The sequence below is a fragment of the bacterium genome (genome assembly GCA_008933615.1).
In the GTDB taxonomy this organism is placed as follows: domain Bacteria; phylum CLD3; class CLD3; order SB21; family SB21; genus SB21.
The window spans coordinates 1-57671 of the sequence record WBUR01000006.1 but is presented as its reverse complement, the minus strand read 5'-3'; the positions used below and the strand labels follow the sequence as shown (position 1 = coordinate 57671).

Here is a 57671-nt window from a genome sequence, read left to right as displayed (position 1 = left end):
GAGCGTATCTTGAACGATCATGAATCAACGGCAATACTATGCACATGAGCTCGTTATGTTCTTCTCTCGGCAAAAAACCCGCCATGGCAACCAGAGCATAGGCGTCTTCAGCGTCGATCTGCCAGGGCGTATCGCGTTTGATATCGTAGAGTTCTTTCATCCAATTCCGGCTTTCATTATAAACCGTAATAGAATGTCTCAAATCATCATCGCTGACTTTTCTTCCGGCAACATTTTCAATGTCCTGCTTCAAGCGGTCGTATTCATTGCGCAAGTATTCGATCGAATGATTTGAATTCGGATTCTGCGGCAAATAGAGGATCTGGCTTTTGTACGGAAAATTCCGGCCCCAGATGGCAGCGAGATTTCGCGCCGCATCGCAGATCGGATGAGAGACGAACATATCGAGATCGAGGTTATGGGACATAGAGAGCTCAAGTGAAGTCTTGATGACGGAACATAGGTAAGACCCGAAATGCGATTCAGCGCCTATGCCTTCCAGTTGCGCGCCGGTAACTTTAACCGGAAGAAGCCCCGCGGCATGCGCGATCTCTTCAGGAAAATAAACCTGAAAATGTCCTACAACTTTTCCGCCGGCCTCTCTCCATTGTTTTACTGTCGGATACGTCGGATCTTCGCTGAATTCACGGCACAAATACAATATTTCATCAAGGGTCTGTCCATGGCATTTTTCGATAAACGTCATAATTTTCCTCCATTCAATAGAACACGGATTACACTAATAGAACAGATTCATACTGATTACATCTTTTCTCATCATATATACTGTCCGCCGTCGATCTTAATTATTTCGCCGGTTATGTGCTTTGCAAGATCGGAACACAAAAAAACGACGGTATTGGCAACATCCTCAGGTTGGCCCGGCTCTCCGAGTAGAATCTCCGATTTTGATTTCGCCAAAGCCTCGGGCGTCATGGACATCACCAGCGGCGTGGCGATTAGGCCCGGAGCAACAGCGTTCACATTAACGCGATAACGAGCCAGTTCGGTGGCAACGGCTTTCGTGAGTCCGATAATACCCGCCTTCGATGCGGCATAATTTGCCAGTCCAAATTTGCCGCGCATGCCGTTGATGGATGCGACATTGACAATCTTTCCCGATTGCTGTTCGCGAAAGTGCGGCGCTACATGGTGAATACAATTAAACGCGCCTTTTAGATTTACATCGATCACATCATCCCACATGGATTCGGTCATTTTCCAAACCGGCGCATCTTTTGAAATGCCTGCATTGTTAACGAGGCAATCAATGTGCCCTTCGGTTTCCAAAATGTTTTGGAAACATTTCTCAACGTCGTTCGAGTTGGCTACATTGACTTCAAGAAATCGAGCGCCTTTCAAAGATTCCGCCGGAATCTTAATATCCAGGCCGACAACGGACGCGCCTGCCCGAATAAAAACTTCTGCGGTCGAACGCCCGATGCCGCTCGCCGCGCCGGTGATAACAACGACCTTGTCCTTAAGATCTATCTTGATCATGTATTTTTCCAAACGGGTTTACGTTTTTCCATGAATGCCGCGATGCCTTCGTTGGCGTCATGCGTAGCCATGAGATCGTTAACGTACATGGATTCCAAAATCTGAATATCGCGAAGGAACGATTGATAAAACTGAAACCGCGCTGCCTTGACCGCCATTCGTAAAGCGATTCCGCTCTTTGTAAGAATATGTTGTTCCAGCAAAATGTCCACGTCTCTTGCCGGATCGGCGCTCACGGTATTAACCAATCCAATATCACGGGCGCGTGTCGCAGAAATAAAATGTCCTGCGAGCAACAGGTCATCGGCAGCCGATTGCGCAACCAAATACGGCAGAAGCAAAGATGCCACCGGCGCAAAGACTCCCAGGCCGATCTCAGGTTGGCCAAAATGTGCATTTTCTGCGGCGATGACCCAATTACAGAATGCGGCCAGTTCCATCCCGCCGCCCAGACATTGACCGCGCACAAGCGCGATGGTCGGAATTCCGGCCTCGCATAAGCGTCTGAACATAGAATGAAACGTACTCAACATTTCCGCAGCCTGCTCTTTTTGATGTTCAGGCACACTCGCACCAAATGAGAAATGATCGCCGCTACCGGAAAAAACGAGCGCTTTGGTGCGGATATCTTCGGCGGCAATGTCGATCGCGTGAATGATCTCCCGCATCATCTCTTTGTCAACGATGTTACCTTTGCCGTTGGTTAGATAAATGAAAGTAACTTGTTCGTCGAAGCGAGATTCCACTTTGATCTTCATATAAGCGCTCATGGTGTTTTTTAAATTTTAATGTTTGTGTTAAGTATCTCCCGCAGATCGCACTGATTTTCGCAGATTGCTGTTCTGCGCTTATCAGCGAGAAAGCTTTTTATTTTCCCTTTGGCAGAACTTCTTCAATGAGTTTTTCACTCCACTTTTCTCCCTGGGCGAGTAATTGACGCAGTTTGATGAAATCCACTTCGCGATTTTCTTTCGTACCCTCGTTGAATGCCCTGAATCCGGCGCGGCCTTCATTCATCATATTGAGGCCCAACCAGGCGCGGTTGCTTTCGCGGTTCTTATCCCAGTGCGCGAGCTTGTGTTTTCGCATAGATTCCAACGTTTTAGTCAAACAGCCCGGAACGGTCATCATCAATGATTCTACAAGCTGATCGATCCGCTTGTCCAATAACGAGAGATCGGTTTCGCAAGTAGCCATAAGTTTTTTTGCGAGCTCTTTTTCTTCGCCGGCCTTGAAATTTCCGTGCACGATCTTGCCCATTTCGTCGAGCCAACGGTCGGTGACAACCAACGGATTAGGAATAAATTTTCCATCTTTTTTCAGAGCGGGCAGCACGTCGGTTATCAATCCCAAACGGTATGCTTTGTGCGCAGACCAGAGTTCGCATAAAGTACAACTGAGCATCGCATTTTCAATTCCGACAAATAAAGGTAAAAAGTCGGTGGAACCGCCGTCCGGAACGGAACCGTGTTTTGGCCCGGCCTGGCCGAATACGGCGAGGTCGCTCGCTACGGTGAAGTCGCACGCCATTCCTATTTCCTGTCCGCCTGCGATACGCATGCCGTTGACGCGGCTGATCACCGGTTTATCGCAGTGCATAATCGTGGTGACCATGTCGTTGAACAAGCGCATGTATTGGCGATACTCGTCGGGCTGGCCAGCGTAGTACTCGGCGTATTCTTTCGTGTTTCCACCGGTGCAGAATGCCCGATTGCCTTCACCGGTAAAAACTACGGCAACCACGTCGCGGGAATTGGACGCTTTACGGAATGCCAATATCACTTCTTTGACCATCAATGTGGTGTATGAATTAAGCTGCGAAGGGTTGTTGAGAGTGACCCATGCAACGTATAAACCTTCAACCGATTGACCGGACGATCTCTTGATGGGCTTGAGTTCATACCGGATCTCTTTAAAAGTATAGTCGGGTACGAGATCATGATTTTTAAACATAAGTAACTCCTCTGATTTACGATTTTGGATTGTTCGTTTGATCCTTGTTCTAAAATGTTTCGATTGTGTCAGCTAAAATACCGACTAGAAATCAGGTATGAGCACTGGACGCTGATCAATTTCTTTTCGGTGTGAGCGGTCAAAGACAGCATTAATTTCACTCATCGGAAAGGTTTTAACAAATGGGATCAACTGGATCTGTCCGCTGCGAATCCAATCCAACGCCTCCGGATAGTAAGATACGTCGCATCCCCAGTTGCCGATGGCCTGTGCGTCGAACGCCATGAGATTGCTCAGGCGGACAGTCACGTTGTCTAATGTAAATCCGACCACGCATAATCTGGAGCCGAAGGTGAGCAGGCTGAATGCCAATTCCTGTCCCTTGGCCGTGCCGGACGTTTCAAATATCTTCCACTCAAAGGGATTATACGCTTTTTCTTTCACCCAAGACTGTATGGATTTACGAACGGCCTTGGCGTCGGATGTTTTAGGGTTGATAGTGAGCGATGCACCGAAATTAGAATATGTTTCAAGTTTTTTGTCATCAACATCGAGCACGACCACATGTGCACCCAAGGATGCGGCGATTTGAATACCATAACCTCCGACTCCGCCGGCCCCGATGAAAATCGCGACATTGCCGGAAACGAGCCCGGCGTTCTTGATTGCCTGTAAAGGTGTTGTGACTGCATCGGCGATCACAGAAAGTTGCGCCAACGTCGCTCCGGATTTTCCGAACAGCGCTTTTTGATCTGCAACATCCACGACGCACAGGTATTTTGACGGTACGACCACGTGACTTGCAAATCCGCCGTCAATGTGATTTCCCGGCATTTTCTGATTGCGGCAGATACGAACTTGTCCCTTTTTGCAAAGATCGCAAGTTCCGCACGGCATGACGGCAGGAATGAGAACGGCTTTGCCGAGCCATGAACTTGCAGCGGATCCGGCTTCTTCCACTACACCGCTGATCTCGTGTCCGAGCGTCAAAGGCAGAGGCTTCATCGTATTCACACCGTCAAAAAAGAATCCCAGATCGGTATGGCACACGCCGCATCCGGCTACGCGAACCAGTACTTCATCTACCTGCAAAGCAGGCGCGTCACTATCAAATTGCCGCATGGGTTTCCCAACGGCTTCCATTTTCCACGATTGTATTTTTGTCATAAGATTATATAAGAATTTAAGACCTTATTGTCTTGAATATCTTGAATAAATTATCGAACGCTCGTTCGAAAATCAAGAGAAAAAGAATTTTTCTTTTGAAAGGATCGTGGATGTGTAATTGAGGGTTTACAGAAGGCTACAATTTTAGGTCCGCAACGCGAGCGGTCGTTTAATTATGTTTGGCTACTTGTCGATTCATACTCCTTCAGTGTTCTTCCATCATCCAGTTTCCATTCCGTTAGACCATTTGCATTTCTACCAAGAACCATGACTGCAGCAGTAGATGGACTGGTAAATATGTAGTCCTCTTGAATTTCGTACGCATCGCCATTTTTTACAATCACACCCTTTTCGATCAATCTCTCCCGCATTGAGACAAATGACTTAGTCATCGATTCAACAATTGAATTTGCAACTTTAGATCCCTTGAAGACAACAAAACCCTCAGAAGTCGGTTGGCCTTTAGCGTCCGCCCCTCTTGCAGCCTTGATTTTAAAGACAGACTTGCCTATTGATCTTTGTGCTACTTTTTGTTCAAAGACTTTGTGTCCAAGAGTATTTACCATCAGTTTCATATTTTCGATAAACTCTTCCATTTCGGCTCTATCGGATTCTGAAATCGTAGATTGAGTTGGTGTAACGCTATTTTCGATTTTGTATCTCTTGGCATTGCTAGCAATCTCAAAGAGACGATTTTCAATATATTTTACGTGAGCCTTGTTTAAATTATCATCTTTGCTGATGAACACAACCGCCTCGGTCCAAAAGTCTTGTTGGTTTATTTGTTGATTGAGTCTCTTAAGAATAGACTCAGCTTCACCGATATAAACCATTTCATCGTCATTATCATCTTTACCGAATAACAAGTATACGCCTGTATTGTTCAAATCTTCCCTGTCAGAAGAATCTCTTACTCTTATTCTTGGAATCTTGTATGCTTTACCAGTCCAGTTGGAAAGCTCACACGCCCATCTGCCATTAGGTTCACCGTCCATTAAGAAAAGTTTAATTGATTTTGGATGATTCATCTGGAATTCCTCCGACCGTTTTTTTTACAACTTTTGTATGAGATTAGTTGCCCAAGTTCAATCTATAAAATAGAAATGCACTCCTCAAACATGAATCGTAAAGTTCAAAAACTACTACAATATAAAATCCGTCGACAAAAAATTCGAATGCTGGTTTTTAAGAATATCCGTGACGATCTCTTTATTAAGATCATTTTCTTTTAAAGCAACGAGCGTGCGAATCGAAAAAACTCTCAGCGCATCGCTCACGGATAAAGTTCCTTCCGCCGAATCTTTTCTTCCTGTGAACGGAAAAACGTCGGGGCCGCGTTGGCATTGGGAGTTGATATTAAGTCGGCAAACCTGATGAACGAGCGTGTCGAGCAGCGCGGCGATCTTATTTGAATCCTTTCCGAAGATGCTCGCCTGTTGGCCGTAGTTGGAGTGAATCACATAATCCAAAGGTTTTTGAATTTCCTTGAAAGTGACAATCGGCACGATCGGGCCAAATTGTTCCTCATGGTAAATTCGCGTCTGCTCATTCACTTCTGAGAGTACCGCCGGAAAAAAGAACGATCGGTTTTTCAGCCCGCCCGAAGGATTACAAACCTTAGCTCCTTTCGTCACGGCGTCATGGACCAACTCTGCCAAATGCTCCGATTTATTCGGTTCCGGCAGAGGTGTGATGAAAACATTTTCTTCCCACGGCATTCCGATATTGAGCCTTTCCACTTCGGATACAAATTTATCAATGAACGCATCCTTGATCTTTTCATGTACAAAAATAATTTTCAACGCCGTGCATCGCTGTCCGTTAAACGATAAGGAACCGGCGATACATTCTTGAACAGTAATGTTCAGATCGGCATCTTCCAATATGATAGCGGGATTTTTTGCCTCCAGCCCAAGGACGGACCTTAATTTATGCGGCTGCGGGTGCTGTTTCTTGAGAATGTCTGCGACTTTGCAGGAACCGATGAAGGCCAGTACATTTATTTTTCCGGAAGCCATGAGCGGCGCGATCACTTTTTGACCTTCACCATATACCGTATTCACCACACCTTTCGGAAACGCTTCTTGGAAAGCCTTGAGCAGAGGCGCATGCAGCAAGACGCCAAGTTTGGGCGGCTTGAAGATAATCGTATTACCCATGATCAAGGCGGGGATCAAAGTGGTGAATGTTTCATTCAAAGGATAATTGAACGGCCCCATACATAAGACAACGCCCAATGGCGCCCTTCGGATCTGAGCAATAATACCTTGTTTGATGACAAAGCGCGACGCGTCTCTGTCCATGTCCTTCAATGCTTCGATCGTATCGCTTATATAGTCCACCGTCCTGTCAAATTCTTTCTCTGAGTCCTTTAAGTTCTTCCCGATCTCCCACATGAGCAGTTTGACGATCGTATCACGCTGCTCTTTCATGAGACGAATGAATTTCTTGAAGCATGCAATTCTTTTTGCAATAGTCATCAATGGCCACTCGCCCTGCCCGTTATCATAAGCTTCCGTCGCGGCCTTCAGGGCTTTTAGCGCCGATGCTTCGTCTAACAGAGGATACGAGCCGATCAAATTATCAAGTAAACCCTTGTCTTCCACAAAAACCGGAGAATGAACTTTTTCAAAAGGGCCTTTCCATTTCAGTAATTCGCCATTGATCAGATACTCGGTCTGATCCATGGGCAGCGGCGGAGTTACATTTGCCGGAACGCCGATTTTATTTGGAAATATTTTTTCAATTTTCTGTTTCATGATCATTTTTCCTTATGGTTTAAGGTTGTGAGCATGTCGGTTGAAATGAGACCATTTGCGCTCCAAGTTATGCGCGGTAGACCGTTAGGTGGGTAAGAAACTAACATTTAATGATCCCATTATTTTTTAGAATATCTCGAACTAACGGAGCAATTGAAGGAGTTGCATCGCCTTCGAGTATCAGAAATGAAACTTGCATCTCTCCAATACACAATGCCGGCATTTTCGGTTGAGTATGAATCTGTTTCGTCGATTTCGGTGAATGGAAGTCTATGTACAACCAAATCCCATCATCATCGGGATTTGGAACGCCGGAAGTCCACCCGCTCTGATGAACCGCTCTATGTGTCTTGTAGCCATAGCTGATGGATAGATTGTTAGCATCAACATATACGGAAGATTCAAAATCTCTCAACTGTGGATATTGATCTTTCAGCAGCTCAATTTCCCATGCGATCTTCTTAATTATATCAACATAGTCAGCGGCAGAAGTTACTATAGAATCCTGGAAAATGGCTGTGTCCATTTTTTCAGCGGCTTTCAATTGTGTGGCCTGACTAACTACAGGATACAGCATACTGAACGCCACAAAAAAAATATTAATTCGAGTCATGCGATTTCCCATAATTGTGAAGTGTCCACGATTCTAATAATAATTAAACAAACTAAAATCTCTTGTCCATACTAACGTGACCGTTCATCCGCCGTGTCCCGCTTCTTCCTCTATAATTTAAATACATCATAAATTCTGGCAATATTAAAACCATTTTCCAAAATGTGCTTTGTCTGAGCGCTTTCGGGATTTAAAGCCGGATTGGTGTGGTTTAAATGGATAAAATATATTTTACTTTTTTCCTTTGATGACAGATTCGCAAATAACGCCATACTTTCAATTATAAATGGATGCGGTATTTCCGAAATAGGACGATTATTTAACTCATCTCCATCGTAAAATGTGGCATCAATAAATGCGTAGTCTACTTCAGAGATTTCTGCTATTATATTTCTATCCCATTTTTCCCATTTGTCGATATCGGGTATAAACAAAACTTTCTTGTTTGGTCCACTAATGGTATATCCGACAGTTTCTGAATATTCGTCTCGATGAGGAACTTTGAATGGAATTACTTTTAAATCAGAAGACAAAATTATCGGGTTTTTGTCGGATAGTTCCTGAATTGAAATATTTTGATTTGAGACCAATTGGTTCCATGGGCCATTCTTTTCCAAAAATCTTTTCATAACCGGCATTGCGAATACGTTTGCCTTTTGCGCATTCATCGCTTCCTTTCCCAAATACATCAATCCGGTGTAATGTCCAATATGCGCATGCGTTAAAAAAATACCGTTAGGAGTTTCTATGGAATCTGCAGAACAAAACGCTTTTAATTTTTTCATCTGTTCCGGCATGTCCGGAGTTGCCTCGAACAGGTACTTTGCGTTATTTTTCGGGTCAACTAAACCGAGCGACACCACTTTTCTGTTTTTATCCGGGTTTTCAAATAAGTCTCTGCAGCAATCTTTTTTGCAGGCAATATGAGGAGAACCGCCATCTTGCAATGTGCCCAAAACAATTAGTGATGTTTCGGTTATAGTCTTTGGTTTCGCGGCCGGTTCAGATTGCGATGACCTATCATTGGAAGGGGCACAAGAGCTAAAGGCCATTAGAAGCAAGATATAATAGAATGTTTTCATTATTCAGTCCTTCAGGTTATTGGGACCGACGAGAATCGCAGGAGGAATCCGTCATAATGTGATCCTGAGATGAGGAGCAATGAATCAATTTCAATTTATGAACAAATGTCCTGCGACAGTGTTAACTACTTCCCTACCTTCTCCCATACCGTTGCGATACCTTGCCCGACGCCGATGCACATGGCGGCAAGGCCAAACCGGATGTCCCTTTTTCGCATTTCGTGTGCCAGCGTTCCCACGATCCGCGCGCCCGAGCAGCCTAGTGGATGACCGAGTGCGATCGCGCCTCCATTCACATTTACTCGTGTCTCATCAAATTCCAGTTCACGAATGCACGCTAAAGCCTGAACTGCAAAAGCTTCATTGATTTCAATCAGGCCAAGGTCTTTCAATGATAAATTTGACAGCGCAAGCGCTTTTCGTGTCGCTTCGACCGGCCCCAGTCCCATGATATCCGGATGTAAACCGGACACGGCCGCGCTTCGAAGGCGAAACCAGGATGTGTAACCCAGCTCATGCGCTTTGTTTTCACTCATCAACAGCGTCATCGATGCGCCGTCACTCATGGGACAACTGTTGCCTGCGGTCACCGTTCCGTCTTTTCTAAATGCAGGCCGGAGTTTGCTTAAGCTTTCCAAAGAAGAATCGGCGCGCGGCCCCTCATCGCGGTCGACCATAGTTACACCGCCTTTAGTTTGGATCGGAACCGGTATGACGTAGTCCGAAAAAACGCCGTTTTTCCATGCGGCGATCGCACGTCGATGACTCTGAACAGCATAGCGGTCTTGTTCCTCACGCGGAATCTTGTACTTTGCATAAATCTCCTCCGCCGTCTCGCCCATATTGAGCGGGCGAACACGCGCCTCGATCTTTGGATTAGGGAATCGCCATCCGAGGGATGTGTCGTAGGTGGGTAATGAGCCAAACGGAAACGCCTTATCGGGCTTCGGCATGACATACGGCCCGCGCGACATGCTCTCTACTCCGCCGGCAAGAAAAACATCTCCCCAGCCGCTTTGAATAGTTGTTACCGCCGTAATGATCGCCTGCATGCTTGAACCGCAGAGCCGGTTCACCGTTTGTCCCGGGATCTCAAAAGGCAAGCCTGCGATGATCGCCGCCATGCGTGCAACGTTACGCGAATCTTCGCCCGCCTGGTTAGCGCAGCCGATAATAATATCGGCAATGGTATTGACATCCACTTTTGGGTTACGTTCCATGATGCTTTTTAATAGTTCCGCAACCATGTCGTCCGGGCGAACGGTTGAAAGAGCCCCGCCGTATTTAGCCATCGGGGTTCGTATCGCATCTACAAGAACTGCAGTTTGATCCATATGACTACTGTGCCTCTCAACAAATGAAGTTAAAATATCAACTCAAGAATTTCAAATTCAACCGAAAACAGATTTCAGTAATCCGATATTTTCCGAATGACCCGTTCCAAACGCTTCAACATGACCTAGCACATAACATCCGCTTAAAGCAACATCGCCGATAATGTCGAGTATTTTATGGCGCACCATTTCATCTGCAAACCGCAGCTTTTCTTTTGAGAGAATTGTAACTTTGCCCTCAGAATGAGTAAAAGAATCTGCATTTATATCAAATTTTTTTGTAAATTCATCTATCTTTGAAAAGTCATCGACTACGGCGAAACCTTCAGCGTCCCTGATTCCGCATATCAAACCATTGTCGAATAAATACTCCAGTTCGCTGAGCAGAGAGAACGTTCTTGCCGGAGCGATTTGCGCATGATACGTTTTCTTTGAGAATTGATACGTTAAATTTTGTTCGAATGTCTCAGCGTAATTCAAATGATACGTGAACTTAAGTTCGTCGCCGGGCGTCATCCGGATCACAGAATGGTTCTTAGGGCCAGTAAAAACGATCTCCTTTTCAATGACATGGCATTTTGCATCTTCTGATTGTTCCAGCACGCCGGACGATTCAAGCAGATCATAATAGATTTTACTGCTTCCATCCAGAATTGGAATTTCTTCATTGTCCACTTCAATTCTCAAATTTGTGATTCCCAATCCAAAAATCGCAGACAAAAGATGTTCGACCGTCCGAACTTTGATTTCTCCAATGCCTAGGGTGGTCGCTCGTTCCGTATTGCAGACGTTGTTCCAAAGCGCCGGGATCGGCAGTGAGTTTTTGAGGTCGGTGCGGATGAAATAGATTCCGCTGTTCGGTTCCGCCGAAAGGAACTTCACTGATGCAGCTTTCCCTGCGTGTATTCCTTTGCCCGAGATAAAAGCTTCTCTTTGGATTGTGTTCTGTTTCACAGACAAAAAATACGTCTAAAATTACCGGAATTCAAAGAAATTAAATTTGCAGAACGTAGAAAAATATATTAGATTGCAACCCCTTAGAATAATCCAGAAACAGGAGAGGTTATGAGTTTTGTGTCAATGAACGGCGGCTGCATCGAAGTGATTGTCGGAAGCATGTTCAGCGGGAAGTCGGAGGAACTTATTCGCCGCATGCGCCGCGCTGAAATTGCCCGCCAACGCGTTCAGGTTTTTAAACCGCTGATAGATAAACGTTACAGCGAGGACCACATCGTGTCGCACAGTGATTTGCGCATGAAGTCCGAGACCGTTGAAAAAGCGGATGAAATTTTAGAAAAAGTCGATCCACGTACAGAGGTGATCGGAATAGATGAAGCGCAGTTCTTTGACTCAACGATTGTTGCCGTGTGCAACCGGCTGGCCGACATGGGAAAACGTGTGATCGTGGCTGGCCTCGATAAAGATTATCTTGGAAAACCGTTTGAACCGATGCCGGAATTGCTCGCGATAGCGGAATACATCACCAAGTCGATGGCAATCTGTGTCATCTGCGGCGCGCCGGCGAATTATACCCAGCGGCTTGTTCAAAACGAAGAACGCGTTTTGGTCGGCGCATCCGGCGTATACGAAGCGCGATGCCGTCGTCATTTTGATCCTACGCTCACGGTTCCCGGACTCAGCAAACGATGAAAAACACTCTAACCGCAAAGGGCGCAAAGACGCTAAGAGTTGGATTCTTTAGAAAATTTGTTTTTTTAAGGTACCACAGATATTGCGAATTAACGATAGGCTATTCTGCGTAAATCAGCGTAATCTGCGAGGTTATATGTTAAGTAAATTGAAACCAACATACCAGAGTACAAAAAAACCGTGTGAAGGTTAAGTTCTAAAAACCCTTTACAAACTCTGCAGTTAAATATCCTAATTTATTCAAATCACAGATTGTTCCATTCATGTTCATAGATTATGCAGAAATTCACATCCGCGCGGGCAAAGGCGGCGACGGATGTATTTCGTTTCGCAGGGAAAAATATATTCCCAAAGGCGGCCCGGACGGCGGCGACGGCGGACGCGGAGGAAATGTGGTCATTCAGGCAGATGAAAATCTGCATACCTTGCAGGATATAGTTCACCACAGAATTTTTCGTGCCGACAACGGGGGAAAAGGGCAGGGTTCAAACCAAACCGGTAAAGACGCAGACGACATTATTATTCTTGTGCCCGTGGGAACCATAGTCAGAGATTTGAAAACGGGAAAAGTTCTCTGTGATCTCGTCGAAAAAGGGCAAAGATTCGTTGCTGAAAAGGGAGGTAAGGGCGGTAGAGGAAATTGGAGGTTCCGAACGCCGACCAACCGCACGCCGCGTCACGCGGAGCCGGGTCAAGCGGGCGGCGAAAATCGTATTGGGCTTGAACTGAAAGTTCTCGCAGATGTCGGACTGGTCGGCTTTCCCAACGCCGGCAAGTCTACACTTCTTGCATCCATCAGCGCGGCAAAGCCGAAAATAGCCAATTATCCGTTTACGACGCTGACGCCGAATCTGGGGATTGTGAAAGTTGCTGACTTTAAAAGCCTTGTCATGGCGGATATTCCCGGATTGATCGAAGGCGCGCACGAAGGCAAAGGGCTCGGAATCCAATTTCTGAAACACATCGAACGAACGAAAGTTCTGGCGTTCCTGATCGACGTGCAAAGTGAAGATTATGAAAAGGAATATGCAACGCTTAAACAGGAACTAAAGTCGTTTAACAAAGAACTGCTCAAGCGTAAACGCATAGTGATCCTGACCAAACTTGATACCACCGACAAGCCGCCGAAGAAAACAAAGATGAAGGACGGCACGCAGATATTCATGATCTCATCAGTTGCACACACCGGTTTGGAAAAGTTGGTAAAGACGTTGTGGAAACTGATTAGCGCCTGATGAACCGCGCCGCATTCTTACCTATAAAATATTTGATAAATCATCATTTAACTATTGACATCGGATACTTTTTTTTGTATCATTGCAACCCGTTTTGGAACCGTTGCAGGAGCGTGTATTTGGTGTTGATAACTTGTTAGGAACAGAATATATAAGAAACTTAAAATAGTACTTGCAAAGCGATAAGTTTTTATATATATTGGACTCCCTTGTGAAAAAAGGGTCTTTTAAAAAGGCAATTTCAAGACGTAAGTCTGATTATAGATGCGAATAACACAGGTTATCGCAAAATGTTTTTTGAAAATGAGAGTATACATCGTTAATTCAATTTGAGTAATTGAGTCAATCAGCTCTTCTATAGTATATTTATAAAATAATATATTGACAACGAAGAGTTTGATCCTGGCTCAGGACTAACGCTGGCGGCGTGCCTAACACATGCAAGTCGAACGAGAAAGCGGTAGCAATATCGTGAGTAAAGTGGCGAACGGGTGAGTAACACGTAACCAATCTGCCTTGAAATGGAGGAAAACTGAGGGAAACTTTAGCTAACCCCCCATAATGTGATTTTGACGCATGTCGAGATCATTAAAAATTTATTGTTTCAAGAAGAGGTTGCGTCTGATTAGCTAGTTGGCGGGGTAACAGCCCACCAAGGCTACGATCAGTAGCTGGTCTGAGAGGATGATCAGCCACACTGGGACTGAGATACGGCCCAGACTCCTACGGGAGGCAGCAGTGAGGAATATTGCGCAATGGGCGAAAGCCTGACGCAGCAACGCCGCGTGTAGGATGAAATCCTTCGGGATGTAAACTACTGTTAGAGGGGAAGAAATCCCGGTTACGCCGGGAGTGACGGTACCCTCAGAGAAAGCCACGGCTAACTCTGTGCCAGCAGCCGCGGTAATACAGGGGTGGCAAGCGTTGTCCGGAATTACTGGGTGTAAAGGGTGCGTAGGCGGATCGGTAAGTCAGTGGTCAAATCCTATAGCTTAACTATAGACTATCCATTGATACTGTCGATCTTGAGTGCGAGAGAGATGAGTGGAATTCCAAGTGTAGCGGTGAAATGCGTAGAGATTTGGAAGAACACCAGTAGCGAAGGCGGCTCATTAGCTCGTAACTGACGCTGAGGCACGAAAGCATGGGTAGCAAACAGGATTAGATACCCTGGTAGTCCATGCCCTAAACGATGAGGACTAGGTATCGGTAATTTATTATCGGTGCCGCAGCTAACGCATTAAGTCCTCCACCTGGGGAATACGATCGCAAGATTGAAACTCAAAGGAATTGACGGGGGCCCGCACAAGCAGTGGAGCATGTGGTTTAATTCGACGCAACGCGAAGAACCTTACCTGGGCTCGAAATGCTAGTGACATTCCATGAAAGTGGACTTCCCGCAAGGGACGCTAGTATAGGTGCTGCATGGCTGTCGTCAGCTCGTGTCGTGAGATGTTGGGTTAAGTCCCGCAACGAGCGCAACCCTTGTCTTTAGTTGCGACCATTTAGTTGAGCACTCTAAAGAGACTGCCGACGATAAGTCGGAGGAAGGTGGGGATGACGTCAAGTCATCATGGCCCTTACGTCCAGGGCTACACACGTGCTACAATGGCAGGTACAGAGGGCAGAACCGCAAGGTGAAGGAAATCCCTAAAAACCTGCCTCAGTTCGGATTGAAGGCTGCAACTCGCCTTCATGAAGCTGGAATTGCTAGTAATCGCTGATCAGCACGCAGCGGTGAATACGTTCCCGGGCCTTGTACACACCGCCCGTCAAGCCATGGAAGTTGGTAGCACCCAAAGTAGTCTAGCAAGTAGACTCCAAAGGTGAGACCAGTAACTGGGGCTAAGTCGTAACAAGGTAGCCGTACCGGAAGGTGCGGCTGGATCACCTCCTTTCTGGAGAATAGGTGTTGGGTTAACTTCGGTTAGCACCAATACATATTCCATATATAACTCGATTTGATTCTCATTTTGTTTTAACATGTATACTCTCTTTTTTATTTTTTTTTGTTCTTTTACAATTTTGGTTGAGGGCTTGTAGCTCAGGTGGTTAGAGCGCACGCCTGATAAGCGTGAGGTCGATGGTTCAACTCCATCCAAGCCCACTGCTTAAAGGTTTGCCGGAACACACGGGGCTATAGCTCAATTTGGGAGAGCGCCTGCCTTGCACGCAGGAGGTTAACGGTTCGAGCCCGTTTAGCTCCACAATTAGATTACGATTAGGGCTTTTGCCCGAAATAATAAATTTTCATTGATATACCAGTTATATCAACCAAAGTTCTTTGACAATTGAGATGTTATTGATTTAATAAATTGAAGACTACAATCTTTGATTTCGAGAATCGCTATTTTTTATAATTTATATTATGCTAATAGTGTGATGTTTTATTAAAATAAAATTCAAGCTATTAAGGGCATACGGAGAATGCATTGGCACAAGAAGGCGATGAAGGACGCGGCAAGCTGCGATAAGCTTCGGGAAGGCGCTAACGGCCGTTAATCCGAAGATTTCCGAATGGGGCAACCCGTTACCGGTAATACGGTATCATCTCTTGCTGAATTCATAGGCAAGAAGAAGCAAACCCGGGGAACTGAAATATCTAAGTACCTGGAGGAATATAAATCAAAAGAGATTTCCCAAGTAGTGACGAGCGAACGGGAAATAGCCCAAACCAGGCCGACTTGTCGGCTTGGGGTTGTAGGACCCTTGTAGTGATCTGTAAGTAGGTAAGTGAAGTTGTCTGGAAAGCAACGCCATAGTGGGTGATAGCCCCGTAACGTAAACCGAAAGCAGCATGTGGGTATCCTGAGTAGTGCGGGACACGTGAAATCCTGTGCGAAACTGGGAGGACCATCTTCCAAGGCTAAATACTCTCTTGTGACCGATAGAGGATAGTACCGCGAGGGAAATGTGAAAAGAACCCTTATTAAGGGAGTGAAATAGAACCTGAAACCGTATGCCTACAAGCTGTCGGAGTCCCGATTTATCGGGATGACGGCGTGCCTTTTGCATAATGAGCCAGCGAGTTACTCGTACGTTGCGTAAGGTTAAGAGGTCAACAAGCCTCGTAGCCGTAGCGAAAGCAAGTCTGAATAGGGCGTCCCGAAAGGGGTGTAACGTGCGGTAGACGCGAAACCTTAGTGATCTAGCCATGGCCAGGTTGAAGTAAGGGTAAAACCTTATGGAGGACCGAACCGGTGTAAGTTGAAAGTTGCTCGGATGAGCTGTGGCTAGGGGTGAAAGGCTAATCAAACTGGGAGATAGCTCGTTCTCCTCGAAATATCTTTAGGGATAGTCTCGGATAATAAAAAGTCGCGGGGGTAGAGCACTGATAGGGCTAGGGCTGTCACAACGGTACCAAACCCTCTCAAACTCCGAATACCGTTGACTTGTTCTCCGGGAAGCAGCTGGCGAGGGATAAGCTTCGTTGGCAAAAGGGAAAGAACCCAGATCATCAGCTAAAGTCCCAAAGTAGAGGCTAAGTGATAAAGGATGTGGAACCGCAGTGACAACTAGGATGTTTGCTTAGAAGCAGCCATCATCTAAAGATCGCGTAATAGCGCACTAGTCAAGCAGTTCCGCGCCGATAATACACGGGACTAAGCCTCTCACTGAAGCTGTGGATTTACAGATTTATCTGTAAGTGGTAGAGGAGCATTCCATTAACCGTCGAAGGTTGGGCGCGAGCCCGGCTGGAGGACATGGAAGAGATTATGCTGGCATAAGTAGCGATAAAAGGAGTGAAAAACTCCTTCACCGAAAGCCCAAGGTTTCCTGAGTAAAGTTAATCTGCTTGGGGTTAGTCGGAGCCTAAGGCGAGGCCAAGCGGCGTAGCTGATGGTAATCAGGTTAATATTCCTGAACTGCTTTGTATTCGTTATCAGTCAAGGGGTGACGCAGAAGTGAAAGACGAGCCTGGATTGGTTTCCAGGTTTAAGTGTGTAGCTAGATCGTGTAGGCAAATCCGCACGGTCGTTTTAACGTGAAACACGAATAAGAAACGAGCCTTCGGGCAAGCCAATTCGTCCTAATCATGCTGCCAAGAAAAACCTCTACACGAGAATGCAAGGTATCCGTACCGTAAACCGACACAGGTGGGCGAGGAGAATATCCAAAGGTGCTCGAGATAGCGCTTGTTAAGGAACTAGGCAAATTGACCCCGTAACTTCGGGATAAGGGGTGCCCCGCAAGGGGCCGCAGTGAAATGGGATTACCGACTGTTTACCAAAAACACAGGGCTCTGCAAAGTCGTAAAGACGACGTATAGGGTCTGACACCTGCCCGGTGCTGGAAGGTTAAGGAGAGAGGTTAGCGCAAGCGAAGCTTTGAACCGAAGCCCCAGTAAACGGCGGCCGTAACTATAACGGTCCTAAGGTAGCGAAATTCCTTGTCGGGTAAGTTCCGACCTGCACGAATGGTGTAACGAGTGATCCTGCGTCTCAACAAGCGCCTCGGCGAAATTGTAGTGCCGGTGAAGATGCCGGCTCCCCGCAGCGGGACGGAAAGACCCTATGAACCTTTACTATAACCTAGCATTGTGTTTTGACATTACATGCGTAGCATAGGTGGGAGACTTTGAAGCCTGGGTTCTGGCCTGGGCTGAGTCGCAATGTGAAATACCACCCTTGTGATATTGAAATTCTAACTCAAGTTTCTGAATCGAGGCTGAGGACAGTACTAGGCGGGTAGTTTGACTGGGGCGGTCGCCTCCTAAAATGTAACGGAGGCTCCCAAAGGTTTCCTCAGCACGCTTGGTAACCGTGCGCAGAGTGCAAAGGCACAAGGAAGCTTAACTGTAAGGCATACAAGCCGAGCAGAGACGAAAGTCGGGCTTAGTGATCCGGTGGTTCTGCATGGAAGGGCCATCGCTCAAAGGATAAAAGGTACGCTAGGGATAACAGGCTGATCGGGTCCAAGAGTCCACATCGACGACCCGGTTTGGCACCTCGATGTCGGTTCATCGCATCCTGGGGCTGGAGAAGGTCCCAAGGGTTTGGCTGTTCGCCAATTAAAGCGGTACGTGAACTGGGTTCAGAACGTCGTGAGACAGTTCGGCCCCTATCTGCTGTGGGCGTAGGATACTTGAAGGGTTCTATTCTTAGTACGAGAGGACCGGAATGGACGAACCTCTAGTGCATCTGCTGTTTTACCAAAGGCATGGCAGAGTAGCTACGTTCGGATGGGATAAGTGCTGAAAGCATCTAAGTACGAAACCCACCCTGAGATTAGGTATCCCTGTCGCAAGACACTTAAGACTCCACGGAGACTACGTGGTTGATAGGTCACAGATGTAAGCGCAGCAATGCGTTCAGTCGAGTGATACTAATAAGTCGTGCGGCTTGATTTAATTTTATTTTCATAAAACATCATAGTTGATTCTCATAAATCAGTACTCTCAATTGTCAAGATTTTATTACAAATTTCCGGTGACTTTAGCGGTAGGGTAACACCTCTTCCCATTCCGAACAGAGCAGTTAAGCCTGCCAGCGCTAATGATACTATGTGGGTAACTGCATGGAAAAGTAGGACGTCGCCGGGATTTATTTTTGGCCCCAATAAGTTCTTATTGGGGTCTTTTTTTTTAAGTTCTGAAGAAGTTCAGGGGGCTGTTTAAGCCCAACAATATAATCTAATTTATCTCTTTACTTATATTCTAATCAGAAGGAAACGTATCATGAATTCAAACAAACTCTATGTCGGTAATCTTTCGTATAATACGGATGACCAGGCATTAAGCGATTTATTCTCACAGGCCGGTACGGTCACATCCGCGAAAGTCATTATGGACAAGATGTCCGGACGTTCCAAGGGATTCGGTTTTGTCGAAATGGGCACCGAAGAAGAGGCAACAAAAGCCATCGAAATGTTCAACAACTATTCGCTCATGGAGAGAAATCTGAAGGTCAATGTGGCTAAACCAATGGAAAAAAAGTCCTTCGGTGATCGTGGCGGTTCAAGCCGTTACTAAGAATATTGTTTCAGGGTAGCTTCTTGAAAAAGTAAGTCACCCGATGACTTTGTTTTAAAAACCCCAATTTCGAAAGAAGTTGGGGTTTTTTACGTCTCGTATCAAAAAAAATGATAGGTAGTAATTTATTGCTAAATAGCACTTGATTGTAAAACAATAAATACTTATCGTGTTGCACATATCATAAAACAGATCTGTTTTTATTTATCACATCTATTTCTTTCAACTCGTTCATTATAAAATAAGTCAAATGCTTCGCCGCAAGCCATGACATTTTTATTGATCATGAAAATATGAGAATAGTTTGAAGTTTGGTTCAATTGCTGAATATTCCTAATTCACATAGACAAACAGTATTTTGGGAAATACTGTTAAACAAACCCTAACGTTAGAGGAGAGGTTATCATGAAACCTATTTTACTCATCGCCCTGTTCTTGCTGGTGCCGGCGATACTGTTAGCACAACACCCGGTCTCAGGAACAGTGAGAGATTCTGTTGGCGAGCCGCTCGTAGGCGTGAATATTGTTCAAAAAGGAACTTATCGCGGGGCGACGACGAACATTCGCGGAGAATTTAAGATTGCAGCTACATCGCCGACGGCTACTCTGGTATTTTCTTACATAGGTTACTCAAAACTCGAGGTACCAGTAAATGGCCAGTCTGAAATAGACGTCGTGATGAAGGAAAATGTGATTGAGCTAAATGCGATCCAAATCGTCGGTACGCGCAGTTTCAACCGAACCGTGACAGAAACACCTGTAGCGGTAGACGTAATTCAGGTGAAAGATGTGACTGAGCATTCCGGGCAAGTGAGTGTTAATCAGTTGCTGCAATACACCGCGCCTTCTTTCAATTCAAATAAACAATCCGGGGCAGATGGTGCAGATCATATTGATCCGGCCACCTTAAGAGGATTAGGGCCGGATCAGACTTTGGTTCTCATCAACGGTAAACGTCGTCATCAGTCTTCTCTCATTAACATATTTGGTTCGCGTGGACGCGGAAACACAGGGACAGACCTTGATGCGATTCCGGCCGCGGCCATCGAACGCATAGAGATTCTGCGGGACGGCGCCAGCGCACAATATGGATCGGATGCGATTGCCGGTGTCATCAATATTGTTCTCAAATCATCAGTTGAAGAATTTACCGGATCGGTTACAACCGGGTTCAGCAATGCGGACCCGAGTTCTCATCTATTTGTCGGTCCAAAATACGACATAAAGCCTGATAACACTTTTGACGGGGGAACCGTTAACACAAGCGCGAATTACGGTGTAAGACTTGGGCAAGACGGTTATGCCAACTTCACGCTGGACTATGTTTCAAAGGCCAAGACCAATCGTCCAACCGATCCGGACGCCTTTGATGTATACAGAGAAAAGTTTGGAGACGCTTCTGCCAACAACTTCGCGGTCTATGTGAATTCTGCCGTTCCGATTTCTACCAACTCAAGTTTTTATGCGTTTGCCGGATATAATCATCGGTACACGGATGCGTATGCATGGACCAGAGGCGCTGACGAAGATAGAAATATTCCTGAAATTTATCCGAATGGATTTAATCCTCGCATTACTTCGATCATAACTGACTATTCGTTATCGGCCGGCTACCGAACAAAGTTCAGCGGTTGGGATGTTGATCTGAACAATACGATCGGATCTAACCGGTTCGATTATACGATTAAACACACACTAAACGCATCGCTTTTGGCTGCCTCGCCGACAAAATTTGACGCCGGAGGATTCCAACTTATTCAAAATACGAGCGAAGTCAATTTCAGCAAATTCTATCCGAGTATAGCGCAAGGCGCGAATATCGCATTTGGTGCAGCCTTTCGAGTTGACCAGTATCAGATTTTTGCCGGCGAAGAAGGTTCCTGGAAAAACTATGGCGGAAAATATTTCGACGGAACGGACAGTACGCTTCGTCCCGCAGGATCACAAGGGTTTCCCGGGTTCCAACCGTCTAATGTACTTAATTGGTCCAGGACCAACATCGGTGCGTATGCGGATGCGGAATTTGATATCACTCAGGAACTCATGATCGGGACCGCCGCGCGATTTGAGCACTATAACGATTTTGGAAACACGTTTAATGGCAAAATTGCCACTCGCTACAAAGTAACGCCGGACGTATCCGTGCGAGGATCTGTCAGCAGCGGTTTCCGAGCACCTTCGCTTGCACAAAAATATTTCAATTCTTCTTTTACTGATTTTGTCGGCGGTGAACCGGTTGAAAAACTTATTGCCAGAAATGATGCAGAAATTACTAAGGCGCTGGGTATCCCAAAGCTCAAACAGGAAAAAGCGATTGACATGAGCCTTGGTTTCACGGCAAAATATGAGGATTTTACCGCAACAGTAGATGCGTACCGAGTTGTAATCAAAGACCGAATTGTGTTGACGGGTGCTTTTGATAATTCGGACACGACGATCAGTGCGTATTTCCCGGCAGGAATCGCTCAAGCATCATTCTTTACCAATGCCATCGACACAAAAACGAATGGTCTGGACATTGTGTTAGGTTGGACAAAATATCTGGACAACAGTCGCCTGAATGTCACGTACGCCGCTAACTTTACGGACATGTCGCTGGGTAAAAAAATAAAGACTTCCGACAAGTTGGCAGGAAAGGAAGACATTTATTTTGGCCGACGTGAACAGTTGTTTCTACTGGCTTCCGCGCCGGACAGTAAGATGAACTTAACGTTTGATTACAAAATGAATGCATTTACAACAAACCTACAATTCATTCGGTTTGGTGAAGTAAAACTAGAAAACTGGGACGGCAATATTGACAAATACCGGGCAAAAGTTGTTACAAACATAGCCTTTGGCTATGATGTTTCAAAAAATATTATGATCACCGTCGGCGCAAACAATATTGCCAATATTTACCCGGACCAACATGACGCGGGTCTTACTGAAACCGGGGGAAATTGGGATGCCGTTCAGATGGGATTCAGCGGCGCTTACTATTTCACGCGGCTAGGGTTCAAGTTTTAGTAAATCCTTGTCGTCACCGATAGCAAGCTTATCGTTATTTTAATTTTTAAAAAAAGAGCCGCATTCTACCGAACGCGGCTCTTCTTATTTTAGCCAAAAGAGACGTGGCGCTTTCATTGACACTATTACGAAAAATTTGTTCCATTAATCAAAAAATTATGTAATATTAGTTGCAGTCAACGATATATTTTTCAGAACGAAACCAACGTACTAATGAAAAGTCAAACTTTACTCCTTTGCGCACTAGTCACTTTTTCTGCCATAGGTTGCTCGTCGACTATGACGACCCGTTCCTTACCGGATAACGCATCGATTCCGCAGGTCAAGATCTTAATTCAAAAAACGTCGAACGTTTCTTTATATGCCAATGCAGCATTTGCGGTGAAAGACAATATCTCGGGGCAAGACGTCGGGTATGTGTCGGCGGAACAACGGATTGAACTCAAGAGGAACAAGGATAAAATAGAAGTCTTTGATGCGTCGGGGAAATCGATTGGCGTTTCCGCTTCGTTTTCAATGGACACCAAGTCCGCGAACATCCGCTTTAGCGTTGGTGGAAATTCCTACCGCGGATATCTTCTTTTGTTACCGGAAGAAGACAAGATCAATGTGATCAATGTCCTTGATTTGGAATCCTACCTCATGGGGGTAGTGCGAAATGAAATTGGAAATCTCATGCCTGATCAATTAGAAGCCGCCAAAGCTCAGGCCGTTGCGGCGCGGACTTATGCGGTTCGATATAAAGGCAAGTACAAACAATACGATTACGTAAGCGATGTGAATGATCAGGTGTATGAAGGCGCGTCAAGCGAAAGTGATATCACAACACGCGCTGTGATCGAAACGGTCGGTGAAATTGCGGTCATGGGCGGGAAACCGGTCAATGCATTTTATTTCTCCACTTGCGGCGGGGTTACGGCGAATGTGCAGGAGGTCTGGAAAAGTTCGACGCCAACAACCTATCTCGCGAGTATAAACAACGAGGTTGCAGGTAAAAATCTGTGTGAAGAATCGCCGCACTACCGATGGGAATTGAATTGGACAGGTGACGAAATTGAAAAATTGATCAAAGAAAACCTGAAAGTGGTGATACCGCAGGAAGAAGTTTCACAAATTGATAATCAACGGTTGTATAATCTGGCCGTGATCTCTCGCGATTCATCGCAGCGGGTAAAGGAATTTAAAATAGGATTTACCAAGGACAGTTTTATCGTGAGCGGAGAACAAGCCCGTCGAATTTTACGAGGTGAAAAATACATTCTGTACAGTTCCCTGTTCCGTCTCGATATCATACGAAACCCGGACGGAACGATCCAGTCGGTGAAATGTAAAGGCGCCGGTTTTGGCCATGGGGTCGGTATGTGTCAGTACAGCGCGAGAACGATGGCGAAGCAAGGATATACTTACAAACAGATACTGCAGTTTTTTTATAGAGGAACTGAAATGAAGAAAGAATACTAGAATGAAATTAGAAATTTTGAATTCTAAATTCACAATTCAAAATTTCTAATTTATAATCTCGTAATGGTTGTTTCTACGTTTCGCATTATAGCCCGCATCCGAAATCATTTTTTCGATGTCTTTGACAGTTACGTTGAACGTCGTACCGTTTTGACTCACTACATTTTCCTCAATCATCAAACTTCCAAAATCATTAGCGCCGTAATTGAGTCCAACCTGAGCGACGTCTTTACCTTGCGTAACCCAGGAAACCTGGAAATTGTCGATATTATCCAGCATGATTCGCGAGATGGCAAGCGTCTGAAGATACTCGACCGTTGTGGTGACGCGAATATTCGGATTTTGACCGAGCGGGACGTTATCCGGTTGAAAATTCCACGGTATGAACGCCGTAAAACCTCTTCCGTAATTCTTAAGGCTCTCATCTTGTAAGTCGCGGATCTTCAGTATGTGTTCAATTCGCTCTTCGAGCGTCTCCACATGCCCGTACATCATCGTGGCAGTCGTCGTCAATCCCACTTTATGCGCGATCCGATGCAGATCAAGCCAGCGTTCTGAATCACATTTCCCGCGGGAAACTTCAGTACGAACCCGATCTACCAGTATTTCGGCTCCTGCGCCGGGAATAGAATCCAATCCGGCAGTTTTAAGACGGCGGAGCGCTTCCTCTACGGATAAATCAGACACTTTGGCTATGTAATCTATTTCAGGTGCGCTTAAACAGTGAAGCCAAATTTGCGGAAACTTAGATTTTAGATGACGGAAAAGATTTTCGTAATACGCTACTTTTAATTTTGGATTTAATCCGCCCTGCATCAGAATCTGAATACCTTCGAGCGCGATCAGTTCTTCGATTTTCTTGTCAATCTCTTCATAAGATAACACATAACCCTCATTTGAGCCCACCGGCCTGTAAAACGCACAAAAACTGCATTTGTCGACACATACATTCGTATAATTAATATTGCGGTCAATAATATACGTAACGGTATTGTCAGGTTTTTTCTTTTCACGTATATGATTTGCCATATAACTCAGAATGGGAAGTTCCTTGCATTGATATAGCGCTAAGCCGTCATCAAAAGTTAAACGAGCGCCTTTTTCAATTTTATCGAATATCGTATCGATCATGGCTCTGCTTTCTCCTATGAACTTTCACGTTTTCTTGAAACCTCGAGCAACATATATAAAAAACAAGTTCAATTCAAGAAATTTCGGGTTGTTTTTGTTTGATTGTCAGGCGCACGTTGATTAGATTTGCTGACATTTTACCGTATCTACATTATGAACTCATCTTATTATATAGCGTACTACAACGGAAAATATGTTCCGGAATCCGATATAACGCTATCTCCCAATGATAGGGGATTTCTCTATGGCGACGGCATCTTTGAAACTATGCGGACGGTTGGGCGGAGAGTTATTTCATATAAGGCTCATTATGAACGACTGCTTGACGGGTGTCAACGTTCAGAAATTAAGCTTTCAACTTCTTTATCTGATATACGAAATATTATAGATGACCTGCTCATCAAGAATAAATTATCAGACGCCTATGTGCGCGTTACCGTCACGCGCGGAAGCGGCGATCAATTTGGCTTTGGGTATTCAAAAGACATTAAGCCGACTTTACTGACCGTTGTTCGCCCGAGTAAAATAATTCCGGATTCATTTTACGAGAAAGGAGTCAAGATTGATTTTCAATTCAGTTCATTGTTTAATTCGCATGAAAAAACAGGCAAAACAAAATCCCTGAGCGCGCAGTCATATGTATTAGCGAAACAAAAGGCGCTCGACAAACAATGTTATGACATGATGCTTATGGATGCATTTGAAACCGTTTATGAGGGAACCGCAAGCAATATTTTTATTATCAAGAACGGGATGCTCTTAACGCCGCCATTGGAAGCAGGGATATTGGCCGGAACGACCCGCGCGCGCGTCATAGAAATAATTTCACAAAAATTGAATCTACCGGTTGCTCAAACGACTTTCTCCAAAAGCGATGCCCTCCAGGCCAATGAGATTTTTCTGACCAACACCAATATTCAAGTACTGCCGGTAACTCAAGCTGAGAAGACCACCATAAGCGACGGTAAGATGGGCGGGTTGACTGAGAACATTCTGCATACTTTCCGTCAATCATTAATTGAAATTTTAGAGTAATTATGACGAGCTGGTATCTACGTGAATTCCATTGTAAAAATTCTTTATTGGATTTATTCGCGAAGCTGTATTTGCATGAATACAGTTTTTTTCTGTACAGTTCGATTTTTCAAAATGAAAACTCCCGGTTTTCTTACATGTCATGCGATCCCAGCATCGTTTTCACGGCGAAGCATAACAAGATCATCATAAACAAAAAAGAAAAAATAGAGAAATATGAAGGCAATCCATTTCAGCATTTTGTAAGTCTAATGACTGCTCAAAAAATAGACTATAAGTTCAATACTCATATTGCCGGAATGCCCTTCTTTAAGGGAGGCGCAATAGGCTACTGGGGATACGATATGAAAAACCATATCGAACAATTGTCCTCTACCGCTGAGGACAACCCCAATCTGCCGGATTCATGCTGGATGTTTTACGACGGGCACATAGTCATTGATCATTTGAAAAATAAATATTACTTCGTTGGAACGGACGAAGGTATTCAAAGACTTGAAAAAGTCGTTAATAACAACGATAACATTCAACCAAAAAAAGAAGCGGTTGAATACAACATTACTCACACGGTCACCAAAGCCGATTATATGAAACAAATCGGTGTTGTGAAAGAGCACATTGCTGACGGCGATGTGTATGAGTTGAATCTGGCTCAACGTTTTAATGTCATCTTTCGAAAAAAAGAAGAATGGACCGAATTTCGGATTTTTAAAAACCTTATTGACGTCAGCCCTTCGCCATTTTCCGCATTTCTTAAATGCGGGAATGTTTCGGTAATAAGTTCCTCACCGGAACGTTTTCTGCGTATTCATGATCGTGAAGCCGAAAGTAAACCAATCAAAGGCACCCGTCCGAGACACAGCGACTTTTTCAAAGATGAGGCAATGTATTTCGAATTATTACATAGCGAGAAAGATCGGGCAGAAAATGTGATGATCGTTGATCTTGTGAGAAACGATCTTGGCCGTGTGTCGGAAACAGGAAGCGTACAGGTAACCCGCCTTTTCGATATTGAAAAATACTCAACCGTATTTCAGATGGTTTCGACTATTAACAGCAAACTCAAAGAGAACTGTACCAATATAGACGTTGTGAAAGCTTGTTTTCCGCCGGGTTCAATGACCGGCGCGCCGAAAATTCGCGCTATGGAAATCATCGACGAATTGGAATTATTCAACCGCGGCGTTTATTCCGGCGCTTTGGGCTATATCGGATATGATGGAACTATGGATCTCTCCGTAGTGATCAGGACTCTAATCCTGCAAGGCGAAAAGGGATATTTCCAAACCGGCGGAGCCATCGTGTGGGATTCAGAAGCTGATGAAGAATATCAGGAATGTATAGATAAGGCTCAGGGAATTATTAAGGCATTGGAAAGGCTAAATAGAGATTAAGCCGTGTTTATTCTTTTTGTGATTTCTCGTAATCTTGGATGAAATTTTTGATTCCGTCATAAATACCTTCAGCCAATTTCTTTTGTCCGTCTTCCGATTTCAAAAATTTTTCCTCATTTAAATTAGAAATGAAAGCCGTTTCTACCAGCACGGACGGCATCGAAGCGCCCATCAGCACATAAAACGGAGCCTGCGAAACGCCGCGATTTGTAAGACTGAGCTGCTTGTCCAACCCCTTCTGAATGTAATCGGCCAATTCCTCGCTTTCCTTTACAAAAACGCTTTGCATAATATTGCTTAAAATAAATTTTTCATCCGTAAAATCACCATACTTGTGGTTATCTTTTTCTAGTTCTATAACCTCATTTTCCTTTCGGGCCACAGCAAGGGCCTCATCGGTTCGGCTGGGCGACAGAAAAAACGTTTCAAATCCATTTGCTTTCCGTTTAACGTTAGAGTTACAATGTACGCTCACAAAAAGTTTAGCGTTACGGGAATTGGCAAATTTGGTTCTGCCATGAAGCGTGATGTAGGTATCGGTATCTCTCGTGTATTCTACTTTGAGACCAAGCCGTTGTTCTATCAATTTACCCAGCTTTAATACGATCGCAAGCGTCATATCTTTTTCCCGGGTCTTGTTCTTTCCTGACGCGCCGTTATCCCAGCCGCCATGGCCGGCGTCCAAAACTATTTTATCAATTTTCCACTGGTCTTTTTGAATATTCAGTTTCGGAATTTTGAGGGGATCAACGTCGAGATGCGCTGCATTGCTGACGCGGATACTGACAAAAACATCGCCGCTTTTATCGTCAATAAAAATTTCCTGTCCAGGTATATCGTAATTAAGTTGAAATGAGAGTTGCACCGAATTCTTGTGCTGAAAGATTAAAGCGCTCTTAATCAATTTAAATTGCTCCGACAACTTAATATCCCTCGAAACGTCATCTGAAGACAGTCCGTCGGAAATAGTTACATAGAGCCAGTTTTTGTTCCTCCAAACTTCGACATCGTTTTTTTGAAAATTTTTCTCTGTTTTTAATTTAATCAGGAGTCCGTTAGTTTTTTTGTCAAAAGTGATCGCCGTGAGGTTAATCTTTCCCTTTTCCGTATCTTCAAGAACTTCGCTTTTTGAAATTCCCGCGTCCGTTAATGGCATTATGGATTTATGGTCGTCAACCAAAACGGGCGTGGTCAAATACGCATTAAGAATTGGAACAAAAAACTGCACTGGAAGAAAAATTTTATCGTCGATATACTGGCAGTCTGCCGGCATCTGCAGTATATCTTTTTCATCAACCACTATGAACGGGTTGTTGCCGGTGATTTTTATTTGATGACCGGGAATAGAAAGTACAATTTTTTTCTTGGCCTTATTTTCATAAAATCCCGCATCGAGAAGATCAACCATGTCGTTCGCAGAGACGTAATTCTGATCGCCATGATACACGGGAATAATGGAGGATGATTTATTTCCGAAGTCCAACTTAATAGGGACCTGTGCGATCGATTGCGTTACAAAAACAAACAAAAAACAAAACTGTAATTTCACAGCATGCTCCTGAGCGAAATTAATTTTTTAGTGCGCGGTAGCCGATATCTTTTCTGAAATACGCCTTTTCAAAATGAATTTGTTCGGCGGCTGTATATGCTTTCTTGATCGCATCGGGTAAATGTTCAGAACAGGATGTTACGCCCAAAACACGGCCACCGGAGCTGCAGACCTTTCCGTTTATCAAATCTGTACCCGCATGAAATATTAAGGTGTTCTCATCGGTCATTCTGTCCAGACCGGAAATTTCTTTGTTTTTTTCGTATTGATCAGGATACCCGCCTGATGCCATTACTACGCATACGGAAGATTGTTGGCGCACATCCAATCTATATGAGCTTATACTCTGATTTACAACCGATAGAAACATGTCAACTATGTCACTTTTGATCAAAGGTAATACCGCCTGACATTCCGGGTCGCCGAAACGGCAATTAAATTCAACCACTTTAGGCCCGCTGCGGGTAAGCATTATTCCGCAATATAAAACGCCCTGATACTTCCGGCCTTCGTTTGTCATCGCTAAAATTGTAGGTTCGATAATTTCCTTTTTTACACGGTCTAATAAAGTTGATGACATGACGGGAGCCGGAGCATAAGCGCCCATACCGCCTGTGTTTTTTCCCCTGTCGCCGTCGAAGATTCTTTTATGGTCCTGTGCGGCAGGCAAGAGAAGGTAATTTATGCCGTCGGTAACAGCAAAAATTGATGCTTCTTCACCTTCCATCATCTCTTCAACAACGATGGAGTTACCTGCTTCCCCTAATTCATTTTTGATCGTGTCAACTGCCGTTAGCGCTTCCTGCAGCGTCGGACAGACTATCGCGCCTTTTCCTGCGGCGAGGCCGTCGGCTTTGACAACGCACGGCTGATTCATATCAGTAATATAAGCCTTAGCATCTGCAATCACGGTAAATGATTTAAAGGCTGCCGTTGGAATGCCATATTTCATCATTAAATTTTTGGCAAAAACTTTACTGCCTTCGATTTCCGCCGCCGTAGCAGACGGGCCGAAAATATTTAGTTCGTGTTGCTGAAAAAGATCGACAATGCCAAGCGTCAGCGGTTGTTCCGGCCCAACGATCGTGAGATCGATTTTATTTTGGAGGGCAAATTGTAATAGAGCATTAATATCTGTCGGTTTTATCGGAATGCATTCGGCGAGGGAGCGAATGCCGCCATTACCGGCAGCGCAATAAATGTGAGTAACTTTTTCAGATTGAGCGATCTTCCAAACCAATGCGTGTTCGCGGCCGCCGTTCCCGATGACAAGGATTTTCATAGAAATAATTCAATAATTAAAAACTTCATATAATAAGAACCAAACTACTTCATGTTATGATAAACATTCTGCACGTCTTCATCTTCTTCGATAATTGCAATCAACTTTAATATGTCCTCCTCCTGTTCTTCGGATAACTGAGTGGATGTTTTAGGGACATATTGAAGTTCCGCTGTAATGATATTAAATTGTTTTTCTTCTAGCGCTTTCTGCATTTTTGTGAAATCAGCGAAAGAGGTGTAGACGTAGATTTCATTTTCGTCGACTGCAAAATCATCCGCGCCGTAATCGATAAGTTCAAGTTCCAGTTCTTCCAAATCTACCGCAGGAGCTTCCAACTTAAAAACGCCTTTCCGCTCAAAAGAAAAGCCAACGGAGCCGGATGCGCCCAATGAGCCGCCGACTTTTGTAAAATACATACGGATATTTGCAACGGTGCGCGTCGGGTTATCCGTTGCGCACTCCACCAAAATTCCTATCCCGTGCGGCCCGTATCCCTCATACAGAACTTCCTGTAAATCTTTTTCATCTTTGGATGATGCGCGCTTAATGGCTGCATCAATACGATCCTTAGGCATATTCACGCCCTTTGCATTCTGGATCGCTGTGCGCAATCTCGGATTCAGGTTCGGATCCGGCCCGCTCAGTTTTACTGCAATGGCAATTTCTTTTCCGTACCGTGTGAATGCTTTTGCCATTTTATCAAAACGCGCAAACATTTTATATTTTCGTTTCTCGAATATTCGTCCCATGACAGGTTTATTTCCTCAGTTAAATAATAAATAGATTGTACAAGTCCACGGTATTTGAAAATTAACTAGCGATTGGAAGTAAAGTAGCATTATTGAACGGTCTTGTCAAGAAATTCAAACCGGTGATCTGTCCAAGAAACGAGAGGAGACTTGCCATCAGAGGCCGGGTTGTAGCGGCATTTATACACGGTTTCAATAGATAATTTTTCAAGCACGCTGCTTTTGGTTGTATTTAATTTTACTTTGTGATCAATGACTTTCCCTGTTACGTCAATTTTGACCTGAAGTATAATAACCCCGGACACGCCTTGCTTTTGGAGTTCGGCAGGGTATTCAGGGAATTTACTTACCATTAGTTTGGCTGGGAAATACTCTGATTTGCCTTTACCGCCCGGAGGCGCGGGCATTGCCGGTATCTCAAGTAAGCCGTCCTCGGTTCCGTACCGAACATCCGTCTCTTCTGCAAGAATATTTTCAGTAATGTCCGATGCAATAGGTATGACGGGCTTTACAGGTGAACCTTTTACGGATAAAGCTTGGCGGGTTTGCGGGATGTCGTTAACTTCCAGAACGATATCAGTACGCTTTAGATCAGAAATGTCGGCCGTATCCATTTTTGGAAGAAAATTCACAAAAATAATGTGCAGAATTAAAACCGCTAACAGCCCGGATTCCAAATAGAGAACACGGTATTCTTTAACTACTTTATGTGCTGGGATTGTAGGTGTGGTTTCGGTCATAAAATCCGAAGGAATCTTTATCAGGTAGAACGCATCGGAAGGCGAATTGTTTCCGGCCGATCAGGCCAATACCTCTTCAGTATATTCTGATTGCTGCGATAAGTTTTGTAAAATTCTCCGCGTAAACACCTTCACCATTCGTTTTCGGTATGCCGGGCGGAAATTAGTCAAGTCCATTGGTTTAGCCGTGTTGTAAGCAATTTCAGACGCTTCTTCAATTTCTTTTTCAGTGATCTTTTTTCCGATAAGCACGTTCTGTGCTTCAGTTACTTCCCAAGGGCACGGGAATACAGCGCCTAAAATAATTTTAGCGTCAAGGCAGATCTCGTTATCATCTAAAATTAATCCTACCATAACCCCCAGCATTGGATAGTCGATGGCCTGACGACGGCGTAATTTCATATACGCGCCGCGAAATCCGGTAGGTAACTTTGGAATCTGCACTTGGGTTAATATTTCATTCGGCAACATTTTGTTAAATGCCATACCGTCATTTTGGTAAAATTCACGCAACGGAATTTTCCGTTCTCCCTGCGCGCTAACCAGCGTGATCACAGCATCGAGCGCGTATAAAACCGGAACGGTGTCACAGGAAGAAATGGCATAACAACGATGCCCTCCCGGAGCTACTCGGCAAATATCTCCGTCCTTTTTCATACAATTATTCACAGCCTTACGCCAGAAATGAGACTGATTGTAATAGTAACAGCGGGTGTCAAGTAATATATTCCCACCGATCGTTCCTTTATTCTGAAGCAACGGCGTTGCAATTTTTTTTGCCGCTTCAGCCAAAACGGGATAGTTCTCAGTTACCAAAGGGTGGTGTCCAACGTCAGTGAGAGACACCAGGCCGCCGAGAGTCAAGCCGGTTTTCCGGTCGAAATGAATTTTCTTCAGTTCCGGTATATTATTAATACTGATGACTACTTCCGGTTCGAATAATTTATTCTTCATGCTCGGAATGAGATCGGTTCCGCCGGCAAGAATTTTCGCGCGATCCTTGTACTGATCCAGCAGACCGACCGCATCTTTAGTGGATTCAGGCGATAGAAACTCAAATGAAGGAAGCGTCATCATAAATTATAAAACTCCATTGCTTGACCTGCTCAAAAAAAGCTAACGTAAAACGCGAGTAAATTAGATTATTTAGCTTTATGTTTGCTGAAGGCTAAATCGACGTTAGACCGGGCTGGATTGATTTTAACTTGTGAATTCGTTCTTTGGGGTTTGTTGATCCGAAAATATACGATCCCGCTACAAGCACATGCGCTCCGGCCTTAATGACATCCATACTCGTTTGTTCGTTAATTCCGCCATCCACCTCAATCCATATTTTTCGAGACCCGATCATATTGGATATGGCGGCAATTTTTTTGACCGAATCAGCAATAAACGATTGTCCTCCAAAACCCGGGTTTACAGACATCACGAGAATCAAGTCGACGATATCCAATACGCATGATAAAGTATCGTGAGGTGTAGCCGGGTTTAACACCACCCCGGCTTTTGCTCCGGTACTGCGAATAAATTGAAGGGTTCGGTTTAGATGAATACAGGCTTCCTGATGAACCGAAATAATATCTGCCCCGGCATTACGAAAGTCCGTGATATACCGGTCCGGATTTTCGATCATAAGGTGAACGTCCAAAGGCAACCGGGTTACCTTTCGAATATGCTCTACAATAAATGGTCCGATGGTAATATTCGGTACAAAATGTCCGTCCATCACGTCAACGTGAATCCAGTCTGCTCCTGCCTCTTCCGCCATTTTTATGCTAGATTCCAAATGCGCAAAATCAGCGGATAAGACGGATGGTGCTACGATAGCCATAAAAATATTATCGAAATTGGTTTCTGATTAACTTTGCCAAGATAGAAAGATTAGTATATAGAATCAAATACTTTTAGCTCATTGATAGTCAAAAAAAATAGTCATAGTTTAAAAGCGAACAATCCAAATCACATCCGCGAAATGAATAACAAGAATTGACATGAGTCATTTTATCATCGGAACTGCGGGGCATATAGACCATGGTAAAACGGCGTTGGTGAAGGCGTTAACGGATATTGATACCGATCGTCTCAAAGAAGAAAAGGAACGCGGTATCACCATTGATCTGGGGTTTGCCTACTGGAAAGACGGTATAACGATCATTGATGTGCCCGGACACGAACGGTTTATTCGTAATATGGTTGCCGGCGTCAGTGCGATAGATTATGTATTGTTGGTTATCGCAGCCGATGACGGCATCATGCCGCAAACAATAGAACATCTCGAAATTCTTAAACTGCTTCATATTTCCTCCGGCGCAGTTGTCATCACTAAAATCGATCAGGCAGATGAATTACATTTAAGGAATCTCGAAATTGAAATCAAAAATTTGATTTCAGATTCACTTTTGAGAAGCGCTCCTTTTTTTAGAGTTTCATCAGTGCAAAAGACAGGCATTGATGAATTAAAGGGGCATCTGCAGAATGCGGCACAGCAGAAAATACCAAAATTTGATCGCGGTTTTTTCAGAATGAACATCGACAGGAGCTTTTTAGTAAAAGGTTTTGGAACCATACTAACGGGAACCGTCTTGTCTGGAACTGCCCGGAACGGTCAATGGATTGAATTGCTTCCCGCTAGGAAAACGGTACGAATCCGCGGGCTGCAGAAGCATTCCCAACCGGTCGAAGAGGTAATGATCGGCGACCGTGCAGCGATCAATGTCTCAGGAATTGATAACGAGCCGACAAAACGCGGCAATGTGCTGGCTGAACCCGGCCACTTGATTTCAACAAATTCTTTTTTTGGCAAATGGTATTTATTAAAATCCGTAAAAAAGACCATCGAAAAACAAATACGAGTTCGTTTGCATATGGGTACAGCCGAACTATTTTGCAAAGTTCATATCGTCGGCGAATCGATTCAGCCCGGAAAAAGCGGATATATTCGGGTAGTTTCAGAAGATCCGCTGGTTTGCATACGCGGCGATAGGTTTATTGTGAGGGAAATTAATTCTTCAATGACACTCGGGGGCGGTATAGTTTTAGATCATCTTCACCCTGAGATAACTCCGGAGTTGCCATATCTTCGACTCATGGAGAATGAAAGTTTGCCAACAGTTATACGCGAATTTATAATCTATCACAAGATTGTCAGCGTTACAGAAATCATTTCAGTTTTTGGGTTATCAAATTCAATTATCAGAAATGAGTTAAACAAATTAGAAAAGTTAAATCAGATTGTTACTATTGGTGAACAAGCGCTTGATGTTAATTATTTTTCTATTTTACAAAAACAATTAGTGAATGCGGTTGAGAAGTTTCATCAAGAGCGACCCACTGAAAAGGGGCTTAAAATAAGCGAATTGAGAATGAAACTGGCGGCGGCGATGCAAGGTGATGTTTTTGATTTAGTTCTGAAAACAACGGTCCGTAAAGGCGCGTTGACTGAAGAAAAGGAGATAGTCTACCTTTCGTCTTATCGTATTCAGATTAACACAAATGAACGGGAGTTAATCGAGGAGATTGAATCAAAGTTGGCACAAACCCCTTTTTCGCCGCCTTCGGTCGAGGTGATTGAAACTGAAACGAAATTACCGGCTTCGGAACTTCAGCGCATACTGAGGATCATGGTGCAGCTCGAATTAATAGTGAAAACGGACAAAAATCTTTATTTTCATAGGGATGCAGTGCGGCAAGCAAGACAGTTTATTATTGATTTTATTGGTGAAAAAGGTCATATTAAAATCACCGATTTTAAAGATCGGTTTCACACAAGCCGGAAATTTGCTCTATCGCTATTAGAGTATTTTGACGCCATTCAAGTTACGTCCCGTAACGGCGATCACAGGGAGTTGCTACACCCATAATGATGAGTGATCAATCATGAAAAAGCGTGTTTGTATTCTTATTGGCTGTATGATGATCCCCTTGAAGGTTTATTCACAAGAACTTTTCGGAAGCGGTATTAATTCAAGTATATATTTAACGCCGATGGCCATGGCTTCAGGCGATTTTAATAGAGACGGAATTGCCGATATTGTTGTGTGCGGAAAAAATGATCTCGACGGTTCCGGAATCATGTCCGTACTTTTTGGAAAGGGTGACGGCGGTTTCAAAAGCAAGATTGACATGTCAACGGACAAATATGCCGTTAACGTTGTTGTAACGGATATGGATAACGACGGCCTCGAGGATATTGTCACCGCAAATAGAGAATCACAAACTGTTACTATCTTTATGAATCAAAAGTCCGGCGGATTTAAAGCAAAAGATCCGATCAAAATCAAGGGAGAACCCGGCTTTATCGGAGTTGGTGATTTTACAAAAGACGGGAAACCGGATATCGCCGTCATAGTGCCGTCAAGCAAAGAAATGTTAATTTATAAAGGGACATCCTATAAGTTGGTTGCAACAGACGTTTTAGAGGCCGCGCCTGTTTCTTTGATTGTCAAGGATCTTGCCGGAAGCGGACTGTCGCATGCGCTGATTTCATTTGAAGGACTTTCAAATGTGGCGCTGATCGCACCTGCTGAAATCAGTTCGAAAGAGTGGCGTTTTCATAAGGTCAAACTTGATATGCTGACAACGCCGCATTTTGCTCAATTAAACGATATTAACGGGGACGGGTATAACGATGCCGTTATTTTAAAGAGCGGAGGAAAAGAATTGGCCGTGCATCTTGCGGAGGCGGGCGGTTTGATTTTGGACGATATTCACACGCTAAAAATTCCGGACGGGATCGCGGTGTTTACAATGGGAGATTTTAATAATGATAAAAAACCGGATATTGCAGTTCTTGATTCGATCAATACCCAAGTCGTCATTTATTTGAATCAATCAACGGGGGCATTCACAAGTTCATTCGTTGATGCAAAAGCGGCGCTCATTTATGAAAATGATTCTTCCAAACCGAATTCGTTCGATATGGGGATGATGTCGTCCTACAAAAATGCAAGCATGATCATATACAATGAAGAGGCAAAACCTGTAAGAAAATATTTTGAATTTGAATCCGACTTGCCGGATGAACAGCAATTTGCGCTGGAGTGGAACGGGTTAGACGAAAACGACGCCGCAATGCCGGATGGAAAATATGTTTTTTATTATAAACTTGGCGCTGTGGTGGTTGCACGTGTTGTCAAGAAATAAAAATGAAAGGAATAGTGTTATTAAATTTTGTTTGATCGTTTCAGGGCTTCTGGTTTTCCGTATCCTTTCCCTCTTTTCACAGAACCATACGCTGAGCGTACAAAAATTTCAGAAGGAAACGGACCGGCTTATTAATCAAAAGTTTTTAGACAATGCGTTTTGGGGAATTCAGGTTCAATCGCTTAAACACGGAGACATACTCTACTCCCATCATGCGAATAAAAATCTGATTCCGGCGTCCAATATGAAAATTTTTACATCGGTTTTTGCGCTGGACAAATTGGGCCCGGATTTTCAGTACACTACAACCGTATATTTACATGGCCGTTTTGAAGACGACACGACGTTTTCAGGAAACCTGATTCTACGCGGAATGGGCGATCCTACTATTTCAGGAAGATTTTTTGATAATAAAATAACCAAAGTTTTGGAAGATTGGGCAGACAGCCTCGCCGCCAAAAAAATAAAAATAATTCACGGCAGGATTATCGGAGACGACAATTTTTTTGGCGATGAGGCGCTCGGCAAACACTGGGAGTGGGACGAGGAATCTTATTGGTATTCTGCACAGGTAAGCGGTTTGTCGTTTAACGACAACTGTGTGAATTGGTACGTCACGCCCACTCAAATTGGCAAGCCAGCAAAAATCCAACTTGCGCCCGGAACGAGTTATGTTACTATTGATAACCGTATTACAACCGTAGCGGGTTCGTCCGAATCGCAGGAAATCGAATTCACCAGAGAACGCAGCTCGAACCTTATTCATGCGACCGGTAAAATTACCGCTGAATCGGATGTTCAGGTTGGATATGTCACCGTAGAAAACCCCACGCTTTTTACAGCGACAGTTATGAAAGAGGTTTTGCAGAAGAGAGGTATACAGGTTGACAGCGCATCGGTAGATATTGACAACTTGACGTCTTATACGTATCATGATAGCGATACGACCGTAATGCGGATTGCCGTTTATCAATCGCCAAAACTGGACGAAATATTAAAAATTGTAAATAAACGAAGCCAAAACTTATTTGCCGAGCAGTTGCTGCGGACGGTTGCTGCGGTAATCGATTCCGACGGAACCGGACAAAGAGCATTAAAAAGCGAAAGAGAGTTTCTAAAAAAAATTGGGATCAGTCCCGATAAAATGTTTATCATGGATGGCTCCGGGTATTCGCGCACCAATCTGGTTACGCCGGAAAGCATCGTGGCTCTCCTGAAATTTATCAGACAACATAAATATTGGAAAGTATTTTATGAATCGCTGCCAAAGGCCGGGATGGAGCGTTCATTGAATCATCGTATGAAGAATACTCCAGCCGAAGGCAATGTGCGCGCGAAGACGGGTACGTTAGACAATGTATCGACCATCTCGGGTTTTGTAAAAACAGCAGACGGCGAAGAAATAGTTTTTAGCATTATGTGCAATAATTTTAATGTTGATAATTTAGAAGTTCAAAAAGTCCAGGACGCCATACTGGTCAATCTGGCATCTTTTAGCAGGAATTAGACTATGGAACGATTACGCTCCAACAAACTATTTGAAGGCTTGTCGGATTCTCATTTTGAACGCCTGAAAGGCTTCATCAAAATCAAAAATTACCCCAAAGACTCCGCTCTTATTGAGGAAGGGGTCCACGGAGAAACGTTATATCTTTTGATATCCGGAAAAGTCAAGGTTTCAAAAACGTCCGATAACGGCAAAGAACTGATCCTGGCAATTCGGAGCGGCGGCGATTTTTTTGGTGAAATGTCACTATTGGAAGATGCCCCGCGATCGGCGCGCATTATGGCTATGGAAGATTGCGAAGCCGGATTGATTGCCAAAAAAGACTTTACAAAGATGATGCTTGAGGAGCCGCAGGTTGCTTTAAATATTCTAAAAACGGTCAGCGCTCGCCTGAGGCAAACCAACGACCAGATCATCGAAAGTTTTTTAGAACGTGAAAAAGCCGGTCAAAAACAAACGGAACGTTTTCAGGCTTTATTTGAATTTAGCAAAGCTATCACAGCCGACTGCGAAGAACGCACCCTTTTCAAATTAGCGCCGGTCATTGTAATAGATCAGTTGGTGTGCGACAACGTCAAGCTTTTCCTTTACGACAAAACGGCGGAAGAAGTATCGTCGCTTGATGAACGCGGAACTCTTCAGCAGGTTTCAGCAATTGGCTCCGTGTACACTAATCTTATTCAGATTAAGAAGACGTTGCAGATCCATGATTTCACTACATTGGAACATTACCGTAACGCCGAACCGGTCTCCTTCTGGAAAAAAACGGCAAGTATTCTGGTAGCGCCCATCATAGAGGACCGTTTAGTAAAAGGGTGTATCATCGTCAAAAGCAATATAGCCCGAAAATGGCCGGACGATGACGAAGCGTTTGTCGCCATGTTATCGTCTTATGTCGCTATATCGCTTAGAAATATTAGTCTGCGGAAACAAATGTTGGTTACAGAAAAACTGTCGGCAGTCGGGAAAGTATCCAGTTCTATTCTGCACGATTTTAAAAATTTATTATCGGTGATCGATAATTACGCCAAGTTCATACTTAAAGCGGACCATCTCAACGATGTAAAGGAATATGTCGACAAAATACTGACCAGTTCGAACCTGATGATCTCAATGTCCCATGAAGTTTTGTTCTATGCGCAAGGTGAAGCTAAATTGAATCGAAAGGAATGGCCGTTACTTGATATTTTTAATACGGTGATACAACTGCTTGAGAACCGCTTAAAGGCCAACAATGTTACGCTCACGGTTAATGTTCCGCAGTCATTGAATTACACATTCGATTCCGATAAGATCAGCCGTGCATTTTACAATTTACTCATTAACGCCTGCGATGCGGTTCCAAAATCAAAAGGCGTTGTCTTCGTCGAAGCCAAGACGGAAGGCAAAACACTGACGATTATCGTATCGGATAATGGATCGGGAATTTCGCAACAGGTTCTACCGCGTATTTTTGATCCTTTTGTTACAACCAAGTCGCACGGTACAGGGTTGGGGCTCGCGATCGTAAAAAACATTGTAGATGCTCACGGAGGAAAGATCGAAGCGGAAAGCCATCAGGGGGGCGGAACTCGCTTTATTATGACATTTCCATTAGAAAATAAGACCGCATGAGAAAAAATTTTCTGATCTCTTTTTTTTTGTTTCACATTTCCGGTTTCCTGTTTGCCGGCGGCGGGGAAACCGGTTTTGCATTTCTAAAGATCGGCATCGGCGGGAAAGCTGCAGGCATGGGTGAAACGGCTACCGCCACAGCAACGGATGCAACCGCGGCGTTCTGGAATCCCGCAGGATTAATTCAATCAAACAACCACAGCCTCATTTTTACATACAACCGTTGGATCGACGGAATTCAGCATAATATTGGGGCCGCTAAATTTGTTTACGGAAATAATGCTTTTGCTCTCCATTATATTTCCACCGGTGTTGAAGACATTGAACAGCGCGACATTCCCTCGGAAAACCCGACTGCCTATTTTTCTTCACACGATCTGGCATTAGGTTTATCTTATGCGCGAAAGATGAATGAAAGATTATCCATCGGTATCACATCAAAATACGTTTACGAGCGTATTCAAAATAGCGTTTCCGCATTAGCATTCGATTTTGGGGCGTGGTACCGTATCAAATATTCGTCAAACTCTGATTTAGACGATCGTTGGCGGGCCGGGTTTATGGTATCCAACATTGGATTTTCCGGGAAATTTATTGATGAAAAGGTAAAACTCCCGGCAAGTATGCGTTTGGGTTCCTCTTATGACGTATTAAAGAACCCCGCGTCGAAAAACACTTTGTCGGTTGCGATCGATGTGGAAAAATTTTTTGCGGAATCAGCACGAACGCACCTTGGCATGGAATATGGATATGAAGATCGTTGTTTTGTTCGTGGAGGATATCAATTAGGATATAAGGCGAGAGGAATATCGGCAGGAATCGGGATGAAGGTTCAGAGAATCAGCGTGGATTACGGTTATATGCCTTTTTCAAATTCTCTAGGCGCCACACATCGCATCAGCGCGGCATTGGATTTTCAGTAGAGCTACTTCTTATCAAACTGCCCAAGCAGGGTGTTTGTTGCGCGTAAACGTTTGGCAAACGTGATACAAAAAGCCCACAGAACTTTACGTGCAAAATTATCATCGTTCATCACAATTTTAATAAAATGACTGTTCTTCACTTCTAGAAGTTTGCTCGTCTCATTTGCGATCACCGAAGCTGAACGGGGTTCTCCGTCGAGTAAGGACATTTCGCCGAAATAGTCGCCCGTTTTCAGAGTGGCAACGGGTTCAATTTTATCCTCTTTCACTTTCTTTTCTATCCGCACGCTGCCCTCGATGATCAGATAAAAACAATCCCCTAAATCGCCTTCATGAAAGACCGCTTCGTCTTTTTCATACTTTTTCCCGGCTGCAACTTTCAGCACCTTATTAATATCGCGTGTCTCAAGGCCGTCAAATATTTCGACGCTTTTGATGAGTTCTTCTAAAGATTTTTGATTTTTTTCAGCCATTAGTAGTATATGATATATTTACAAAATATAATCCGTTATTTTCGATCTTCATAGTTCTTCTTTAGAAATTCCTGATACGCCTTTTGTTTTTCTTTGATCTTCCGCCACCAGGACTCGTTCTTGACGTACCACTGAATAGTTTCTGCGATAGCTTCTTCAAACCGGAATCTGGGTTTCCAGCCGAGTTTTTCAATTTTCTTTGTATCCACGGCATAACGTCTGTCATGGCCAGGCCTGTCGGCAACGCGTTTAATCAGGGTATCGGGTTTATTTAATTTTTTTAAAATGATATTCGTAATATCTATGTTTGTTTTTTCATTTCCTCCGCCGATATTGTACGTTTCCCCGATAACGCCATGGTGCAGCACGTGATCCACTCCTTCACAATGATCGTCGACGTAAAGCCAGTCGCGCACGTTCATCCCGTCTCCGTACAGCGGAAGAGGAACGGAATCGATTGCATTAGTAACAAAAAACGGAATAAGTTTTTCCGGATACTGGAAAGGTCCGTAATTATTGGATGCTCGCGTGATCAGCGTCGGCGTGCCGTAAGTTTTATAATGCGCGCGTACCATCATGTCGCCGCCGGCTTTACTGGCGGAATAAGGACTATTGGGCGCCAGCGAATGCTCTTCGGTGAAAGCGCCTTCTTCTATGGATCCGTACACTTCGTCGGTGGAAATTTGCAGATACCGCTCGATATTATATTTTTTTGCCGCTTCAAGAAGGATCAGAGTGCCGAGTACGTCGGTCTGAACAAATGAGTCCGCTTCATGAATCGAACGGTCCACGTGCGTTTCTGCGGCAAAATTAACGATCGCATCCACGTTGGAGACAAGATTATCGACCACAGTACGGTCACATATATTGCCGTAATAAAAAATAAACCTGGGATCTTTTTCCAGGTCTGATAAGTTTTCCCGATTACCTGCGTACGTGAGCGCATCAAGAACGATAATTCGGTACGACGGATATTTTTTGAGCATGAATCGAACAAAATTACTTCCGATGAATCCTGCTCCGCCCGTCACTAAAATAGAGTGCACGAGGTGCTCCTTTTACCTTTTTGAACTAAGAAGATACAATACCGCCATACGAATAGCGACGCCATTGAGAACCTGATCGAGAATAACGGAATGTTCGCTGTCCGCAACATCGCTATCCAATTCCACGCCGCGATTTATCGGCCCGGGATGCATAATCGTTATGGATTTTTTTGATTTGTCTAATTTTTCTTTCGTTACGCCGAACGTGCGGTGGTATTCGCGCACTGACGGAAATAGTCCGGAAGTCTGACGTTCTAATTGTATGCGGAGCACATTGAGCGCGTCCGCATTTTGAATAGCTTCATCCAGATGATGGTACACTCTAATATTCATCTCTTCCAAATGCCGGGGAATCAACGTTGGCGGGCCGCATACGGCAACGTCGGCGCCGAGCGCTTTGAGTCCATAAATATTCGAGCGCGCAACACGGCTGTGTGTAATGTCGCCCAGAATGACGACATGCAGGCCTTTGATATCGCCAAATTTTTCTTTTAACGTAAAAATATCCAGTAGCCCTTGGGTCGGGTGTTCATGTTGCCCGTCACCGGCATTGATGATATTGGATTTGAGACGTTCCGACAAAAATGCAGGAGCGCCCGCCGATCCGTGCCGGATTACGACCATATCGATCTTCATCGATTCGATATTTTGCGCAGTGTCTTTCAGCGTCTCGCCTTTCGACGTACTGCTGCCGGATGAGGCAAAGTTAATCGTATCGGCGGATAATCTTTTTTGTGCTAATTCGAAGGAAATTCGTGTGCGAGTAGATGGTTCAAAAAAAAGATTAACAATTGTAAATCCCTGAAGTGTGGGAACTTTCTTAACAGGGCGGTTTAGAACCTCTTTAAAGGAAACAGCCGTTTCTAAGATCAATTCAATCTCATCTTTGCTCATGCCTTTAAGGCCAAGCAAATGACGGCTTTTTAACTCCATTATTTACCCGAATGTTTAAGACCCGACTGCATTTAGAAAACCCCGTGAATATATTATGAGCAGGCTATTTAAGCAAGACAATTTTCAGGCCCTGCCTGAGCGCAGTTGTAAATTAATGAAGTAACGCCACTTTGATGTACCCCATAGTTATAAGGATATGAGCCTCGAATCTCAAACGAATTGCTTGACTGATTTCCGTAAAATGTGTATATTAAATCACAGTTTAACCTTCCCTTAAACCGCCGGAACTTCAAAGGAGTTTTTGATCGTAATTTGATACAGAATTGAAACTAAAAAATCGATCAAACGTCTCATATCTCTTTATCTGAGGTTTCATTCAGGCAAGAGATTCAACTTGTAATAATTCTCTAACTTGGTTATTATAGTCACTCAACGAAAGGATATGTGTCTATCGGATGTATTGTTAGAACGTTGTTGAAAAATCGTAACAATAGTGCCTTTATTAAGGGAGGTCGATAATTTATGTTTAAAATCGTCAAATGTTGTAAATATTTTATTTTAGCGCTTGGTTTATGTCTAACCTTACAATCGGTTCCAACAGCTAAGATCGCCGCTCAGACCAGCGAGGCCGGCGTACTCTTTCTATTGATTCCGCCCGGCGCGCGTCATAACGGTATGGGAGAAACGGGAGTTTCAACAGCCAATGATGCGAATGCGATCTATTGGAATCCCGGAGCGGTAAGTTTTCTGACAACCCCGGAACAGCCGCGGAATGTTCAGTTCATGCATGTTAACTGGCTGCCTCAGTTTAACCTGAATGATATTTTTTATGATTACGGTTCGATTATATGGAATATTGAAAATTTCGGGATTGTTGGTTTCAATTTTACATTTTTAAATCTGGGCGAGCAGATCGCTACGGATGCCTTAGGTAATGAAAACGGACGCATCACAAGTTACGATATTGCAGTAGGCGGAACATACGCAATGAAATTGAGTCCGGATTTAGGTGTCGGCGGTAATTTGAAATTTATTTATAGCAAACTTTCTGATAAGGGCTCGACCGCTGAAACAGAAAAGGGTATCGGCAGTTCGGTCGCCATTGATGTCGGCGTCATGAAAAAGAATTTTTTCATAGATGATTTGACTTTTGGCGCGAGTTTGGCAAATATCGGGCCCGAAATAGCCTATGCAGATGAAAAACAGGCGGATCCATTACCGACAAATATGAGGATCGGACTTTCATATCCTGTATTCAAGTCCGAATACAATAAAGTTCTGGTTGCATACGAGATAAATCGCCAAATCGTGCGCGGCAGAAGGAACGGCGCTGACCCGTTATATAAAGCCGTTTTTACCACGTGGGTTGACAATGGATGGCATCGACTCGGACATAACTTCGGCACAGAATATACCTATTCCGATTTCCTGGCTTTGCGAAGCGGCATGTCCCTTGATTTTGCAGGGAAGTTGTATGATCTTAATTTTGGCGCGGGAATTAAGTATTCGCTCTTCAGAATTGATTTTGCGTACACGACCAATCTTGGAAGCAGCTTTAATCCGCGTGATGGATCACAGTTTTACAGTATTGGTTTAACTTTCTAATTAAAGAAAGATTTTTAGATTTTAAACCGAATCAATTCCACCATGGAGCTGATTCGGTTTTTTTTTAGTAAACCGGAACATGAAGCCGGCGCAAAGGACCAAAACAAACAAATGAAATATATTTTTTTTCTCGTAAGTTTTTTTATTTTCTCGGGTGAATTTCTTTATTCTCAACACACCCACTCAGGAAAATTATTTCGTCAACTAACGCACTCACAAAACAGCCTTCCTAAAAAAACCTCATCAGGAACGGTTAAAGTTCTCGCCTTACGAGTGCAGTTTCAAAAGGAAGTTCCCGACAAAGAACAAACTACCGGTAACGGCCATTTTGACCTGAGCGATCAACGCTCGATTCGGACAATCGATCCTGCGCCTCATAATAAACGATATTTCGAAGATCAGCTTTTATCGATGAAGAATTATTTCTTTGATGTATCGGATGGAAAACTGGATATTGACTATACGGTAAAACCGGACGGCGATACAGCGGCGTATACGCTTACAAAACTGATGGAATATTACGGTATTCGCGGTACACCACAGGCGCGGGATAAAAGACTGGCCGAATTTTTTGCCGACGCGGTGACGCAGGCCGATCTGTCCGACACCATAGATTTTTCACAGTATGACTATGTAATTATTTTTCATGCCGGTGCGGGTGAAGATATTAATTTAGATAACTCGACCACCAACGATCTTTCTTCGCGTTATGTTTCACATAAATTACTAAAAACGCGTTTTGGCGAAACTTATCAAGGCGTTCCGGTAAACGGAAGCTCATTATTTGTCACCGACGGCGTGGTAGTTCCTGAAACCGAAAGCCAATCCTTTATCGATCCCATACTTGGAACGGAAGATTTCAAAGAACTCGGACTATCGGGAATATTGATCGCTAATTTCGGAAGTCAGCTCGGGATGCCGGATCTGTTTAATACTGAAACCGGTTCTGCGGTGATCGGCTATTTTGGCCTCGAAGATCAAGGCGCTTTTAACGGCGAAGGATTAATTCCGACGGAACCCGATCCGTGGACAAAAATTTATTTGGGCTGGGCAGAGCCCGTGATCGTTTCAGATAGTTTTGATGTTCATCTCTATCCCCGAAAACTCGCAGGACAAAACACGATTCTTAAAATTCCAATCAATGCATCGGAATATTTTTTAGTTGAAAACAGACAGCGGGATGTTATCAGCAACGCCCTTTCGCCCGAAGTTATCTCTCGTTTTGACACGATCAATAATTCCGACGGTTCAACTACTATTGATACTGTGTATATGGCGGGCGTCGTTCGATCCTCAGACACCAAAGTCATTACCAAAGTAGATGAGTACGACAACGGTTTACCCGGCAACGGGCTTCTGATATGGCACATCGATGAAAATATCATATTACAAAACATAGCGTCCAACTCGATCAATAACGATCTTTTCCGTAGAGGCGTTAAGGTTGTCGAAGGCTCCGGCAATCAGGGCATCGGTTTTGGAATTTCGAGTTTATTTGGAACGGATATCGATCCCGGAAATCGTTTTGATTATTTTTATAAAGGCAACGAAGGATTTGCCTTTTATAATAATAAAGTGGATTCTGTTTTTTTTACTCCGACGTCGGTTCCTAACACTTTGTCTAATGGCCGGGCAAATTCAGGAATTCATATTACACAGATCAGCCCGATGCAGCAAATCATGACATTCAATCTTCGGACGTCGCTTTTGCAGAAAGGATTTCCTCGCTACACAGGCTCAAGCATGGGCAGAAATTCGATAAAATACGGCGATATCGCAGGCGATGCTAAGAATGAGATAGTCGCTGTTGGCACGGACGGAAAAATCTATGCATGGACAAGCGGAGGGGCTAAAGTAATAAGCAATACGAATACGGCTCTCTATAATGGACTAGGGAATGACACGGCTCTTTATCAAGTTGCACTATTTGCCCAGGCTTCAGATTCAATTTTATTTTCGCCCGCCTTGGCTGATCTTAATAATGATAATAAATTAGATGTGATTGCTGTTTCAAAAAACGGTAAAGCCTACGCATGGAAAGCAGCCGATATTAATACCGATGGTTTAGCGGATTCGATATTTGTTTATGACACATCCGGCGATAAGATCACAACGCCGCCCGTTATAACTAATGCGAAAAAAATCATTTTTGGAACGAACGGAGGAAAAATAATTTTTTTAGACTCAAACGGAATATCATTAGGATCGGCCATGCTTTCAGGAGCTATTGCCGGTATCGCCCAAATCAACAATGATTCAATTATAGCAGTTACTACCAACGAGATTTATGCCGTTAACTTGAATTCTTTTTCATTTTCCACTGTCGCAAATATTTCCTCTGCTTTAACAAATGCAATTGCAGTTGGCGATCTATTACAAAACGGAAGTAAAGTCGCTGTACTTATTCACGATAATGCAATTCAATCCTATTTTGGAGGCTATACCGGATTTACATCGCTACTTCCTGAATCAATTTCATCTCCGCCAAGCCTGGCCGACATTGATAACGACGGATATTTGGAGATACTTTTTGCGGGTAATAATAAAATTTACGCCTATAATCATAACGGAACTTTAGCAACCAATTTTCCGATAACCATTGATGTCACTGCACCTACAGGAATGATTTTATCAACCGTGTTGGCCGGCGATATGAACGGCGACAATAAACCCGATCTCATTGTCGGAGCGCCTAACGGAAATATTTATGCGTATGAAACTACGGGCAAGTTATTGAACGGATTTCCAGTGGCAACGGGTAAACCGATTTTATCTACTCCGGCTTTGCTGGACATTGATAATGACGGCGACATGGAAATTGCAACAACAAGTGAAGATGGTTTTGTCTACGTTTGGGATTTGCCGGCAGCATATAACGCATCCCAAATAAAATGGGGCCAGTATGCGCATGACGCAGGAAACTCATCTCTTTCGCGCGAGCAAAACAGTCTCGCACCTCTTGCCGGGGATTTGATTCCAAAAACCAGCGCGTATAATTATCCCAATCCTGCTCACGGCGGTTTTACAACTATCCGGTATTTTTTGACCGAGCCCGCAAATGTGAAGATACACATTTTTGATATGGCGGGCGATCTTGTACAAACGTTAACCGGAAGCGGAATTACACAAACGGATAATGAAGTGCAGTGGAATCTGAAAAAAATTCAAAGCGGCGTTTATCTCGCTAAGATTACCGCGAAAAGCACCGTCAGCAGTAAGAAAGTAACTCGTACCGTCAAAATAGCTGTAACTAAATAATTCGAGGGGGAAAAATGAGTAAAACCGTCACGTATAAAGAGGCCGGCGTTGACATCAGCCAAGGCAATGCCGTAAAAGACCGTATTAAAAAAATGGTACGCCAAACGTACGATAAAAACGTCTTGTCTGAGATCGGGCTGTTCGGCGGGTTTTACGAACTCAGGAAAAAGGATTATAAGCAGCCTGTACTGGTTTCAAGCGCAGACGGGGTTGGAACTAAACTTAAAATTGCGATTATGATGCAGAAACATCATACGGTCGGTGAAGATCTCGTTAATCACTGCGTAAATGACATTTTAGCGTGCGGCGCCAAGCCGCTTTTCTTTCTGGATTATATCGGCTTGGGCAAAGTGAGCGACACGGTGATCATGCAAATCGTAGAGGGCCTGACGCGAGGCTGTAAGAAAAACGGATGCGCGTTGATTGGCGGCGAAACGGCGCAGATGCCTGGATTTTATGCGGATGGGGAATATGATATGTCGGGTACGATCGTAGGCGTGGCCGAAAAGAAAAAAATGATTAACGGCGCATCCATACGAAAAGGGGACGTTATGATCGGTATGTATTCTTCAGGGCTTCATACCAATGGGTATTCGCTGGCAAGGAAAGTGTTATTAAATACATTTAAAGTTGATTCGCATATTGACGAACTGGGTTGTACGGTCGGTGAGGAATTAATGAAAGTACATAAATCGTATTTAAAACCTGTGTCCGCCCTCATGGATAAGATTGAGATCAAAGGCATCTCGCATATTACGGGCGGAGGTATATTTGAAAACACGATGCGCGTTGTGCCAAAAAAATTAAAAATGACTTTGGATTGGGATTCCTGGAATGTATTGCCGGTGTTTGAATTAATTCATCGGCTGGGAAATGTGCCTTACTCAGACATGATACGAACATTCAACTTGGGAGTAGGGATGATCTTGGTCGTAGATAAAAAGGATGTCGATAAAACGCAGCGTATTCTAAAAAACAAAAAAGAAGAGTCGTTTGTGATCGGAGAGATTGTGGCGGAGTGATTTCGCTTCATATTCCCTATTTACTTGCCTTTGATCTCTGAATTAAAATAAGCGCATACCGAATTCATCACACACTCTTCGCATTTAGGGTTAGTTGGGCGGCAGACTTCCCTTCCGAGAAAAGAAATAGCCATTCCGGCCTCGCCCCACATGTTCTTCGGCAGCGATTCCATTAATTGTTTTTCGATCTTATCCGGTTTATCACCCACCGCAACGCCGAGCCTTGGCGCAACTCGGACTACATGCAAGTCAACAATAATACCTTCCGCCTCTCCGCCTGACTCACGAATGATCACGTTCGCCGACTTTCTTCCAATTCCGGAAAGCTCCGTCAGTTTTTCCATTGTGGATGGAATTTGCTCATCCGTACCCAGGGTTTTAGCCAGCTTAGTCAGCCATTTACATTTATTACCAAAATTTCTGACTTTATTGAGATAAGGATATAGATCAGCCGGTTCCGCCATGGCTAGTTCTTTGATAGACGGGTAGACTCTGAAAAAATCCGGTGCAATTTCATTAATATGTTTATCGGAATCCTGCGCCGAGAGAATAACGCTTACGGTTAATTGATATCGGTTCTGATAATCAAGAGGATGCTTGCGCCCGCGGTATTGTTTTATTAATGGCTGGAAAACCTCAGGCCAATCGGTTTTTTTCATTTCATTTTGATAAGTTAAAAGTTTTGAACTATTCGGGTATTATGAATTTTACCACAGAGACACAGAGAACACAGAGGTTCACCGAGTCTTTGATATTTATATGTAAAATATTTTTATGTTTCTTCGTGTTCTCAGTGTCTCGGTGGTAAGTATTCCCAATTTATACTGCTTTCACTGAGTTATTCTCGATAGGAATCGAAAAACTGAAAGTAGAGCCAACATTCTTGGTACTTTGAACCCATACCCGTCCACCGTGAATTTCCACTATTTTCTTTACAATAGACAATCCCAGGCCGGTGCTGGATTCTCCGGCAGTTGGCTTGGAACTGAGCCGGGTGAATTTAGAAAAAATACTTTGTAAATCTTGTTCCGTTAGCCCCTGTCCCGTATCCTCAACGTGTGTTATGACCTCTTTTGTATTGGCTTCGCAGTATATTCGTACGCGTCCGCCGGAGTGCGAGTATTTAATTCCATTGCTGATCAGATTATCAAACACCTCCATTATTCGGAGTTTATCAACTGCGATCTCCGGCAGCGATTTATTTTTCTCGATTATAAGCTGAATATTTTTGTTCTGCGCCGCATTTTTATGAACTTCCTCACACTCGCTTAGAATGGAATCGATTTTTTCTTTCTTTAAATTCAGAGTAATCTTGCCGGATTCAATGGCGGAAAGGTTAAGCAAGCCTCCGACAATTTCGACCAGATTCTTAGATGACTGATTGATACGATCGAGCATTTTTTTTGCGTTGGTCAGGTCGAGCGAATCCATTTCAATGTCCATCAAAAGAAGCTTTGCAAAATTGGCAATGTTACCTAACGGATTTCTAAGATCGTGCGCCACCACGCCGAGAAATTCGTTTTTTGCCTCGTTAAGTTTTTTGAGTTCTTCAAGAATTTTTGTCTTTAAAAATGCGGAGATAATATGCTCCTTGAGGTTATGCAAAAGTTGTTTGTCATGTTCATCAAAAGCCTCATCGCTTTGCATATTGTCAAAGAAAAGATAACCTTCCACCATCTCTTTGACTTTAACTCGCAGCACAATCATCGACCTTGGTGAAGGCAATTGATTGGCCTGCGAAACGGATTTTTTTACAAGAAAAATATCCTGATATATTTCTTCTGAATCTTTGATGAACTGGTTTTCAACTTCAGCCGGTGACATTTCAATGGACTTTAGTTGTTCCATATCCCAGCCCTTGGCAACTTTGTATTTAAACACGTCATTGTCCTTGTCATAAACAAGAACGCGCGCTCGTTCAAGCCCTTTGATGACCCTCGATTGATCCAAGATCGTATTCAGAAAACCGACAAAATTCATTTCAGAGTTAATCGATTTTACGATCACGTTAATTTTTTCAAGCTCCTCTTTTTTTTCTCTTAAACTTTTCGCCAATAACCTCAAATCGAAAGTGCGGTCTTCCAGTTGCCGCTCTTGTCGCTTTTTGATCTCGCTGATCTGTGTTTCATATGTCTTACGGGTATCATTTAAAACTCGCTGATGCCGCGTATGAACGAGAAAAACGATCACGGCCGCAAGAGCAAAAACGGTTATGATCAGTAGCAAGTATTCCGACATATTTCAGATCCTTTTTAGTAAGAAAAAGAATGACTGCTTAATTATTAGAGACGTAAACTTACCTTATTGTTGATCAAACAGGTTGATCTGATCTGAATTACCGCGTAAGAAAAGAGCCGGTTTACTTTCAGATGGCCGGTTATTCAAGCCGTACTTTTTGGAGAAGGTCTTGAACATGGCGGCAATGTATTCAGCCATTTCACCTTCGCCCTGCATGCGTTTGCCCCATTCCGTGTTATTGAGTTTGCCGTTGCGAACATCCTGAATGGAGTGGATAATCTTTTCATACTTGTCAGGATACTCTCTTTCAATCCAATCCTTGAACAATTCTTTTAATGCGTGCGAGAGTCTAATAACCGTATATCCGGCCGTCGTAGCTCCTGCATCTGAAGCATGGCGCAGCATTTCAGGCAGTTCGTGATCATTGAGGCCCGGAATGATCGGCGCAGCCAGTACGCCGACAGGAATATTATGCCCAGCGAGCAATGCAATGGCCTCAAGACGTTGTGAAGGGATAGAGGTCCGAGGTTCCATGCGGCGAGATAATTCTTTGTCGAGAGTCGTAATAGAAATGACGACATGGGCCAGATGAAGCTCTGCCAACGCTTTCAATATATCAATATCCCGTGTAATAAGGAAATTTTTTGTTATAATCCGGAGGGGATTTCTGAATTTCAGAAAAACATTCAAGAGATCGCGTGTGAGTTTGAAATTACGCTCCGCCGGTTGATAACAATCGGTATTGCCGGATAAACAGATCGGTTCGGGATTCCATTTCGGATCTAAAAATGTTTTTTCCAAAAGTTTTGCTGCATCGTGCTTTACCAGAATTTTCGTCTCGAAATCCATGCCGGATGAATAACCCAGATATTCGTGCGAAGGCCGGGCATAACAATAAATGCATCCGTGTTCGCAACCGCGATAGGGATTGATGCTGTACGTATACGGAATATCCGGTGAATCGTTTTTGGACAGAATAGTTTTAGTGTTGTCCCTGATGAATTCCGTCCGAACCTTGCGTTCGATGTCTTCTTCCGTAATATCGTCCGCTGTTTTTTCCAAATGAAAATCGTCAAATCGGTTTACAGGATTAAATCCCGAGCTTCTTCCTTTGGTGGTTGTTGTAAATTGCTTTTGCGGTATACTTTCAAATTCATTATATTCTTCAGCGAATTCGCCGTTTTTTCTTTCGGAACTGCTCAAAGATTTGTTACGATTGGCGGTTTTGGTTGGCATAAAAGAAATTAAACGATTTCATAAGGATTCGCAAGAAAAATAGAATTACTTAAAATCAACACAGGTGTCTGTTAGAGGAGTATACGGTATGAAACGACGAACTGAATTTGCCGGTGCGAAAACATTGCCTTTTAGTTTACGCCCCCGCCGCAGCGTATTTTATAATGTATCCGACATTATGAAAGAAAAAGGATCCGAGCTTACCCAAGAAGAAATCTCTTTTTTTGAAAAACTGGACGTAATGTATCGAACGATATGCGGGATTTTGTATAATTTCGTTCCGCTATCCGGTCATCCGGGCGGAAGCCTTTCGTCCGGCCGGATTGTTGAAGGCTTGCTGTATAACATGATGGATTATGATTTTTCCAAACCCGACATTTTTGAAAATGATATGATCGCGTATGCCGCCGGACATAAAGCGATGGGTCTTTATGCGATGTGGGCATTGCGAAACGAATTGATCCGCCAGGGAAATCCCAAATTGCTGGCCGGAGAAAAAAGACAATTACGGTTAGAGGATTTGTTGGGCTTCCGGCGAAACCCCACGCAGGAAACGCCGCTCTTTAATCAATTTCATTCCAAAGCGCTTGACGGCCACCCGTCCTGCGTGGTCCCGTTTGTAAAAACGGCAACCGGCCCGAGCGGGATCGGTTTACCGGCGTCGCTCGGCCTTGCATTGGGCGCGCTGGACATGTTTCCGGATAATCCGCCGATGGTGAATATTATAGAAGGCGAAGGCGGCATGACGCCCGGCCGCGTGCACGAAGCGCTCCCGGCGGCGGCCACGGCGCAACTCCATAACGTAGTTTTGCACGTCGACTGGAATCAATCGACGATCGATTCCGACCGATGCACGGCAGAGGATGATAAACCGGGCGACTACGTGCAGTGGGATCCGCGTGAACTCCTGTATCTCCACGACTGGAATGTCATTTACGCGCCGGAAGGACATAATTTCCAGCAGATATTCGCTGCGCAGAAATTAGCGTATTCGCTTGATAGTAAACAGCCGACGGCGGTCGTTTACAGAACGGTCAAAGGCTGGTCCTACGGCATTACCGGAAAAGCATCTCACGGCGCGGGACATAAATTTTGTTCGGATGAATATTATAAATTTGTCAGCGAATTTGAGAAAATGTTCAATGTCCAAATTCCGAGATTTACCGGAGAGAAAAACAATGTGTCTATTGAACAAAACTTCTGGGATTCGTTATTAATGGTGCGCCAAGTGATAACAGAGCATCCTGAAATCGCAAAAAAAGCATCAGAAAAGTTGACCGCCGCAAAAGAGCGTCTGGAAAAACGGAACATAAAAGTTCGCGCGGATGCGCCTGAAATTGAAAAACTGTATACCGACTCGATTGCCTCTGCAACCGCGCCGGATGAATTGAAATTAAAACCAGGCTCCGCGGCAACATTGCGCGGACAGGTCATGTCCGTTATTAATTATTTGAACAAAAAAACAGGCGGCGCATTTATTGGAACCGCGGCGGACTTGTTCGGTTCTACCAGCCTGAGCGCGATCAACAAAGATTTCCCGCAAGGATTTTATAATGCATTTACCAATCCCGGTTCACGCTTGATTCCCGTTGGCGGCATTTGCGAAGATGCGATGGGATGTTTTATGTCGGGCTTATCCAGTTATAGAAATCACGTCGGCGTAACCGCATCATATTCTGCCTTCGTTACTGCGATGGAACATACCGCGGCACGCACGCATTCCATCGGCCAGCAGAATCAATGGGAAATTACAGGACAGCCGTTCAGAACGTGGATCATACTAAACGGACACGCCGGCCCGAAAACAGGCGAAGACGGCCCGACCCATGCAGACCCGCAGCCTTTACAGCTTTTGTGCGAAGGTTTTCCAAAAGGAAAATTGATCACCCTGACGCCGTGGGACGCTTGTGAAATATGGCATCTAATGGTAGAAGGTTTGAAAAAACAACCTGCCGTCTTAGCTCCGTTTGTAACGCGCCCGGAAGATATTATCGTAGATCGGATTAAAATGAAGCTGCCCGACGCGTCTGCTGCGATCAAAGGCGTGTATGCGCTGCGCGAAGCGGATATGAGCGCCAAAGAATATCATGGAACACTGGTGCTTCAGGGCAACGGCGTGGCAACGATCTTCGTTAGTGAAGTGCTGGAGAAGTTAGACGCGAAAGGTATTAACATGAATGTGTATTATGTTGCCAGCACAGAATTGTTCGGCCTATTACCGGATGACGAACAGGAAAAAATATTTTCTGAAAAATTGCGCACGCATGCTTTTGGCATGTCGGATTTCACATTACCGACTATGTATAAGTGGATTCGTTCCGAAGAAGGTCTCCGCCGGACGCTGTATCCATTCAGAAAAGGGCATTACCTCGGAAGCGGTTCCGGCGCCAAAGTACTGGAAGAAGCAGGTATTCATGCGAGCGGACAGATGTCGGCAATTCTGGATTATGCGAGCATGATCGAAAAACGGCACAAAGAAAATAAACTTTAGTTCTCTATTTTATTAAATAGTCTGTAACGCGCCGTGAAATGAATTTACGGCAAGTTCATGGTGCGTTCGTGCTATTGCACAAGAAGGAGTGTGATGAGCGTTAAAACAATTACCGTTATCGGCGCGGGTATTATGGGTAGTGGAATTGCCCACGTTGCCGCGCAGGCCGGATTTGAAACGACGCTGAATGATATTTCCAAAGAGGCCTTGGATAAAGGGCTGGCAACGATAACAAACAATCTGGATAAAGGTATTGAATTTGGTAAAATTACCGGCCAGGAAAAAGACAAAACGCTCAAACATCTAAAGCTAAACAGCGATTTAGGTTCGGCAGTGCGGGACGCGGATTTTATTATCGAAGCCGCGCCGGAAAAAATTGAACTCAAGATCAAGCTTTTTTCTGCGATGGATAAAGTTTGTAAACCTGAAAGCATTTTTGCCACGAACACATCTTCTCTTAGCATCTCGGAAATTTCTGCGGTTACCGGCCGTCCACAGAAATGTATCGGCATGCATTTTTTTAATCCGGTTCATAAAATGAAATTAGTCGAGATCATCCGCGCGTTGGAAACGGATGAGGAAACGATCCGAATAACACAAGACGTTTCTAAACAAATGGGAAAAGAGATCGTAACGATCAAGGAATCGCCGGGATTTATTACAAGCCGAATTAACGCCATGATCGGCAATGAAGCTTTTTACCTGCTTGAAGAAGGCGTGGCTTCGGCCAAAGATATTGACACGGCGCTGAAACTCGGGCTGAATCATCCTATGGGGCCTTTTGAAATGGTTGATCTGGTAGGACTCGACACGCGGTTGAGCATTTTGGAATACCTTCATAAAGCGCTCGGCGAAAAATACAAACCTTGCCCGCTCATGGTCCAATACGTCAAAGCAGGAAGGCTCGGACGAAAAGCCGGTAAAGGCGTGTACGAATATACGAATTCCATAAAATAAATTTCAACAAACGCAGATTAGATGACACTTTCCTCACTTCCTATTTTTGATCTCGACGCAGGTTTTTCTGTGGTGGATATTGAAACCACAGGAAACAGCAGCAGGAACGGGTATGTTATCGAAATCGGCATTGTGAATATTAAGAACCGGCGTATTACTGAAACGTATCAAACGCTTGTTCATCCGCCTATTGCGTTACCTCCATTTATCACGCAGCTCACGGGCTTGAGCGACAACGATCTTGCAGCCGCGCCTTCATTTAAGAAAATTTTTTCTGACGTAAAAGCGCATCTGGATGGAAATTTTTTTGTAGCGCATAATGTAAATTTCGACTATGAGTTCCTCAAGACGGAATTTGAAAGGGCAGGAGAATCATTTTATAAAGACCGGTTTTGTACGGTTAAATTAGGCAGGAAATTATTTCCCGGATACAAACAATACAATTTAGACGCGCTGATCGAACGTTTTGGCGTTCGCGTTCAAAATCGCCATCGCGCGCTCAGTGACGCCATGGCTACTGCGGAAATTTTACTAAAATTCTTGCATCATCCTAATGCAGTTGAAGTTTTTACAAAATTTGCCCGAACGCTTGAAAAAACAGATAAGTGGCAGGAACGGCTTAAGCCTGAAATTATGCAGTTGCCTTCAGCCAAAGGCGTTTATATGTTCAAGGACGCTAACGATCTCCCGTTATACATCGGAAAGAGCAATAATATCCGATCGAGGGTGTTGAGCCATTTACGTGAAGACGATATTCCTAAAAAAAAGCGGTTGCTGCGTTATACGGAACGACTCGACGCGATCGTTTGTTCAAGCGAACTTGAATCGCTCATCCTTGAGTCACGTCTGATAAAGAAGCACCAGCCTTTTTACAACGTTCAGCAGATTCAGCGAAAAGGATATATGTTCGTAAAAATATCAGACGATATATACCCAAAATTGTTAGTTGTCGATTCCAAGATAGATGACGGAAACGAGTATATTGGACCATTTCGATCCGTTAAATTTCTTACATACCTTTTGGACAAAACGCAGAAACATTTGAAACTTTGCCCGGAACTAATGAAGCCAAAACGGAATCAAAAGGGATTTTGCTTTTCCTATCAGTTGGGCGGTTGTTCCGGCGCATGCGGCGGAGGGATTGACCCGGCGGCGTATAGCGAACATATTGAAGAAGCGAAAACTATATTATCGTATTATACACGTTTGGACACGAAAGAAAACATAGATTTGTTTTTAAAATCACGGGAAACAAAGAGGCCGGAACTGACTGAAATGCGGAAAGCTCTGCGCCGTGAAAAAACCCGGATAAAGGATATTCCGGAAAGTTATGAAGAGAAGTATCTGATCCATAACCCCGAAGACTGTACCGGCTACCTGATCGTTGACGGTTTACTGAAAAGAGTTTTTGCCGAAAATGAATTGCAGGATGTTGAAGCGATTATTGAATCTGGGGATGTGAAAAAACAAAAAACAATTGAAGATCAGGATACATTGGATGAACGCCTTACCATTCAGCGCTACGTTCGTTCTAACAGAGACAAACTAAAAATCATAAGTTTAAAAACATCGGATCGGGAAACACATGGCGCCTATCTATCTTGACGATAAGATCAATAAGAACGATTTGCCGCGCCAATATGCCATT

General features: G+C 44.0%; 42 protein-coding genes, 2 tRNA genes and 3 rRNA genes (1 of these 47 running past the window's edge). 23 read left to right on the top strand and 24 right to left on the bottom strand.

Annotation, left to right across the window (positions count from 1 at the left end):
- The 11 genes from F9K33_03530 to F9K33_03480 form a co-directional block, all read right to left on the bottom strand.
- Positions 1-706, bottom strand: the 5' portion of a protein-coding gene (locus F9K33_03530) for a hypothetical protein (protein KAB2880837.1). It extends 455 nt beyond the left edge of the window; the window shows 706 of its 1161 coding nt (coding positions 1-706); the start codon lies at positions 704-706; its stop codon lies off the left edge, out of view.
- Between the two features lie 71 nt (positions 707-777).
- Positions 778-1491, bottom strand: coding sequence for an SDR family oxidoreductase (locus F9K33_03525; GenBank protein ID KAB2880892.1), 714 nt, complete (start codon positions 1489-1491; stop codon positions 778-780).
- Positions 1492-1496: 5 nt separating this feature from the next.
- Entirely contained in the window at positions 1497-2270 is a 774-nt protein-coding gene (locus F9K33_03520) for a cyclohexa-1,5-dienecarbonyl-CoA hydratase (GenBank protein KAB2880836.1), read from the bottom strand.
- Positions 2271-2367: 97 nt separating this feature from the next.
- A complete protein-coding gene (gene oah / locus F9K33_03515) occupies positions 2368-3453 on the bottom strand; it encodes a 6-oxocyclohex-1-ene-1-carbonyl-CoA hydratase (GenBank protein ID KAB2880835.1) in 1086 nt (361 codons plus the stop codon).
- Positions 3454-3537: 84 nt separating this feature from the next.
- A complete protein-coding gene (gene had, locus F9K33_03510) occupies positions 3538-4620 on the bottom strand; it encodes a 6-hydroxycyclohex-1-ene-1-carbonyl-CoA dehydrogenase (protein ID KAB2880834.1) in 1083 nt (360 codons plus the stop codon).
- 173 nt (positions 4621-4793) lie between these two features.
- Complete coding sequence (locus tag F9K33_03505; protein KAB2880833.1) at positions 4794-5648, bottom strand: GIY-YIG nuclease family protein; 855 nt, start codon at positions 5646-5648, stop codon at positions 4794-4796.
- A gap of 114 nt (positions 5649-5762) precedes the next feature.
- Positions 5763-7385 (bottom strand): NADP-dependent glyceraldehyde-3-phosphate dehydrogenase, encoded by a 1623-nt coding sequence (locus F9K33_03500; GenBank protein KAB2880832.1) that lies wholly within the window; start codon positions 7383-7385, stop codon positions 5763-5765.
- A 94-nt stretch (positions 7386-7479) separates the two neighbouring features.
- Positions 7480-7992, bottom strand: a complete 513-nt coding sequence (locus tag F9K33_03495) for a hypothetical protein (GenBank protein KAB2880831.1) — start codon at positions 7990-7992, stop codon at positions 7480-7482.
- Between the two features lie 110 nt (positions 7993-8102).
- Positions 8103-9074 carry an MBL fold metallo-hydrolase gene (locus F9K33_03490; protein ID KAB2880830.1) on the bottom strand — a complete coding sequence of 324 codons (972 nt, stop codon included), beginning with the start codon at positions 9072-9074 and terminating at the stop codon, positions 8103-8105.
- A 125-nt stretch (positions 9075-9199) separates the two neighbouring features.
- Positions 9200-10408 (bottom strand): thiolase family protein, encoded by a 1209-nt coding sequence (locus tag F9K33_03485; protein ID KAB2880829.1) that lies wholly within the window; start codon positions 10406-10408, stop codon positions 9200-9202.
- Between the two features lie 57 nt (positions 10409-10465).
- The gene (locus F9K33_03480) at positions 10466-11368 is read right to left on the bottom strand and encodes a UDP-3-O-acyl-N-acetylglucosamine deacetylase (protein KAB2880828.1); all 903 of its coding nucleotides are present in this window, start codon (positions 11366-11368) and stop codon (positions 10466-10468) included.
- A gap of 105 nt (positions 11369-11473) precedes the next feature.
- On the opposite strand from F9K33_03480, the gene F9K33_03475 reads away from it, so the two are divergent.
- The 10 genes from F9K33_03475 to F9K33_03430 all read left to right on the top strand — a co-directional run bounded on the left by F9K33_03475 (position 11474) and on the right by F9K33_03430 (position 23734).
- Complete coding sequence (locus F9K33_03475; protein ID KAB2880827.1) at positions 11474-12058, top strand: thymidine kinase; 585 nt, start codon at positions 11474-11476, stop codon at positions 12056-12058.
- A gap of 263 nt (positions 12059-12321) precedes the next feature.
- Entirely contained in the window at positions 12322-13293 is a 972-nt protein-coding gene (gene obgE, locus F9K33_03470) for a GTPase ObgE (protein KAB2880826.1), read from the top strand.
- A 385-nt stretch (positions 13294-13678) separates the two neighbouring features.
- Positions 13679-15193 (top strand): 16S ribosomal RNA (locus F9K33_03465).
- Between the two features lie 133 nt (positions 15194-15326).
- Positions 15327-15400 (top strand) — tRNA-Ile (locus F9K33_03460).
- Between the two features lie 26 nt (positions 15401-15426).
- Positions 15427-15500: transfer RNA gene (locus F9K33_03455), tRNA-Ala, on the top strand.
- Between the two features lie 195 nt (positions 15501-15695).
- A 23S ribosomal RNA gene (locus F9K33_03450) occupies positions 15696-18653 on the top strand.
- A gap of 65 nt (positions 18654-18718) precedes the next feature.
- Positions 18719-18835: ribosomal RNA gene (gene rrf, locus F9K33_03445) — 5S ribosomal RNA — on the top strand.
- The 16S, 23S and 5S rRNA genes sit together here with 2 tRNA genes alongside, the layout of an rRNA operon.
- A gap of 135 nt (positions 18836-18970) precedes the next feature.
- Positions 18971-19264, top strand: a complete 294-nt coding sequence (locus F9K33_03440) for an RNA-binding protein (protein KAB2880825.1) — start codon at positions 18971-18973, stop codon at positions 19262-19264.
- A 405-nt stretch (positions 19265-19669) separates the two neighbouring features.
- Positions 19670-22273 carry a TonB-dependent receptor gene (locus tag F9K33_03435; GenBank protein ID KAB2880824.1) on the top strand — a complete coding sequence of 868 codons (2604 nt, stop codon included), beginning with the start codon at positions 19670-19672 and terminating at the stop codon, positions 22271-22273.
- 213 nt (positions 22274-22486) lie between these two features.
- A complete protein-coding gene (locus F9K33_03430; protein KAB2880823.1) occupies positions 22487-23734 on the top strand; it encodes a SpoIID/LytB domain-containing protein in 1248 nt (415 codons plus the stop codon).
- A gap of 45 nt (positions 23735-23779) precedes the next feature.
- Here the strand turns inward: F9K33_03430 and mqnC are convergent, their stop codons facing one another.
- On the bottom strand, positions 23780-24865 hold the full coding sequence (gene mqnC / locus F9K33_03425) for a dehypoxanthine futalosine cyclase (protein ID KAB2880822.1): 1086 nt from the start codon (positions 24863-24865) through the stop codon (positions 23780-23782).
- 153 nt (positions 24866-25018) lie between these two features.
- On the opposite strand from mqnC, the gene F9K33_03420 reads away from it, so the two are divergent.
- Both F9K33_03420 and pabB read left to right on the top strand, forming a co-directional pair.
- On the top strand, positions 25019-25900 hold the full coding sequence (locus F9K33_03420; protein ID KAB2880821.1) for a hypothetical protein: 882 nt from the start codon (positions 25019-25021) through the stop codon (positions 25898-25900).
- Positions 25901-25902: 2 nt separating this feature from the next.
- Complete coding sequence (gene pabB, locus F9K33_03415; protein ID KAB2880820.1) at positions 25903-27294, top strand: aminodeoxychorismate synthase component I; 1392 nt, start codon at positions 25903-25905, stop codon at positions 27292-27294.
- Positions 27295-27301: 7 nt separating this feature from the next.
- Here the strand turns inward: pabB and F9K33_03410 are convergent, their stop codons facing one another.
- The 6 genes from F9K33_03410 to F9K33_03385 form a co-directional block, all read right to left on the bottom strand.
- Positions 27302-28843: a hypothetical protein gene (locus F9K33_03410; GenBank protein ID KAB2880819.1), complete on the bottom strand. Its 1542-nt coding sequence runs from the start codon at positions 28841-28843 to the stop codon at positions 27302-27304.
- A 19-nt stretch (positions 28844-28862) separates the two neighbouring features.
- Complete coding sequence (gene purD, locus F9K33_03405; GenBank protein KAB2880818.1) at positions 28863-30125, bottom strand: phosphoribosylamine--glycine ligase; 1263 nt, start codon at positions 30123-30125, stop codon at positions 28863-28865.
- A gap of 44 nt (positions 30126-30169) precedes the next feature.
- A complete protein-coding gene (locus F9K33_03400) occupies positions 30170-30877 on the bottom strand; it encodes a YebC/PmpR family DNA-binding transcriptional regulator (GenBank protein ID KAB2880817.1) in 708 nt (235 codons plus the stop codon).
- Between the two features lie 89 nt (positions 30878-30966).
- Positions 30967-31617 (bottom strand): TonB family protein, encoded by a 651-nt coding sequence (locus tag F9K33_03395; protein KAB2880816.1) that lies wholly within the window; start codon positions 31615-31617, stop codon positions 30967-30969.
- A 60-nt stretch (positions 31618-31677) separates the two neighbouring features.
- Positions 31678-32694: a 4-hydroxybenzoyl-CoA reductase gene (locus tag F9K33_03390; protein KAB2880815.1), complete on the bottom strand. Its 1017-nt coding sequence runs from the start codon at positions 32692-32694 to the stop codon at positions 31678-31680.
- A 91-nt stretch (positions 32695-32785) separates the two neighbouring features.
- Complete coding sequence (locus tag F9K33_03385; protein KAB2880814.1) at positions 32786-33448, bottom strand: ribulose-phosphate 3-epimerase; 663 nt, start codon at positions 33446-33448, stop codon at positions 32786-32788.
- A 160-nt stretch (positions 33449-33608) separates the two neighbouring features.
- Here F9K33_03385 and selB point away from each other — a divergent pair, with 160 nt between their 5' ends.
- The 5 genes from selB to F9K33_03360 are packed head-to-tail and all read left to right on the top strand — an operon-like array spanning position 33609 to position 40803.
- On the top strand, positions 33609-35477 hold the full coding sequence (gene selB, locus F9K33_03380) for a selenocysteine-specific translation elongation factor (protein KAB2880813.1): 1869 nt from the start codon (positions 33609-33611) through the stop codon (positions 35475-35477).
- A gap of 16 nt (positions 35478-35493) precedes the next feature.
- A complete protein-coding gene (locus F9K33_03375) occupies positions 35494-36759 on the top strand; it encodes a hypothetical protein (GenBank protein KAB2880812.1) in 1266 nt (421 codons plus the stop codon).
- Positions 36695-38266: a D-alanyl-D-alanine carboxypeptidase/D-alanyl-D-alanine-endopeptidase gene (dacB, locus tag F9K33_03370; GenBank protein ID KAB2880811.1), complete on the top strand. Its 1572-nt coding sequence runs from the start codon at positions 36695-36697 to the stop codon at positions 38264-38266. Before F9K33_03375 ends, dacB begins: the two co-directional genes overlap by 65 nt.
- Positions 38267-38269: 3 nt before the next feature.
- Positions 38270-39880 (top strand): cyclic nucleotide-binding domain-containing protein, encoded by a 1611-nt coding sequence (locus F9K33_03365; protein KAB2880810.1) that lies wholly within the window; start codon positions 38270-38272, stop codon positions 39878-39880.
- Positions 39877-40803 (top strand): conjugal transfer protein TraF, encoded by a 927-nt coding sequence (locus F9K33_03360; protein KAB2880809.1) that lies wholly within the window; start codon positions 39877-39879, stop codon positions 40801-40803. Before F9K33_03365 ends, F9K33_03360 begins: the two co-directional genes overlap by 4 nt.
- Positions 40804-40805: 2 nt before the next feature.
- Here the strand turns inward: F9K33_03360 and F9K33_03355 are convergent, their stop codons facing one another.
- The 3 genes from F9K33_03355 to F9K33_03345 are packed head-to-tail and all read right to left on the bottom strand — an operon-like array spanning position 40806 to position 43258.
- Complete coding sequence (locus F9K33_03355) at positions 40806-41276, bottom strand: cyclic nucleotide-binding domain-containing protein (protein KAB2880808.1); 471 nt, start codon at positions 41274-41276, stop codon at positions 40806-40808.
- 35 nt (positions 41277-41311) lie between these two features.
- Positions 41312-42322 (bottom strand): dTDP-glucose 4,6-dehydratase, encoded by a 1011-nt coding sequence (rfbB, locus tag F9K33_03350; GenBank protein KAB2880807.1) that lies wholly within the window; start codon positions 42320-42322, stop codon positions 41312-41314.
- Positions 42323-42334: 12 nt separating this feature from the next.
- On the bottom strand, positions 42335-43258 hold the full coding sequence (locus tag F9K33_03345; GenBank protein KAB2880806.1) for an aspartate carbamoyltransferase catalytic subunit: 924 nt from the start codon (positions 43256-43258) through the stop codon (positions 42335-42337).
- A gap of 480 nt (positions 43259-43738) precedes the next feature.
- On the opposite strand from F9K33_03345, the gene F9K33_03340 reads away from it, so the two are divergent.
- From F9K33_03340 to F9K33_03330, 3 genes are read left to right on the top strand one after another with little or no spacing between them, the layout of a single operon-like run.
- Complete coding sequence (locus F9K33_03340) at positions 43739-44821, top strand: UPF0164 family protein (protein KAB2880805.1); 1083 nt, start codon at positions 43739-43741, stop codon at positions 44819-44821.
- Positions 44822-44863: 42 nt separating this feature from the next.
- Complete coding sequence (locus F9K33_03335; GenBank protein ID KAB2880804.1) at positions 44864-48079, top strand: T9SS type A sorting domain-containing protein; 3216 nt, start codon at positions 44864-44866, stop codon at positions 48077-48079.
- A gap of 14 nt (positions 48080-48093) precedes the next feature.
- Entirely contained in the window at positions 48094-49101 is a 1008-nt protein-coding gene (locus tag F9K33_03330) for a phosphoribosylformylglycinamidine cyclo-ligase (protein ID KAB2880803.1), read from the top strand.
- A gap of 20 nt (positions 49102-49121) precedes the next feature.
- On the opposite strand, the gene F9K33_03325 is transcribed toward F9K33_03330, so the two are convergent.
- From F9K33_03325 to F9K33_03315, 3 genes are all read right to left on the bottom strand, one after another.
- The gene (locus F9K33_03325; protein ID KAB2880802.1) at positions 49122-49760 is read right to left on the bottom strand and encodes an endonuclease III; all 639 of its coding nucleotides are present in this window, start codon (positions 49758-49760) and stop codon (positions 49122-49124) included.
- A 160-nt stretch (positions 49761-49920) separates the two neighbouring features.
- Positions 49921-51339, bottom strand: coding sequence for a HAMP domain-containing histidine kinase (locus F9K33_03320; protein ID KAB2880801.1), 1419 nt, complete (start codon positions 51337-51339; stop codon positions 49921-49923).
- A 63-nt stretch (positions 51340-51402) separates the two neighbouring features.
- On the bottom strand, positions 51403-52575 hold the full coding sequence (locus F9K33_03315) for a PA0069 family radical SAM protein (protein ID KAB2880800.1): 1173 nt from the start codon (positions 52573-52575) through the stop codon (positions 51403-51405).
- Between the two features lie 88 nt (positions 52576-52663).
- Here F9K33_03315 and F9K33_03310 point away from each other — a divergent pair, with 88 nt between their 5' ends.
- The 3 genes from F9K33_03310 to F9K33_03300 all read left to right on the top strand — a co-directional run bounded on the left by F9K33_03310 (position 52664) and on the right by F9K33_03300 (position 57628).
- On the top strand, positions 52664-55066 hold the full coding sequence (locus F9K33_03310) for a hypothetical protein (protein KAB2880799.1): 2403 nt from the start codon (positions 52664-52666) through the stop codon (positions 55064-55066).
- A gap of 93 nt (positions 55067-55159) precedes the next feature.
- The gene (locus tag F9K33_03305; protein KAB2880798.1) at positions 55160-56023 is read left to right on the top strand and encodes a 3-hydroxyacyl-CoA dehydrogenase; all 864 of its coding nucleotides are present in this window, start codon (positions 55160-55162) and stop codon (positions 56021-56023) included.
- A gap of 21 nt (positions 56024-56044) precedes the next feature.
- The gene (locus tag F9K33_03300; GenBank protein KAB2880797.1) at positions 56045-57628 is read left to right on the top strand and encodes a hypothetical protein; all 1584 of its coding nucleotides are present in this window, start codon (positions 56045-56047) and stop codon (positions 57626-57628) included.
- Positions 57629-57671: the final 43 nt, after the last annotated feature.

What these genes read in the sequence shown, in the direction of transcription:
- pabB (KAB2880820.1), top strand. Translation starts at nt 25,903, where the DNA reads ATGACGAGCTGGTATCTACGTGAATTCCATTGTAAAAATTCTTTATTG.
- F9K33_03395 (KAB2880816.1), bottom strand. Translation starts at nt 31,617, where the DNA reads ATGACCGAAACCACACCTACAATCCCAGCACATAAAGTAGTTAAAGAA.
- F9K33_03385 (KAB2880814.1), bottom strand. Translation starts at nt 33,448, where the DNA reads ATGGCTATCGTAGCACCATCCGTCTTATCCGCTGATTTTGCGCATTTG.
- dacB (KAB2880811.1), top strand. Translation starts at nt 36,695, where the DNA reads ATGGAAAATATGTTTTTTATTATAAACTTGGCGCTGTGGTGGTTGCAC.
- mqnC (KAB2880822.1), bottom strand. Translation starts at nt 24,865, where the DNA reads ATGATCGATACGATATTCGATAAAATTGAAAAAGGCGCTCGTTTAACT.
- F9K33_03400 (KAB2880817.1), bottom strand. Translation starts at nt 30,877, where the DNA reads ATGGGACGAATATTCGAGAAACGAAAATATAAAATGTTTGCGCGTTTT.
- F9K33_03365 (KAB2880810.1), top strand. Translation starts at nt 38,270, where the DNA reads ATGGAACGATTACGCTCCAACAAACTATTTGAAGGCTTGTCGGATTCT.
- F9K33_03330 (KAB2880803.1), top strand. Translation starts at nt 48,094, where the DNA reads ATGAGTAAAACCGTCACGTATAAAGAGGCCGGCGTTGACATCAGCCAA.
- selB (KAB2880813.1), top strand. Translation starts at nt 33,609, where the DNA reads ATGAGTCATTTTATCATCGGAACTGCGGGGCATATAGACCATGGTAAA.
- F9K33_03320 (KAB2880801.1), bottom strand. Translation starts at nt 51,339, where the DNA reads ATGTCGGAATACTTGCTACTGATCATAACCGTTTTTGCTCTTGCGGCC.
- F9K33_03360 (KAB2880809.1), top strand. Translation starts at nt 39,877, where the DNA reads ATGAGAAAAAATTTTCTGATCTCTTTTTTTTTGTTTCACATTTCCGGT.
- F9K33_03490 (KAB2880830.1), bottom strand. Translation starts at nt 9,074, where the DNA reads ATGAAAACATTCTATTATATCTTGCTTCTAATGGCCTTTAGCTCTTGT.
- purD (KAB2880818.1), bottom strand. Translation starts at nt 30,125, where the DNA reads ATGAAAATCCTTGTCATCGGGAACGGCGGCCGCGAACACGCATTGGTT.
- oah (KAB2880835.1), bottom strand. Translation starts at nt 3,453, where the DNA reads ATGTTTAAAAATCATGATCTCGTACCCGACTATACTTTTAAAGAGATC.
- F9K33_03420 (KAB2880821.1), top strand. Translation starts at nt 25,019, where the DNA reads ATGAACTCATCTTATTATATAGCGTACTACAACGGAAAATATGTTCCG.
- F9K33_03435 (KAB2880824.1), top strand. Translation starts at nt 19,670, where the DNA reads ATGAAACCTATTTTACTCATCGCCCTGTTCTTGCTGGTGCCGGCGATA.
- F9K33_03315 (KAB2880800.1), bottom strand. Translation starts at nt 52,575, where the DNA reads ATGCCAACCAAAACCGCCAATCGTAACAAATCTTTGAGCAGTTCCGAA.
- F9K33_03390 (KAB2880815.1), bottom strand. Translation starts at nt 32,694, where the DNA reads ATGATGACGCTTCCTTCATTTGAGTTTCTATCGCCTGAATCCACTAAA.
- F9K33_03340 (KAB2880805.1), top strand. Translation starts at nt 43,739, where the DNA reads ATGTTTAAAATCGTCAAATGTTGTAAATATTTTATTTTAGCGCTTGGT.
- F9K33_03300 (KAB2880797.1), top strand. Translation starts at nt 56,045, where the DNA reads ATGACACTTTCCTCACTTCCTATTTTTGATCTCGACGCAGGTTTTTCT.
- F9K33_03475 (KAB2880827.1), top strand. Translation starts at nt 11,474, where the DNA reads ATGAGTTTTGTGTCAATGAACGGCGGCTGCATCGAAGTGATTGTCGGA.
- F9K33_03325 (KAB2880802.1), bottom strand. Translation starts at nt 49,760, where the DNA reads ATGAAAAAAACCGATTGGCCTGAGGTTTTCCAGCCATTAATAAAACAA.
- F9K33_03305 (KAB2880798.1), top strand. Translation starts at nt 55,160, where the DNA reads ATGAGCGTTAAAACAATTACCGTTATCGGCGCGGGTATTATGGGTAGT.
- F9K33_03520 (KAB2880836.1), bottom strand. Translation starts at nt 2,270, where the DNA reads ATGAGCGCTTATATGAAGATCAAAGTGGAATCTCGCTTCGACGAACAA.
- F9K33_03505 (KAB2880833.1), bottom strand. Translation starts at nt 5,648, where the DNA reads ATGAATCATCCAAAATCAATTAAACTTTTCTTAATGGACGGTGAACCT.
- F9K33_03495 (KAB2880831.1), bottom strand. Translation starts at nt 7,992, where the DNA reads ATGACTCGAATTAATATTTTTTTTGTGGCGTTCAGTATGCTGTATCCT.
- F9K33_03355 (KAB2880808.1), bottom strand. Translation starts at nt 41,276, where the DNA reads ATGGCTGAAAAAAATCAAAAATCTTTAGAAGAACTCATCAAAAGCGTC.
- F9K33_03485 (KAB2880829.1), bottom strand. Translation starts at nt 10,408, where the DNA reads ATGGATCAAACTGCAGTTCTTGTAGATGCGATACGAACCCCGATGGCT.
- obgE (KAB2880826.1), top strand. Translation starts at nt 12,322, where the DNA reads ATGTTCATAGATTATGCAGAAATTCACATCCGCGCGGGCAAAGGCGGC.
- F9K33_03440 (KAB2880825.1), top strand. Translation starts at nt 18,971, where the DNA reads ATGAATTCAAACAAACTCTATGTCGGTAATCTTTCGTATAATACGGAT.
- F9K33_03430 (KAB2880823.1), top strand. Translation starts at nt 22,487, where the DNA reads ATGAAAAGTCAAACTTTACTCCTTTGCGCACTAGTCACTTTTTCTGCC.
- F9K33_03310 (KAB2880799.1), top strand. Translation starts at nt 52,664, where the DNA reads ATGAAACGACGAACTGAATTTGCCGGTGCGAAAACATTGCCTTTTAGT.
- F9K33_03375 (KAB2880812.1), top strand. Translation starts at nt 35,494, where the DNA reads ATGAAAAAGCGTGTTTGTATTCTTATTGGCTGTATGATGATCCCCTTG.
- had (KAB2880834.1), bottom strand. Translation starts at nt 4,620, where the DNA reads ATGACAAAAATACAATCGTGGAAAATGGAAGCCGTTGGGAAACCCATG.
- F9K33_03500 (KAB2880832.1), bottom strand. Translation starts at nt 7,385, where the DNA reads ATGATCATGAAACAGAAAATTGAAAAAATATTTCCAAATAAAATCGGC.
- F9K33_03335 (KAB2880804.1), top strand. Translation starts at nt 44,864, where the DNA reads ATGGAGCTGATTCGGTTTTTTTTTAGTAAACCGGAACATGAAGCCGGC.